Origin of the sequence: Streptomyces sp. NPDC028635 (genome assembly GCF_040637635.1) — a bacterium.
Lineage (GTDB): Bacteria > Actinomycetota > Actinomycetes > Streptomycetales > Streptomycetaceae > Streptomyces.
This window is the reverse complement of the sequence record NZ_JBEZWX010000041.1, coordinates 1-56,254: the sequence shown is the minus strand read 5'-3', so window position 1 is coordinate 56,254 and position 56,254 is coordinate 1. Positions and strand designations below refer to the sequence as shown.

The 56,254-nt window shown below is 73.9% G+C and carries 52 protein-coding genes (1 of these 52 cut by a window edge); 21 read left to right on the top strand and 31 right to left on the bottom strand.

The genetic code is table 11. The features are described 5' to 3' along the window. The 3 genes in view from AB0E88_RS30325 to AB0E88_RS30315 are tightly spaced (at most 38 nt apart) and all read right to left on the bottom strand, a layout consistent with a single transcriptional unit that may run on beyond the window. A protein-coding gene (locus AB0E88_RS30325; RefSeq protein WP_361637245.1) for an FAD-dependent oxidoreductase crosses the window boundary here: on the bottom strand, positions 1-139 show its 5' end (the start). 1,625 nt of this gene lie to the left of the window's left edge; 139 of the gene's 1,764 nt are visible here — the first part of the coding sequence; it begins with the start codon at positions 137-139; its stop codon lies beyond the left edge, outside the window. Further along, a complete protein-coding gene (locus AB0E88_RS30320; protein ID WP_361637242.1) occupies positions 136-855 on the bottom strand; it encodes a class I SAM-dependent methyltransferase in 720 nt (239 codons plus the stop codon). The genes AB0E88_RS30325 and AB0E88_RS30320 overlap by 4 nt, the downstream gene beginning before the upstream one ends. A gap of 38 nt (positions 856-893) precedes the next feature. Then, positions 894-2,093, bottom strand: coding sequence for a lycopene cyclase family protein (locus AB0E88_RS30315; RefSeq protein WP_361637240.1), 1,200 nt, complete (start codon positions 2,091-2,093; stop codon positions 894-896). A gap of 393 nt (positions 2,094-2,486) precedes the next feature. Here AB0E88_RS30315 and AB0E88_RS30310 point away from each other — a divergent pair, with 393 nt between their 5' ends. The 4 genes from AB0E88_RS30310 to AB0E88_RS30295 are packed head-to-tail and all read left to right on the top strand — an operon-like array spanning position 2,487 to position 7,319. Next, entirely contained in the window at positions 2,487-3,779 is a 1,293-nt protein-coding gene (locus AB0E88_RS30310) for a polyprenyl synthetase family protein (RefSeq protein WP_361637238.1), read from the top strand. Next, a complete protein-coding gene (gene crtI, locus AB0E88_RS30305) occupies positions 3,776-5,311 on the top strand; it encodes a phytoene desaturase family protein (protein ID WP_361637235.1) in 1,536 nt (511 codons plus the stop codon). Before AB0E88_RS30310 ends, crtI begins: the two co-directional genes overlap by 4 nt. Further along, on the top strand, positions 5,308-6,336 hold the full coding sequence (locus AB0E88_RS30300; protein ID WP_361637233.1) for a phytoene/squalene synthase family protein: 1,029 nt from the start codon (positions 5,308-5,310) through the stop codon (positions 6,334-6,336). Before crtI ends, AB0E88_RS30300 begins: the two co-directional genes overlap by 4 nt. Continuing rightward, complete coding sequence (locus tag AB0E88_RS30295) at positions 6,333-7,319, top strand: DUF5914 domain-containing protein (protein WP_361637230.1); 987 nt, start codon at positions 6,333-6,335, stop codon at positions 7,317-7,319. Before AB0E88_RS30300 ends, AB0E88_RS30295 begins: the two co-directional genes overlap by 4 nt. 17 nt (positions 7,320-7,336) lie before the next feature. On the opposite strand, the gene AB0E88_RS30290 is transcribed toward AB0E88_RS30295, so the two are convergent. The 4 genes from AB0E88_RS30290 to AB0E88_RS30275 all read right to left on the bottom strand — a co-directional run bounded on the left by AB0E88_RS30290 (position 7,337) and on the right by AB0E88_RS30275 (position 9,658). Next, positions 7,337-8,158, bottom strand: coding sequence for a hypothetical protein (locus AB0E88_RS30290; RefSeq protein WP_361637227.1), 822 nt, complete (start codon positions 8,156-8,158; stop codon positions 7,337-7,339). 48 nt (positions 8,159-8,206) lie between these two features. Further along, entirely contained in the window at positions 8,207-8,854 is a 648-nt protein-coding gene (locus AB0E88_RS30285; protein ID WP_361637224.1) for a beta-glucanase, read from the bottom strand. Positions 8,855-9,036: 182 nt separating this feature from the next. Further along, complete coding sequence (locus AB0E88_RS30280) at positions 9,037-9,354, bottom strand: hypothetical protein (RefSeq protein ID WP_361637222.1); 318 nt, start codon at positions 9,352-9,354, stop codon at positions 9,037-9,039. A 16-nt stretch (positions 9,355-9,370) separates the two neighbouring features. After that, positions 9,371-9,658: a hypothetical protein gene (locus AB0E88_RS30275; RefSeq protein WP_361637219.1), complete on the bottom strand. Its 288-nt coding sequence runs from the start codon at positions 9,656-9,658 to the stop codon at positions 9,371-9,373. 155 nt (positions 9,659-9,813) lie between these two features. On the opposite strand from AB0E88_RS30275, the gene AB0E88_RS30270 reads away from it, so the two are divergent. Beyond that, a complete protein-coding gene (locus tag AB0E88_RS30270; RefSeq protein ID WP_361637217.1) occupies positions 9,814-10,506 on the top strand; it encodes a TMEM175 family protein in 693 nt (230 codons plus the stop codon). A gap of 9 nt (positions 10,507-10,515) precedes the next feature. Here AB0E88_RS30270 and AB0E88_RS30265 read toward each other — a convergent pair whose 3' ends face one another. The 4 genes from AB0E88_RS30265 to AB0E88_RS30250 form a co-directional block, all read right to left on the bottom strand. Beyond that, positions 10,516-11,445, bottom strand: a complete 930-nt coding sequence (locus AB0E88_RS30265) for an SDR family oxidoreductase (RefSeq protein ID WP_361637214.1) — start codon at positions 11,443-11,445, stop codon at positions 10,516-10,518. A gap of 57 nt (positions 11,446-11,502) precedes the next feature. Next, complete coding sequence (locus AB0E88_RS30260) at positions 11,503-13,644, bottom strand: MMPL family transporter (protein ID WP_361637212.1); 2,142 nt, start codon at positions 13,642-13,644, stop codon at positions 11,503-11,505. Positions 13,645-13,741: 97 nt separating this feature from the next. Further along, on the bottom strand, positions 13,742-14,182 hold the full coding sequence (locus tag AB0E88_RS30255) for a MarR family transcriptional regulator (RefSeq protein ID WP_361637267.1): 441 nt from the start codon (positions 14,180-14,182) through the stop codon (positions 13,742-13,744). 91 nt (positions 14,183-14,273) lie between these two features. Then, complete coding sequence (locus tag AB0E88_RS30250; RefSeq protein WP_361637209.1) at positions 14,274-16,037, bottom strand: SpoIIE family protein phosphatase; 1,764 nt, start codon at positions 16,035-16,037, stop codon at positions 14,274-14,276. A 240-nt stretch (positions 16,038-16,277) separates the two neighbouring features. Here AB0E88_RS30250 and AB0E88_RS30245 point away from each other — a divergent pair, with 240 nt between their 5' ends. Next, the gene (locus AB0E88_RS30245; protein ID WP_361637206.1) at positions 16,278-16,619 is read left to right on the top strand and encodes a DUF3140 domain-containing protein; all 342 of its coding nucleotides are present in this window, start codon (positions 16,278-16,280) and stop codon (positions 16,617-16,619) included. Between the two features lie 8 nt (positions 16,620-16,627). Here the strand turns inward: AB0E88_RS30245 and AB0E88_RS30240 are convergent, their stop codons facing one another. After that, the gene (locus AB0E88_RS30240) at positions 16,628-16,891 is read right to left on the bottom strand and encodes a WhiB family transcriptional regulator (protein WP_361637204.1); all 264 of its coding nucleotides are present in this window, start codon (positions 16,889-16,891) and stop codon (positions 16,628-16,630) included. Positions 16,892-17,130: 239 nt separating this feature from the next. Here AB0E88_RS30240 and AB0E88_RS30235 point away from each other — a divergent pair, with 239 nt between their 5' ends. Continuing rightward, positions 17,131-17,625, top strand: a complete 495-nt coding sequence (locus tag AB0E88_RS30235; RefSeq protein ID WP_361637201.1) for an SsgA family sporulation/cell division regulator — start codon at positions 17,131-17,133, stop codon at positions 17,623-17,625. Between the two features lie 49 nt (positions 17,626-17,674). Here the strand turns inward: AB0E88_RS30235 and AB0E88_RS30230 are convergent, their stop codons facing one another. Continuing rightward, on the bottom strand, positions 17,675-18,247 hold the full coding sequence (locus tag AB0E88_RS30230) for a sigma-70 family RNA polymerase sigma factor (protein ID WP_361637198.1): 573 nt from the start codon (positions 18,245-18,247) through the stop codon (positions 17,675-17,677). A gap of 200 nt (positions 18,248-18,447) precedes the next feature. On the opposite strand from AB0E88_RS30230, the gene AB0E88_RS30225 reads away from it, so the two are divergent. Beyond that, positions 18,448-19,563 (top strand): MerR family transcriptional regulator, encoded by a 1,116-nt coding sequence (locus tag AB0E88_RS30225; protein ID WP_361637195.1) that lies wholly within the window; start codon positions 18,448-18,450, stop codon positions 19,561-19,563. 19 nt (positions 19,564-19,582) lie between these two features. Here the strand turns inward: AB0E88_RS30225 and AB0E88_RS30220 are convergent, their stop codons facing one another. From AB0E88_RS30220 to AB0E88_RS30180, 9 genes are all read right to left on the bottom strand, one after another. Continuing rightward, on the bottom strand, positions 19,583-21,088 hold the full coding sequence (locus tag AB0E88_RS30220) for a cryptochrome/photolyase family protein (protein ID WP_361637192.1): 1,506 nt from the start codon (positions 21,086-21,088) through the stop codon (positions 19,583-19,585). A gap of 9 nt (positions 21,089-21,097) precedes the next feature. Beyond that, on the bottom strand, positions 21,098-22,474 hold the full coding sequence (locus AB0E88_RS30215; protein ID WP_361637189.1) for a deoxyribodipyrimidine photo-lyase: 1,377 nt from the start codon (positions 22,472-22,474) through the stop codon (positions 21,098-21,100). Positions 22,475-22,479: 5 nt separating this feature from the next. Beyond that, positions 22,480-24,159, bottom strand: a complete 1,680-nt coding sequence (locus AB0E88_RS30210) for an SDR family oxidoreductase (protein ID WP_361637186.1) — start codon at positions 24,157-24,159, stop codon at positions 22,480-22,482. A gap of 112 nt (positions 24,160-24,271) precedes the next feature. Then, positions 24,272-24,748, bottom strand: coding sequence for an MSMEG_6728 family protein (locus tag AB0E88_RS30205; RefSeq protein WP_361637184.1), 477 nt, complete (start codon positions 24,746-24,748; stop codon positions 24,272-24,274). 24 nt (positions 24,749-24,772) lie between these two features. Continuing rightward, the gene (locus AB0E88_RS30200; protein ID WP_361637182.1) at positions 24,773-25,009 is read right to left on the bottom strand and encodes a DUF2945 domain-containing protein; all 237 of its coding nucleotides are present in this window, start codon (positions 25,007-25,009) and stop codon (positions 24,773-24,775) included. Positions 25,010-25,041: 32 nt separating this feature from the next. Beyond that, positions 25,042-25,923 carry a short-chain dehydrogenase/reductase gene (locus AB0E88_RS30195; protein WP_361637179.1) on the bottom strand — a complete coding sequence of 294 codons (882 nt, stop codon included), beginning with the start codon at positions 25,921-25,923 and terminating at the stop codon, positions 25,042-25,044. 235 nt (positions 25,924-26,158) lie between these two features. Next, positions 26,159-26,611 (bottom strand): hypothetical protein, encoded by a 453-nt coding sequence (locus tag AB0E88_RS30190; RefSeq protein ID WP_361637177.1) that lies wholly within the window; start codon positions 26,609-26,611, stop codon positions 26,159-26,161. Between the two features lie 40 nt (positions 26,612-26,651). Next, on the bottom strand, positions 26,652-28,271 hold the full coding sequence (locus AB0E88_RS30185) for an NAD(P)/FAD-dependent oxidoreductase (protein WP_361637174.1): 1,620 nt from the start codon (positions 28,269-28,271) through the stop codon (positions 26,652-26,654). Further along, the gene (locus tag AB0E88_RS30180; protein WP_361637172.1) at positions 28,264-28,767 is read right to left on the bottom strand and encodes an SRPBCC family protein; all 504 of its coding nucleotides are present in this window, start codon (positions 28,765-28,767) and stop codon (positions 28,264-28,266) included. The genes AB0E88_RS30185 and AB0E88_RS30180 overlap by 8 nt, the downstream gene beginning before the upstream one ends. 502 nt (positions 28,768-29,269) lie before the next feature. Between AB0E88_RS30180 and AB0E88_RS30175 the strand changes: the two genes are divergently transcribed. From AB0E88_RS30175 to AB0E88_RS30150, 6 genes are all read left to right on the top strand, one after another. Continuing rightward, complete coding sequence (locus AB0E88_RS30175) at positions 29,270-29,830, top strand: DNA starvation/stationary phase protection protein (RefSeq protein WP_361637170.1); 561 nt, start codon at positions 29,270-29,272, stop codon at positions 29,828-29,830. Between the two features lie 328 nt (positions 29,831-30,158). Then, positions 30,159-31,748, top strand: a complete 1,590-nt coding sequence (locus tag AB0E88_RS30170) for a PP2C family protein-serine/threonine phosphatase (RefSeq protein ID WP_361637265.1) — start codon at positions 30,159-30,161, stop codon at positions 31,746-31,748. Further along, positions 31,745-32,842 (top strand): cobalamin-dependent protein, encoded by a 1,098-nt coding sequence (locus tag AB0E88_RS30165; protein WP_361637167.1) that lies wholly within the window; start codon positions 31,745-31,747, stop codon positions 32,840-32,842. Before AB0E88_RS30170 ends, AB0E88_RS30165 begins: the two co-directional genes overlap by 4 nt. Beyond that, positions 32,839-33,210 carry an STAS domain-containing protein gene (locus tag AB0E88_RS30160; RefSeq protein ID WP_361637164.1) on the top strand — a complete coding sequence of 124 codons (372 nt, stop codon included), beginning with the start codon at positions 32,839-32,841 and terminating at the stop codon, positions 33,208-33,210. Before AB0E88_RS30165 ends, AB0E88_RS30160 begins: the two co-directional genes overlap by 4 nt. Before the next feature lie 106 nt (positions 33,211-33,316). Further along, positions 33,317-33,676: an STAS domain-containing protein gene (locus tag AB0E88_RS30155; RefSeq protein ID WP_361637161.1), complete on the top strand. Its 360-nt coding sequence runs from the start codon at positions 33,317-33,319 to the stop codon at positions 33,674-33,676. Positions 33,677-33,790: 114 nt separating this feature from the next. Further along, positions 33,791-34,051 carry a GlsB/YeaQ/YmgE family stress response membrane protein gene (locus AB0E88_RS30150; RefSeq protein ID WP_361637158.1) on the top strand — a complete coding sequence of 87 codons (261 nt, stop codon included), beginning with the start codon at positions 33,791-33,793 and terminating at the stop codon, positions 34,049-34,051. A 119-nt stretch (positions 34,052-34,170) separates the two neighbouring features. On the opposite strand, the gene AB0E88_RS30145 is transcribed toward AB0E88_RS30150, so the two are convergent. The 4 genes from AB0E88_RS30145 to AB0E88_RS30130 all read right to left on the bottom strand — a co-directional run bounded on the left by AB0E88_RS30145 (position 34,171) and on the right by AB0E88_RS30130 (position 39,691). Continuing rightward, the gene (locus AB0E88_RS30145; protein WP_361637262.1) at positions 34,171-34,593 is read right to left on the bottom strand and encodes an ATP-binding protein; all 423 of its coding nucleotides are present in this window, start codon (positions 34,591-34,593) and stop codon (positions 34,171-34,173) included. 332 nt (positions 34,594-34,925) lie between these two features. Beyond that, complete coding sequence (locus tag AB0E88_RS30140) at positions 34,926-36,995, bottom strand: putative Ig domain-containing protein (RefSeq protein WP_361637155.1); 2,070 nt, start codon at positions 36,993-36,995, stop codon at positions 34,926-34,928. 415 nt (positions 36,996-37,410) lie between these two features. Continuing rightward, on the bottom strand, positions 37,411-39,237 hold the full coding sequence (locus tag AB0E88_RS30135) for a glycoside hydrolase family 15 protein (RefSeq protein WP_361637152.1): 1,827 nt from the start codon (positions 39,235-39,237) through the stop codon (positions 37,411-37,413). A gap of 13 nt (positions 39,238-39,250) precedes the next feature. Then, positions 39,251-39,691 carry a hypothetical protein gene (locus AB0E88_RS30130; protein WP_361637149.1) on the bottom strand — a complete coding sequence of 147 codons (441 nt, stop codon included), beginning with the start codon at positions 39,689-39,691 and terminating at the stop codon, positions 39,251-39,253. Between the two features lie 289 nt (positions 39,692-39,980). On the opposite strand from AB0E88_RS30130, the gene AB0E88_RS30125 reads away from it, so the two are divergent. Beyond that, positions 39,981-40,976, top strand: coding sequence for a hypothetical protein (locus tag AB0E88_RS30125; RefSeq protein ID WP_361637146.1), 996 nt, complete (start codon positions 39,981-39,983; stop codon positions 40,974-40,976). Positions 40,977-41,009: 33 nt separating this feature from the next. Here the strand turns inward: AB0E88_RS30125 and AB0E88_RS30120 are convergent, their stop codons facing one another. After that, positions 41,010-43,727: a SpoIIE family protein phosphatase gene (locus AB0E88_RS30120; RefSeq protein ID WP_361637143.1), complete on the bottom strand. Its 2,718-nt coding sequence runs from the start codon at positions 43,725-43,727 to the stop codon at positions 41,010-41,012. A gap of 277 nt (positions 43,728-44,004) precedes the next feature. Here AB0E88_RS30120 and AB0E88_RS30115 point away from each other — a divergent pair, with 277 nt between their 5' ends. Beyond that, entirely contained in the window at positions 44,005-46,071 is a 2,067-nt protein-coding gene (locus tag AB0E88_RS30115; protein ID WP_361637141.1) for a SpoIIE family protein phosphatase, read from the top strand. A gap of 47 nt (positions 46,072-46,118) precedes the next feature. Here AB0E88_RS30115 and AB0E88_RS30110 read toward each other — a convergent pair whose 3' ends face one another. Then, positions 46,119-46,640, bottom strand: a complete 522-nt coding sequence (locus AB0E88_RS30110; protein WP_361637259.1) for a hypothetical protein — start codon at positions 46,638-46,640, stop codon at positions 46,119-46,121. Positions 46,641-46,851: 211 nt separating this feature from the next. On the opposite strand from AB0E88_RS30110, the gene ctaD reads away from it, so the two are divergent. From ctaD to AB0E88_RS30090, 4 genes are all read left to right on the top strand, one after another. Further along, positions 46,852-48,588, top strand: coding sequence for a cytochrome c oxidase subunit I (ctaD, locus tag AB0E88_RS30105; protein WP_361637138.1), 1,737 nt, complete (start codon positions 46,852-46,854; stop codon positions 48,586-48,588). Then, on the top strand, positions 48,588-48,959 hold the full coding sequence (locus AB0E88_RS30100) for a hypothetical protein (RefSeq protein ID WP_361637135.1): 372 nt from the start codon (positions 48,588-48,590) through the stop codon (positions 48,957-48,959). Before ctaD ends, AB0E88_RS30100 begins: the two co-directional genes overlap by 1 nt. A gap of 273 nt (positions 48,960-49,232) precedes the next feature. Further along, the gene (locus AB0E88_RS30095; RefSeq protein ID WP_361637132.1) at positions 49,233-50,240 is read left to right on the top strand and encodes a bile acid:sodium symporter family protein; all 1,008 of its coding nucleotides are present in this window, start codon (positions 49,233-49,235) and stop codon (positions 50,238-50,240) included. 211 nt (positions 50,241-50,451) lie between these two features. Next, complete coding sequence (locus tag AB0E88_RS30090; protein WP_361637129.1) at positions 50,452-51,930, top strand: glutamate--cysteine ligase; 1,479 nt, start codon at positions 50,452-50,454, stop codon at positions 51,928-51,930. A gap of 42 nt (positions 51,931-51,972) precedes the next feature. Here the strand turns inward: AB0E88_RS30090 and AB0E88_RS30085 are convergent, their stop codons facing one another. Further along, positions 51,973-54,624 carry a LuxR C-terminal-related transcriptional regulator gene (locus AB0E88_RS30085; RefSeq protein WP_361637126.1) on the bottom strand — a complete coding sequence of 884 codons (2,652 nt, stop codon included), beginning with the start codon at positions 54,622-54,624 and terminating at the stop codon, positions 51,973-51,975. 245 nt (positions 54,625-54,869) lie between these two features. Here AB0E88_RS30085 and AB0E88_RS30080 point away from each other — a divergent pair, with 245 nt between their 5' ends. Then, the gene (locus tag AB0E88_RS30080) at positions 54,870-55,202 is read left to right on the top strand and encodes a hypothetical protein (RefSeq protein WP_361637124.1); all 333 of its coding nucleotides are present in this window, start codon (positions 54,870-54,872) and stop codon (positions 55,200-55,202) included. Positions 55,203-55,238: 36 nt separating this feature from the next. Here the strand turns inward: AB0E88_RS30080 and AB0E88_RS30075 are convergent, their stop codons facing one another. Together AB0E88_RS30075 and AB0E88_RS30070 are read right to left on the bottom strand one after the other, a co-directional pair. Then, positions 55,239-55,652, bottom strand: coding sequence for a hypothetical protein (locus AB0E88_RS30075; protein WP_361637121.1), 414 nt, complete (start codon positions 55,650-55,652; stop codon positions 55,239-55,241). A gap of 172 nt (positions 55,653-55,824) precedes the next feature. Then, positions 55,825-56,037: a hypothetical protein gene (locus AB0E88_RS30070; RefSeq protein ID WP_361637272.1), complete on the bottom strand. Its 213-nt coding sequence runs from the start codon at positions 56,035-56,037 to the stop codon at positions 55,825-55,827. Positions 56,038-56,254: the final 217 nt, after the last annotated feature.

Here is a 56,254-nt window from a genome sequence, read left to right as displayed (position 1 = left end):
CTCCCCCGGTTGTCCGCCGGTCGCCGCCCGCTGCCGCGTCCCCGGTCGTCCGCCGGTCGCTGTCCGCCGACGGTCCCCCGGTTGTCCGCCGGTCGCCGCCCGCTGCCGTGTCCCCGGTGGTGCGGTGGTCGCCGGTCATCGTGTGTCCTTGGGGCGTCGTGCGACGAAGGTGTGGGTGATGCCGGTCTGCCAGCCGGGCAGCGGCAGGGTCCGCACGTGGTCGAAGCCGGCCGTGCGCAAACGGTCCGCGAAGCGGCCGGCGGTGTCGAAGTCGACGACACTGCGCCACAGGTGACGGTAGAGGGCGCCGTCGCCGAGGACGGCCCCCGCGGGCTGGACGACGCCGCGGCACACCAGGGTCCACACCGCGCGGTCCACGGCCCGTCCGCTGAGGGTGTACTCGTGCACACCGAGCCGTCCGCCGGGCGCCAGCAGCTCGCGCACTCCCGCCAGCACGGCGTCGGGGTCGTCGACGTTGCGCAGCAGGTAGGCCGCGAAGACCGCGTCGAACGGTCCCGTGACGCCCGCCTCGGCCAGACGTTCAGCCGGCGCGTGGACGAAGGTCACGCCGTCCGCCCAGGGCTTGGCGGCGGCCCGTTCCAGCATGCCGGCGGAGGCGTCGACGGCGGTGATGTCCGCGGCGGGCAGGGCGGAGCGCAGCGCGGCGGTCGAGGCGCCGGTGCCGCAGCCGAGGTCGAGCAGGCGCAGTCCTTGACCGTGCCCGGGCAGGCCGAGCCGGCGCACCGAGCGCCGCAGGTGGGCGTGGTAGCCGGGGTTGGCGGCCACCAACGCGTCGTAGCTGCGGGAGGCGTGGTCGAAGGCGGCGGCGAGGTCCTCGTCGCGCAGCAGGGTCATGCGGTCTCCAGGGGCCGAAGGGGGCTGCTGTCGGGGCGTCAGTCGAAGGGACGGCGGGGCAGGGAAGGAAGCTCGAGGGCGCTGTGGAGCATGGGGCGGACCGGGGTGCGCAGGCCGATGGCGAGGTCCTCGTGCAGGCGGGTGTCCCCGTCGAGGAAGCGCAGCAGCCGGGCCATGGGGACCCGGGCGAAGAGCCGGCTGAACAGCGCCGGCCCGTCGACGCGGCCGCTGGCTAGGGCACGCAGCAGTACGGCGTCCATGGCACGGGAGCGCGCGGAGTGGGCGGGCGGCGGCAGCGGGCGGCGCCCTGCGCGCAGCGCGGCGGCGACGGCCCGTGTCTGGCGTTGCAGGCCGGCGAAGGTGTACCCGGTCGCGGGGCGGGTGGCGCCCCCGGCGGCGCCGATACGGAAGACGGACGCGCCGGTCTGCCGGGCGATCGGGGCGTCCGTCATCGGGATGACGCCGGTCTCGGTGGCGAGGACCTCCCGCTCGCCGAGGCGCAGGATGTCGTCGGCGTAGTGCCGTACCGCCGCCTCGTAGCCGTCCGCGGTCAGGGTCCGCGGTGAGAACTCGGTGTACTCGACGAGCGCCTCGCACGGTCCGGTGGGCAGGACGTAGCCGAAGGACAGGCCGTCGGCGGGCTGCGGGGTGCGGAAGTCCATCAGGTCGGCGACGGCGGGGTCGAAGGCCGGCCGGGACGTGCGGACGAACCAGCCGTGGAAGTGCTGGAGCAGGGTGGTGCGCGCGGCCGGCAGGCTGCCCAGGGGGCGGGAGTCGAGGACCCAGCGGGTGTGCAGGACGCGGTGGGCGCCGTCGGCGTCCCGCAGGTGCACGCGGGCGCCGCCGGTGACGTCCTCCACCGTCTCCACGGTGGCCTGGAGCCGGCGCACGTTGGGGCTGTGCGCCAGGTCCCGGCCGACCAGGTCCTCGAAGTCGTCGGAGCGGATCATCTTGTAGCGCAGGGGCGCGAGGCCGTCCTCGATCGGGGCGGCCGCGGGCGGACGCACCCGCAGCCGGTCCCAGCTCGCCGTGACGGCGTCGTCGAACCGGCCCCGGCCGCGCTCCCAGAAGCACCAGGTGCGGCTCGGCGGGCGCAGCGGGCCGGGCGGGGCGTCCAGCAGCAGCACGGACGGCGCCCGCCGGCCGGGCGTGTGCCCGCTCAGGCGGTGGGCCAGGGACAGCCCCGCGGCCCCGGCACCGACCACCGCCACGTCCGCCTCCGCTTCCGCCCGAAGCACCGCGCCTCCTCCTGACCGCGTCCCGCTCGCCCGCCTGCCGGGGTGCCCGGCCGTGTCACCCATCCGTCCGCCCGCCTGCCGGAGTTCCGGCCGTGTCCCCGATCCGCTCCTCCGCCTGCGGGGATCCCGGGTGTGCCCGATCCGCTCCCCCGCCTGCCGGGGGCGCGGGTGGGCCCGATCCGCTCCCCCGCCTGCCGGTGTTCCCGCCCGTGTGCCCGAACGGATGCGGGTCACTCGTGTGCGGTGGTCCGCCGTTGCCCCGGCGGCGGACGGGGAAAGGACATCGCGCGGCCGGCGGCGCACACGTCTGCGGCCGGCTGCGCATCCGGGTGCGGCGGACCCGCCGAAGCATGTGGCGACGAGTGCATCGCGATCACGACGAGAGGAAGCGGGATGAGCCCCACACAGGCGAAGGAACACCACGGCGCCGCGCCGCCGCCCGTCCCGCGCCTGCTTCCGGTGCCGGGATCGCCCGGACGGACGCGCCCGGACGGGTCGAGCGGCCCCGCGGACGCGGACCGCGCGGGGGCCGCCTGCCCGGCGGAGGCCTGTGACGCGCGTCAGGTCGACGCCGATGTGCCCGCCGCCGTCGGACGCGTCCTGGACGCCGTCCTCGCCGACCGTGTCGCCCGCGCGCACGCCGTGGACGAGCAGTTCGCCGTCGATCTCGCGGCGCGCGTCGCCGACTTCACCCGGTCCGGCGGCAAGCGCACCAGGTCCCAGCTGCTGTGGTGGTCGTCGCGCGCGTGCGGCGGCGACGACCGGGCGAGCGTCGCGGCGGCGCTGCGCGTCGGTGCGGCGCTGGAACTGCTGCAGACCTGCGCCCTGGTGCACGACGACGTGATGGACGGTGCCGTGCTGCGGCGGGGCCGGCCCGCGCTGCACCAGGACCTGCGGGCCCGGTACGCCGGGTCGGCCCCCTTGGGCCGCGCCGGACGGTTCGGGGAGGCGGCCGGCATCCTGGCCGGTGATCTGGCGCTCGCGTGGGCGGACGACCTGGTCGCCGAGACGGCCCTCCCCGCGCCGGCGGTACGGCCGGTGCGGCGGCTGTGGAGCGACATGCGCACGGAGATGGTCGCGGGCCAGTACCTGGACGTGCACGGCCAGGTGACCTCGGCGCAGGGGCCGGCGCGCGCGCTGCACACCGCGTGCCTCAAGAGCGCCCTGTACTCGGTGGCCCGCCCGCTGGCCCTGGGTGCCTCGCTCGCCGGTGCCGAGGACGGCACGGTGCGGGCACTGGACGCCGCGGGACGGTGTATCGGCATGGCGTTCCAGTTGCGCGACGACCTGGACGACGTCTTCGGTGATCCCGGCCGTACCGGGAAGAGCGTCGGCGCGGACATCCGAGAGGGCAAGCCGACGTATCTGACGGCGCTGGCCCGGGCGCGGGCGGCGGCGGCCGGCGACGACCGCGCTCTGGTGGTGCTGGAGAGGTCGCTCGGTGACACGGGCCTGACGGACGCGGGCCTCGCCCAGGTGCGGGAGGTCCTGGAGGCGACGGGTGCCCGGGCCGTGGTCGAGGCGAAGGTCGGCCGCCTGGTGGCGCGGGGGCTGCGGCACTTCGACGGCGCGCCGCTCGACCCCGAGGCGGGGAGCCGGTTGCGGGGACTGCTCCGGCGTGCGGCCGGGGGCGGCGCGGGTACGGCTCGGGCGGCGGACCTGACCGGGCGGGAGTGCGGACGATGACACGCCGGCTGCCCGGTCGTACGGATCACGTCGTGGTCGTGGGGGCCGGCCTCGCCGGGCTCTCGGCGGCCCTGCACCTGCTGGGCGCCGGGCGCCGGGTCACGGTCGTGGAACGGGACGCGCTGCCCGGCGGCCGGGCCGGCCGCCTCGAAGTCGGCGGGTACAAGATCGACACCGGGCCCACCGTGCTGACCATGCCGGACCTGGCCGACGAGGCGTTCGCCGCCGTCGGCGACAGCCTGTACCGGCGCGTGGAGCTGATCGGCCTCCATCCCGCGTACCGGGCGTGCTTCGCGGACGGCAGCACGCTGGACGTGCACACCGGCGCGGACGCCATGGCGGCGGAGGTGGAACGCTTCGCCGGAGCCCGTGAGGCGGCCGGGTACCGGCGGCTGCGGACCTGGCTGGAGCGGCTGTACCGGGCGCAGATGGGCCGCTTCATCGACGCCAACTTCGACTCGCCCCTCGGCCTGCTCAACGCCGACCTGGCCCGGCTGGCGGCGCTCGGCGGCTTCGGCCGCCTCGACGCCCGCATCGGCCGCTTCCTGGACGACGAACGGCTGCGGCGGGTCTTCTCCTTCCAGGCGCTGTACGCGGGCGTGCCGCCGGCGCGGGCGCTGGCCGCGTATGCCGTCATCGCCTACATGGACACCGTCGCCGGGGTGTACTTCCCGCGGGGCGGGATGCACGCGCTGCCCCGGGCGATGGCGGACGCGGCGGCCGCGGCGGGCGCGGAGCTGCGGTTCGGTCAGGAGGTGACCCGGCTGGAGAGGTCCGGCGCGCGGGTCACCGCGGTCGTCACCGAACAAGGGCGCATCCCCTGCGACGCGGTCGTCCTCACCCCGGATCTGCCCGTCGCCTACCGCCTGCTCGGCCGCCGCCCCCGGCGTCCGGTGCGGCTGCGGCACTCCCCGTCCGCGGTGGTGCTGCACGCCGGCACGGACCGCACCTGGCCTCAACTGTCGCACCACACCCTGTCGTTCGGGGCGGCGTGGAGCGGCACCTTCGACGAGCTGACGCGCACCGGGCGGCTGATGAGCGATCCGTCCCTGCTCGTCACCCGCCCCACCGCGACCGATCCGGGGCTCGCTCCGCCCGGCCGCCACCTGCACTACATCCTCGCGCCCTGCCCCAACACCGACATCGGCCCGGGCGCCGCCGCGTGGGGCGACCTCGCCCCGCGCTACCGGGCGACGCTGCTGCGGGAGCTGGAGCGGCGCGGCCTGGACGGCATCGGGGACGCGATCGAGGAGGAGTGCCTGGTCACTCCGGCCGCCTGGCAGGCGCAGGGCCACGCCGCCGGTACGCCCTTCTCCGCGGCCCACACCTTCGCCCAGACCGGCCCGTTCCGGCCCCGCAACCTGGTGCGCGGCACCGAGAACGCCGTCCTCGCCGGCTGCGGCACCACCCCGGGCGTCGGCGTGCCGACCGTGCTCGTGTCGGGCAAGCTCGCCGCCGCCCGCGTCACCGGCCGACCGGCCCGTACCCCGGCCGGCACGCGCCCGGCCCCGTCGAAGGAGACCACCGTATGACCGAACGGGAACTGGACGCGGCGGGCATCGGCGACCCGCTGCTGCGCGCGGCGTACCGCCGGTGCCGCGCCCTCAACGCGCGGCACGGCAAGACGTACTTCCTCGCCACCCGGCTGCTGCCCGTCGAGCGCAGGCCCGCCGTCCACGCGCTGTACGGTTTCGCGCGCTGGGCGGACGACATCGTCGACTCGCTCGATCCCGGCGCGGACACCGCCGTCCGCGTCGAGGCACTGGAACAGCTCGACCAGGCCCTGGCCACGGGGTTGCGGGGCGGACGCAGCGACGAACCGGTGGTCCTCGCCCTCGCCGACACCGCCCGCCGTTACGGCATCGACCACGCGCACTTCCGCGACTTCATGACCGCGATGCGCTGCGACCTGACGGTCACGGACTACCCCACCTACGCCGATCTGCGCCGCTACATGCACGGATCCGCCGCCGTGATCGGTCTGCAGATGCTGCCGGTCCTCGGCACGGTGGTACCGCGCGAGGTGGCCGCGCCGCACGCCGCCGCGCTCGGGGTCGCCTTCCAGTTGAGCAACTTCCTGCGGGACGTGGGCGAGGACCTGGACCGCGGCCGGGTCTATCTGCCGGCCGACCTGCTCGCCGGCCACGGCGTCGACCGCGAACTGCTGCGCTGGAGCCGGGACTCGGGGAGCCGCGACCGCCGGATCACCGCCGCCCTGAAGGAGTTCGCGGCACTCACGCGGGGCGTGTACCGGCAGGCCGCGCCGGGGATCGCCATGCTCGACCCGGTCTCCCGCCCCTGCATCCGCACCGCGTTCGTCCTGTACGGCGGCATCCTCGACGCCGTCGCCAGGGACGGTTACGCCGTGCTGCACCGCCGTGCGGTGGTCCCGCGCCGGCACCGTGCCGTGGTGGCCGCCGACGGGCTGGCCCGGGTGACCCTCGCACGGCTGCGCGCCCGCGGCAGGTCCCGCCCCCCGGTGCCGTCGGCGCCGGCGTCCCTGCCGGCCGTCACGCCCGTGCGGACGGGCCGGCCCGTCCCGGAGGAGGTCGCGTGAGCCCCCGCCGTATCCCTCTGTCGCTGCGTCGCAGCCCCGTGCCGTGGGACCGGCAGCGGCCCACCTGGCGCGAGGCCAAACCCGCGGTGATCTCACAGGCGTTGAAGCGCGCCCAGGCACGTCCGTCGGGGAACTGGTACGTCGTCGGCGCCTCCGAAGCGGTGCGCGGTGACCGCCCGCTGGCGCGCACGGTCGCGGGTGAGGAGGTGGTCGTCTGGCGCGGCGCCGACGGCCGGCTCGTCGGCGGCCCCGGCATGTGCCCGCATCTGGGGGCACCGCTGCGCGACAGCCCGGTGCGCTGCGGCGCGCTGGTGTGTCACTGGCACGGACTGGCTCTCGACGGCCGGCCCTACGCGGGGTGGACGCCGCTGCCGGTGCACGACGACGGCGTCCTGGTGTGGGTGCGGCTCGACGCCGCCGGCGGGGAGGCGCCGACGGACGCGCCGGTCCTGCCCCCGCGCCCCGAGCGCGAGCACGCGCTGACGGCCGTCTACACCGGCACGGGCCTCTGCGAACCCGAGGACGTGCTCGCCAACCGTCTGGACCCGTGGCACGGTGCCTGGTTCCATCCCTACTCGTTCGTCGATCTCACCGTGGTCGGCGCCCCCGAGGACGGCGAGGACGCCTTCACCGTCGACGTCTCGTTCAAGGTCGCGGGGCGGCTGGTCGTGCCGGTGCGGGCCGTGTTCACCGCTCCCGAACCACGCACGGTCGTCATGCACATCACGCGCGGCGAGGGGGAAGGGTCCGTCGTGGAGACGCACGCCACGCCCCTCGGCGTGGACGAGCAGGGCCGGCCGCGCACGGCGGTCGTCGAGGCCGTGCTGGCCGCCTCCGACCGCCGTGGCTTCGGCGTCGCCCGGCGGGCGGCCCCGTTGCTGCGCCCGCTGATGCGCGCGGCGTCGGGACGCCTGTGGCGCGACGACCTGGCGTACGCCGAGCGCCGCTGGGAACTGCGGTCCCGCGGCCGCTTCCCCGGCTGAAGCGCCCGGCGTGCCGCTCAGTCGAGCAGATGCCGCAGGGAGGCCGTCATGCTGCTGACGAAGGCGTCGCGGACCGGCTCGTCCACCCGGTCCAAAGACAGGTAGGGGTTGAGGTCCTCCAGCTCCACCAGCAGCAGTTCGCCCTCCTGGGTGCGGCAGGCGTCCACCCGCTGGATGCCGTGGGAGAGGGTGTTCCAGTCGATGAAGCGTCGGGCGAAGGCGAGGTCCGCGGCGGTGGGCTCGTAGGGCTCGAGGACCCAGCGCCGGGCCGGGTCGGGGGCGTACAGGGCGTACTGGAAGGCGTCGTCGACGTAGACGAAGGACACCTCGTGGCGGAAGTCGACGCGGGGCTGGATCAGGACGTCGCCGTGGGCCAGGTCGTCCAGGCCGTCCCGGGGCACCACGGTGAGGCCTATGGAGTCCGCGCCCGCCTTCGGCTTGACCACGTACGCGTCGGTGTCCGGCAGCGCGGGGACGTCCTCGGGCCGGTCGACGGTGGGGATGACCGGGAAGCCGGCCGCCGTGAGGTCGAGCAGGTACTGCTTGCCGGCCATGTCGCCGCGGCCGGTCAGCGGGTTGTAGACCCGGGTGCCGTGGGCGAGCGCCTGCTCGCGGAAGGCGTCGTACTCCTTCTGGTAGTGCAGCACGGGGCCGCTGTTGCGGACGACGACCGCGTCGAAGGCGTCCAGGAGGGCGGCGGCGTCCAGCGGGTGGCACAGTGCGATGTCGAAGTCGTCCCGCAGCCGTGAGGAGAGGAAGATGTCCTCGTCGCAGTAGCGGCGACCGCGGGCCGGGTAGGCGAGGTCGGTCACGAACAGCACACGGGGGCGGGCGGGCACGGGCAGCTCCTGGGTCGGCGGCCCACCACCCTATCGCCGCGCCCCTCGTCACCGGCGTACGACCAGGCTCTCCACCTCGTACGACAGTTCCCGCGCCGTGGGCTCGGGCGGGGGGTGGTAGCGGCCCGCGCAGACCGAGAGGTTGACGATCAGGTGGGCGTGCCAGCGGGAGCCCACCCCGCGGCCGTCGGCGAGCACCTCGCGGCCGTTCAGCCACCACACCACGTCACGTCTGCCGAACGTCACGGCGAGGTCGATCGTCTCGCCGGGGCGGACGGCGTCGTCGTGGACGTAACCGCCGCCGGGGCGCACATGGTTGGTGAGCTCCAGCAGGTCGGGATTGTCCGGGTGGTACTCGAACGCGTCCACCTCGTTGCCGCCGTCGCGCCACGTCCAGATCGCCGGCCAGGCGCCGAGTCCGACGGGCAGCCGGACCCGGGCCTCCAGGCGGTCGCCGGTGCGGACCATGAAGTCCTCGGCGCTGTCCTCCGTGGTGAGCAGGCCCGTGTCCCACAGTCCGTCGGACCGGCGCGTGGCGCGGAACGTGCCGGTGCGGGAGTAGGCGGGATCGGCGGTGAGATGGTCGAGCTTGTCGTCGCCCGGGTTGGTGGGGCCGCCGTCCGGGTAGGCCCAGGACCGCCCCGCGACCCATTGGCGCTCGGAGGTGAAATCCGCGACGAAGACGATCTCGCTCACGCGGCAGGCTCCCTTCGTCCCGCCGCTCGGGCGGCGCTGACGAGGTCATCCCCCGAGCGGCCGCGGTCGATGCGGCGAGCGGAGACGGGGAGCCCACCTTCACCCGAACGTGTGAAGAGCGCTGGCCTGGCGCGGAGTCCGGGCCCGGGTTCGCGGGGCGGGCCGCGTGAGCGGTCGCCGCCTCACTCCTTCGTGTCGATGCCCGTGACCACCGCCGGGCCCAGGGGTGCGGTGCCGTCGTCCAGGCCCACGGCGGTCAGCGCGGACTCGGTGAGCCGGCGGGCCTTGCCTTCGGCCTCGGGGCCGCTGTCCGCCTCCACGGTGAGGCGGACGGTGAAGGTGTCGTCGTCATGGACGGTGAGGATGTCGATGTCCTCTTGCTCCCCCAGGTGCGTGCGGTGCGGGTCGGCCGGGCGCAGCGCGCGCACCAGCTCGTCCCGCACGTCGTGTCCGGACGCTCCGGTGAACGTCCCCGGCACGGAGATGACGTACGTCGTCATGGTGATCCTCCCTCGGTCACCTCTCGCCTGCCCCGCCCTGCGACGCCTTACCGCTCACGGTCTCGGCGCGCCGCTTCGCCCCGCGCATCGCGCCGGTCTCCCACAGGCACCAGGTCGACCACAGCAGCAGGGTCAGAAAGGCGGCGAGGAGCCCCAGCAGCAGCACCGTCTGCCGGGTCGTACCGCGCTCCCCGGCAAAGGTGAGCAGCAGACACCCGGTCCAGGCGGCCGCGCCCCAGGCGTACACGGTCCTGAGCTGCCGCAACTGCTTCACCGCTTCCATCGGCCCCTCCCGGGCAGACATGTACACGTCCTCTGCCGGTACCCCCGCAGCGCGACTTCACCGCTTCCGTGCCGGCCGGCAGTGGTGAACGGGGCACCGGCGCGGGGGTTCCGCGGGCTTTCGGCCGGGAAGGGTGGAGCGAGGTCCACCCCGTCCCCCTCCCCTCCGGAGCCTTCATGACCACCGAGCCGGGCGTCTCCGGGCGCCGCAGCGCGGCCGACTTCAGTACCGCGCGTCTGGAGGCGTTCAGCGACGGCGTGTTCGCCATCGCCATCACGCTGCTCGTGCTGGACCTGCGGGTGCCGGAGCCGGACGCCCTGCACGGCGAGTCGCTCGCCCACGCGCTCGCCGGGCAGTGGCCCGCCTACTTCGCCTACCTGGTCAGCTTCCTGGTCATCGGCATCATCTGGATCAACCACCACGCCCTGTGCGGCCTGGCCCGCCGGGTGGACCGCCGGACGCTGTTCGCCAACCTCTTCCTGCTGCTCGCCGTGTCCGTCATCCCGTTCCCCACCCGCCTGCTCGCCACGTATCTGACCGGGCGGGACTCCGACGCGCACACCGCCGCCGCGGTCTACGCCGCGACGATGGTCGTCATGGGGATCGCCTTCTCCCTGCTCCTGCTGTCCTTCACGCGGGACGCGCGGGCGCTGCGTACACCGGTCGCACCGGCGGATCTGCGCGCCGCGCTGGGCCGCTTCGGCGTCGGAGGGGTGTGCTACCTGGCGACCCTCGCCCTCGCCTACGTCAGCCCGGTCGCCATGCTCGCCACGCACGCCGTGCTCGCCGTCTACTACTGCTTCGACCAGCTGGCTCCTCTGCGCCGCTCCCCCTCGAAAGGAGGCTCACGGCCCACGCCCCCGGCCTGACACGGCGGTTCAGGGCGACCCCGGGCCGGGACGGGGGTGAGCGCGCGTGGCGGTCACGTACGCCTCCCAGTCGGCTCGGCCGCCCGCGCCGAGGACCCCCGCGTCGGCCGCCCGCTCGTCCGCGGACCGCTCGCCCAGTTCCCGCCGTGCGACGCGGCTCACCAGGGCGGGGAAGAGCGGTCGCAGGGGCAGGCACCAGCGCAGCCACGGCGGCGCGTAGACGTACGGGGCGCGGTGCGTGATGCCTGCGGCGAGCCGGTCGGCGACCTCGGCGGGGCTGTGGACCCGGCGAGCGAACCACGGCTGGTGCCGGCGCAACGCCACGAGGACCGGGTGCTGGTCGATGCCGGTGACCATGTCGGTGCCGGTCCAGTGCAGATAGGCGATCCCGACGGCCACACCGACGGGTTCGACCTCGCCCCGCAGCGCCTGCGCGAAGGACTCCGCGCCCGCTTTGGAGGCGCAGTACGCGCTCATCAGGGGCGCGGACCCGAAGGCGGCCGTGGAGGCGATCTGCAGGAAGTAGCCGCGGCTGCGGGTGAGCTGCGGCAGGAAGGCCCTGGCGGTGTTCGCCGATCCGACGAGGTTGACGTCGATGACGCGCCGCCACAGATCGGCCTCGGTGTGACGGAACGGGCCGGCGGCGGCGATGCCCGCGTTGGCCACGACGACGGAGGCGGGGCCGAGCCGCTCCTCCACCTGCCGTGCGGCACGGTCGAGGGCGGCCTGGTCGGTCACGTCCGCCTCGACGCAGAGGGCCGGGCCGGCGAGGGAGGCAGCGGCCCGGCGCAGGGTCGCCGCCTCGCGCCCCAGCAGGGCGAGGCGCATGCCGTCCTCGGACAGACGACGCGCGAGGGCCTCGCCGACGCCGCGGGCGGCGCCGGTGACGACGGCGACGCGCCCCGCGAGCGGTCCTTCACGGGCGAGGGCCTCACGCATGTCGTTCTCCTTCGGTTCGGGTCGGGGAGCCACCACGGCCGCCGGCCGTGGCCCCCCTCACCGCCTCTTCCCCGCAGGCACGTCCACCGGTTGCACGACCGGCGCGCCGTCACCCGGTTGCCCGGGCCGCTCGTCGCGGAGCCGGCTGGGCCACCAGACGGCGGGGCCGATGTCCCGGACCAGGGCGGGGACGAGGAGGGAGCGCACGACGAGCGTGTCGAGGAGGACGCCGAAGGCCACGATGAAGGCGATCTGCGCGAGGAAGGCGAGCGGGATGACGACGAGGGCGGCGAAGGTGGCCGCCAGCACGACCCCCGCCGAGGTGATGACGCCTCCGGTGGCGATCAGCCCGCGCAGGACGCCCTGCCGGGTGCCGAGAGCGAGCGTCTCCTCGCGCACCCGGGACATGAGGAAGATGTTGTAGTCGACGCCCAGCGCGACCAGGAACACGAACCCGTACAGCGGTACGGAGGCGTCCGTGCCGGAGAAGCCGAAGCCGTGCTGGAACACCAGGCCGGCCACGCCGAGCGTGGCCAGGTAGGTGAGCGCGACGGTGGCGACCAGCAGGACGGGGAGCAGGACCGCCCGCAGCAGGGCGATGAGGATCACCAGGATGATGCCCAGGACGACGGGGACGATGAGGGCCCGGTCGTGTGCGGCCGTGCGCTGGGTGTCGTACTGCTGGGCGGTGTGACCGCCGACGAGCGACCCCGGATCGACCGCGTGCACACGTTCCCGCAGGCGCTGCACGGTCCGCTCGGCCGCGTCGCTGTCCGGTGCGTCGCTCAGGACGGCGTCGATCCGCACGCGGCCGTCCACGACGAGCGGTGCGCCTGACGGCTGTCCCGAGGCGCCGACGCCGCGCGCGGCGGAGACACCGGCCGTGCCGGCCGCGGCGCGCGTCACCCCCTCCAGCCGTGCGGCGTCCGCGATGATCACGGCCGGTTGCCCGGAGCCGCCCGGGAAGTGGCGCCCGAGGGTTTCCTGCGCGGTGACGGACGGGGCGTCGTCGACGAACAGTTCGTTCAGCGGAACGCCCTTGGACTGCAGGGCGGGGAAGAAGGCCGCGCCCGCCGCGAGCAGGGCGAGCGTGCCGAGCCACAGGCGCCGCGGCCGGGTGTCGACCCGGTGGGCGACGCGCCGCCAGATCCCGTGGCCGCCCGTGCCGGCGTCGGCCGAGCGGGGCCTCGCCGGCCAGAACGCGGCCCGGCCGAGGAGCGCCAGCACCGCGGGCAGGAAGGTCAGCGTCGTCAGGACGGCACACGCGATGCCGATCGCGCCGACCGGGCCGAGGGCACGGTTGTTGGTCAGGTCGCTGATCAGCAGGGCGAGCAGTCCGAGCGCGACGGTGGCGGCGCTGGCGGTGATCGCCCCGAGGGTGCCGCGCACCGCGGCCCACGCCGCTCGGGCACGGTCGTCCCCGGCCGCGAGTTCCTCGCGGTAGCGCGCGGTCAGGAGCAGCGCGTAGTCGGTGGCCGCGCCGATCACCAGGATGGACAGGATCCCCTGGACCTGACCGTCGACGCGCACCACGCCGTGGCCGGCGAGGACGTAGACGACGGCACAGGCCACGGCGAGCGCGAAGACGGCGCTGATGATGATCGTCAGCGGCAGGAGCAGGCTGCGGTAGACCAGCAGCAGGATGACCAGCACGGCGGCGAGCGCCACACCCAGCAGGATGCCGTCGATGCCGGCGAACGCGTCACCGAGGTCGGCCTGGGTGGCGGCCGGCCCGGCGATCTGCACCCGGGTGCCGGGCACGCCGTCGGCGGCCTGGCGCACCGTGTCGAGGACCTCGGGGAGTTGCTTTCCGAGATCCACGCGCAAGGGGACGACGCCCTGCAGGGCCGCCCTGTCCGGGGAGCGCAGGGCCGGCGAGGGCGTCCCGGCCACGCCCGCCTCATGCGTGAGTGACCGCAGGGCCCGGGTGGCGGCGTCCCGCTGCGCCGGTGTGATGTCGCCCGGCGGGGAGGCGGTCCAGACGACGACCGCCGGCAGGGTCTCCTTCTGCCGGAACGCCTTCTGCTGTTCGATGACCTTCGTCGACTCGGCGCTGCGCGGCAGAAACGCGGCCTGGTCGTTGGTCGAGACCTCGCCCAGTTTGCCGGCGTAGGAGCCGAAGGCCCCTCCGAGGCCCAGCCAGACCAGGACCAGGACGAGAGGGACCAGCCATCGGACCGGTCGTCGCACGGTGCTCATTCACTCCCCATCCAGCGACGCGATTACTTACTGCTGAAGTATCTCGACCGTAAAGATATATGCCGACGTGGAACCGGCCGGGTCAGGGAGGTGGGTTCTACCGGCCCTGTCGCCGGACGGCGGTGAGCCGGCCGTTCATCGCCGCGAGGAAACGCACGACCGTCTGCAGCTCTTCTTCCGTGAACTCGCCGCGAACGGATTCAGTGACCCGGGCCAGGGGAGCGAAGAAGGCCCTGGCCAGTTCACGGGCCTTGGGTTCGTAGTAGAGATGCACCACGCGCCGGTCGGAGGCTTCGCGCACGCGGCGGATGTGACCGGCCTTCTCCAGCCGGTTGAGACAGGCGGTGACGGCACCCGACGTCAGCCCCAGGTGCTCCCCCAGCATCCGCGGTGTGACCGGCGGACGCCGCTCACCCTCCGCGGCGACCGGGTCCGCGGCGGGCCCGTCGAGGATGACGATCAGCGCCTGTACATCGGTGGGGTGCAGATCGTGGGCGTGTGCGAAGGAGTGCGTGATCTCGCTCAACTCGCTGTTCATCCGCCTGAGGAGTACGGCGAACGTCTGCAGATCGGTACCCACCACGTGCGCAAGCGTAGCGTCAGCGCGCGCCCCGCCCGCACCCGGTGGATCACTCACCCGAGAAGCGGTGCTCCGTCCACGTCGGATCGTCCTCGCCGTGCAGGGGGGTGCGCAGTGCCAGCAGGGCGACGTCGTCGTCGTTGTCGGCCGGGCGGACACGACGCAGCAGCTGGTCGGTGAAGGAGTCGAGCGGGCGGTGGGCGAGGGCGGCGGCGTGCCGGCGCAGGCGCTGGAGACCTTCGTCGAGGGAGTGACCCCGTTCCTCGATCAGGCCGTCGGTGTACATGACCAGGGTGCTGCCGGGCGGCAGGGTCACCGTGGCGTCGGTGCGCTGGGGGCCGCCGGTGGTGCCGAGCAGGATGCCGTGCGCGCCGGTGAGGTATTCGGCCACGCCGTCGCGACTCAGCAGCAAAGGCGGCGGGTGACCGGCGTTGGTCCAGGTCAGCTCCCAGTGGCCCGCGTCCGCCCGTTCCAGTCGGGCGAAGAGGAGGGTGGCCATGGTGACCTCGGTGATGTACTGCACCGCCCGGTCCAGACGTCGCACGACCTGACTGGGGGGTTCGTGCTGGGACCAGGCGTAGGCCCGGAGCATGTTGCGCACCTGCGCCATGCCCGCCGCGGCCTCCAGGTCGTGGCCGACGACGTCCCCGATCGCCAGGGCGGTGGCGCCGTCCGACAGCGGGAAGGCGTCGTACCAGTCGCCGCCGACCTGCGAGGCGTGCGGGGCGGGCAGATACCGGACGGTCATCCGCAGGTGCGGCACGTGCGGCATCTGGGGCAGCAGATGCTTCTGCATCGTCTCGGCGACCTTGCGCTGGCGCTGGTACAGGCGGGCGTTGTCCAGGGCGAGCCCGGCGCGGCGCGCGATGTCCTCGAGCAGCGGCAGGTCGGCCGTGGTGAAAGGCAGGGGATTGTCCGCCCGTCCGAGGGTCAGGGCACCCAGGACCTCGCGGGTGCTGCGGATGGGCGCGATGGCGGCGGAGTGCATGCCGGTGGCCTCGAACAGGCGGCGCTGCTCGACCGCGATGCCGGAGTCCGGCTCACCCTGGTAGGTGTGCGGACCGGCGACGGTGGAGGAGACGCCGCGCAGGGCCCGGGACAGCGGCATGGGCGACTCCTCGGGGACCGGCGGCATGGGGCCCTGGAGCTCCTCGAGATGGGTCAGGCGGTCGCCGTCACCGTGCACCACCGCGCTGCGCCAGACCTCGTCGCGTTCGGTGATCAGGTCGATGACGGCCCAGTCCGCCAGCTGGGGCACGACCAGCTGCACCAGCCGGTCCAGCGCCTCGTCGACGTCGAGGGTGGAGGTCAGCCGCGTGGTGGTCTCGGCCAGCAGCGCCAGCCGCTCCAGCTCCGAGAGCGACCCGCCGGGCGCCTCCACCGCCGGTCGGCTCGCCACGGTGCGGCCCGAGGCGTGGAAGATGACCAGCGTCCCGGTCAGCTCCTCGTCGAGGTAGTACGGCGTGATGTGCCAGCCGATCGGCAGCAGCACGCCGTCCCCGCGGGCGAAGTAGTCGCGCTCCGCCTGCGCCGGGCACCCCTCGAGGAAGGCGTGCCGCATGGCGCACTGCGTCCTGGCGATCGGCTGCCCGTGCAGGTCGCGGTGGAGCAGGTCGTGCGCGTCCTGGCCCAGCAGATCCTCCACGGACAGGGCGAGCAATCCCGCGGCACGCGCGTTGGCGGCGACGATGCGGCCCTCCGCGTCCACGACGTAGGCGCCGGTGCCTATGGCGTCGAGCTGGGTGACCAGCTCGGCCGGGACCGCGCGTTTCGGCGACGCGCCCGCCCGCTCCGTGTGTCTGGGCCCTGCCATGTGACGGCTCCCTCGGCTGATCCGTGCGACCCGCGGCTCCATGGCGCCTCATCGGCTCGCTGACCGCCCACCGTACGTCGTTCGGGGGTGGCCGTGCGACGTCTTGTGGGGAGAACGGGGCACGCTCCGCCGGCGGCCCCCTGCCCTCCGGGTGCCGATCACGCGCGTCCGGCGCAGGGTGGGAGGACCGCGCATCCCGCGCGTCCCGCCCCTGGGCGCGAGAACAAGGACGGAGACGACATGGCACAGGACGAGGAGCGGCGCGAGGTGCACGACACGTTCCGGAAAGTGGTCAACATGTCCCCGTCCGCGCTGGAGACATGGCTGGCGTCGGACGAGTCCCGGGCGGCGGGGCAGCACCAGGGGGGCGGCGAGTCCACCGGCCACGCGTCGGGCCGCCGGATCGTCGAGATCCTGCGCAAGAAGAGGGATGACCTCTCGGAGGCGGACTACGCGCACATGCGCAAGGTGAACGGTTACGTGCACCGTCATCTCGCGCAGCGCCCGTCGGGCGACGTGACCGACACGCGCTGGCGTCACTCGTTGATGAACTGGGGCCACGACCCGCTGACCGCCGACTGACACACCTCTCAGCCGGTGTCGGCGGGGCCCCGCGGGCGCCTGTCCGCCGTCCGCGCGGAGAGGGCCTTGCGCTGACGGGCCGTCATCCCTCCCCACACGCCGTCGCTCTCGCCGTGCCGGACGGCGGAGGTGCGGCACTCCCGGATGACGGGGCAGCCGTGACATATCCGCAGGGCCCGCTCGATCTGGGGCAGGGACGCCCCGTCCTCGGTGAGCGGGAAGAAGAGTTCGGGGTCCTCGAAGCGGCAGGCGGCAAGGTCGAGCCAGTTCACTGGGTCCTCCCCATGGCGGGTCGCCCGGCGGCGACGGCAGCCGCGGCTGAACGGGCCGTCCGGGGTGTCGTACGTCGTGCACCCGGCAGAGGTGGCACTCAAGCTATGTAGCCGACGACGACTTTGTCCAGATATGGAACGGTTCGGTTTGGTGTCGATCCGGGCCGGGTCAGGTGCATCCGGTCCATGGCGTCGACGCGAAGCAAGGGGTGCGGTGGCGGCACTCCCTTGGAGGCACGATGCACGACCCGCAGACGCCCTCCGGCGGCACCCGATCCGGCCCGGGCCAGAGACCCCCGGGCGGGGCGCGGCCCGGCCCGCGCCCGGCGTTCCACCACCTCACGGTGACCGCCCTCGTCGTCACCGGGTCCGACGCGATCCCGCTCGACGTCCGTTTCGACTACGACGCAGGTGAGCCGCGGGCCGTGCGCATGACGTTCCCCGTCGATGCCGGCTCCGTGCCTCCCTGGTTCGTCTCCCGCGGCCTCCTGCACACCGGCCTGCGTTCTCCCGCCGGTGAAGGGGCGGTGCGGGTCCGGCCACCCTGCCGGTGCCACAGCACCACGATGCTCCGCGTCATACTGCGCGGCGCGGGCGGCGCCGCGGTCCTCTACGTGCCGGCCGCCCCGCTGCGCACCTGGCTCGAGGCGACCTTCGCGGTCGTACCGGCCGGAGAGGAGGCTTCCCGGCTGCGCCTCGACGTGGTGCCGGGCCAGTCGGCGCGGGCACCGTGAGCTCCGCGCGCCAGTCGCAGCGATAGTGCGTCGATTCGTGTCGCCCGCCTCAGCGGGACGACACCCCCTCGGCCATCAGGGTGCTGCGCAAGCGGTCAAGGCCGCGTCGGGTGTGGCTCTTGACCGTGCCCAGCGGCCAGCCGGTGACGCCGGCGATCTGCGTCTGTGTGAGGTCCTGGTAGAACGCCAGCCGCAGCACCCGTCGCTGCGGCTCGCTGAGCCGTTCCAGCGCCTGCCCGACGACCAGCCGGTCCAAAGCGGCCTCAGGGTCGTCGCCCGGCCGGTCCTCCGGCAGCGGCACGAGTCCGGCGGCCGCCGCGACCAGCTCCGCCCGCCGGGTACGGGCGGCCAGGGCGTCCGCCACTTTGCGGCGGGTGATGCCGACCAGCCACGCGGGGAAGGATCCGCGCTCGGGGGCGTACCCGTTGCGGCCGCGCCAGGCGGCGGTGAACACCTGCTGTGTCACGTCCTCCGCTTCCCGGGGATCCCCGAGCGCCTGCCGGGCCAGGCCGTGCACGAGCCCCGACCACTGCCGGTGCAGCAGGGTCCAGGCGTCTCCGGCGTCCCGGTCGCCGGGATCGAGCACCGCGGTCGTGCCGGGCGCTGAGGGGAGCCGGTCCATGTCGAGCCTCCTGTGCGAAGCCGCCGGGCGGATGCCCTGTGTCTTGCTTCAGCCTGCGCGGGCGGGCACCATGGAGACAACTTGCATCGAAAGCGCATCGATCGAGGGACGGGCCACCGCCCGGGGGTCCGTTCCGAGGACGTTCCGAAGACGTTCCCAGGACGTTCCGAGGACGCCCCGAGGAAGAGGGAGGGGATGACGTGCCCGGCGAAGTCGACTCACCGGTCAGCCCCGGCACCGGCGCGCCCGGTGCCGACGGGGCCGGCCCGGCGCACCCGTCGTCCGCCGCGGCGGTCACGACCGGTGCCCTCGCCCGTCGGCTGGGCGTGTCCCCGACGACCCTGCGCTCCTGGGACCGGCGCTACGGACTCGGCCCGGCCCTGCATGCTCAGGGCCGGCACCGCCGCTGGGCGCCGCGGGACATCGCGATGGTGGAGGAGATGTGCCGGCTGACGGCGGCGGGCGCCCCGCCCGCCGAGGCGGCACGGGTGGCCCGGCAGCGCTTCGCGGGGGAGGACTCCCCCGCGCCGGCGGACGCCGCACGTTCCTCGAAGGCGCCTCCGGCACCGGAGGGTGCTCCGCCTCCCGCTCCCCCTCCGGCTCGTCCGGCTGCCCGCGCGGGCGGCGCCGGCAGCGGGCTGCCGCTCGGGGACGTGCGCCAGGAGTGCCGGGGCCTCGCCCGGGCCGCGGTGCGGCTGGACGCGCCGGAGCTGGAGCGCCGGCTGGCGGAGAGCGTCGGACAGCACGGCCTCGCCGTGGCCTGGGAGGAGGTGATGATGCCCACGCTGCGTGCCGTGGGCCGGAAGTGGGAGTCGTCCGGGGACCGCTATGTGGAGGTCGAGCACCTGCTGTCGTGGCACATCTCCAGCACCCTGCGCAGCGCCCCCCTGCTGCTGCCGCGTGCCGCACCGCGTACCGGGGCCCCGCCCGTGGTCCTCGCCTGTACGCCCGGTGAGCAGCACTCGCTGGCGCTGGAGGCGCTGACCGCGGCGCTCGGCGAGCGCGGGGTGCCGACCAGGATGCTGGGCGCCGCAGTGCCCGCCGAGGCCCTGCTGGCCTGTGTGCGGCGCACCGGTGCCGCCGCGATCGTCCTGTGGTCGCAGACCCGCTCCACGGCGTCGATGCCGCTGGCCCGTCATGTGGCCGGGCTCGAATGGGGCGCCGCGGGAGCGCGCCGGCGTCCCGTGGTGCTGCCGGTCGGGCCCGGCTGGGACCGGCGGGCGTGCGCCGGCTTCACGCGCTGCTCCGGCCTGCGGGACGCCGTCGAGGCGCTGAGCCGTCTGTACCCGGCCGGCGGCGACCAGCGGTCCGGATGAGCGGTGAGGAGGGCGGCCGTCAGGGCGGGCGGCCGTCCCACCGCCGGTCGGCGCGCAGCACCGCGTCGAGGTCACCCAGACGGTCCAGCCCCCGCGCGGCCCACTGGGTACGCCGGTTCCCCGCGAGGACGGCACGGTGGCGGTGGGCGAACGACCAGTACCCGGTGGTGTACGGGCAGGCCCGCTCACCGGTGCGGTCGCCGGGACGATAGGCGCAGCCCTCGCACAGGTCGCTCATGCGGTGGATGTAGGCGCCTGCCGAGGTGTACGGCTTGGTGGTCATCAGCCCGCCGTCGGCGTACTGCGACATGCCGGTGACATTGGGCAGCATCACCCAGTCGTAGCCGTCGACGAAGCAGCGGTGGAACCAGTCCGTCACCGCGCGCGGGTCCCAGCCGCGCTGCAACGCGTAGCTGCCGAGCACCATCAGGCGCGGGATGTGATGGGTCCAGCCGGTGTCGCGTACCTGTGCGAGGACGGTCGCCAGACAGCGGGCCGTGACCGCGTCGGCGTCGAGTTCGAGGAACCACTCGGGCAGTGGGGTGTGGTGGCGCAGGGCGTTGCGCTCGCGGTAGTCCTCGCCGAAGTGCCAGTACAGCTGCCACACGTATTCGCGCCAGCCCGCGACCTGCCGGACGAACCCCTCGACGCTGTGCACCGGGGCCCGGCCCGCCCGCCAGGCGTCCTCGGCCGCGGTGACCACCTCCAGCGGGTCGAGCAGGCCGAGGTTGAGGGAGGAGGACAGCAGGCTGTGGCTCATCACCGGGTCGGCCGCGAGCATCGCGTCCTCGTGCGGGCCGAACCCCGCGAGCCGGTGGTCCAGGAAGCGGCGCAGCGCCGCCAGGGCCTCACGGCGGGACGCGGGGAAGAGACGGGGCCCGTCACGGCCGACGAAGCGGATGCCCTCCTCGCGTTCCCAGCGGTCGAGGTCGGCGCGGACCTGCTCGTCGATGTCGTCCTCGCGGGGCCGGTAGGGGCGGGGCGCGCCGAGCACCGGGGCACCCCTGGGCGGGGGCTCGCGGTTGGCGTCGTCGTGGTTCCAGCGGCCGCCCGCCGGTGCGCCGCCGTCCAGCAGCAGGTCCTTCCCCTCGCGCACCCAGTGGTAGAAGTCCTCCTGCCGCAGTCGGCGTCCGCCGCGCCCCGCGGCCCAGTCGCGAAAGGCGTCGTGTGTCACGAGGAAGCCCCGCGCCGGCAGCACCCGCACGCCGTCCAGGGAACGCACAAGACGCAGTGCGGCGCGCGAGGTGGGGTGGTGGACGGTGACCGGGGCGTCGGGCAGCGCCTCCCGCAGACCCTGGCGGTACGTCTCGGCCCGGACGTAGCGCACCCGGTCGCCCAGCTCGGCGGCCCGGTGACGCATGGCGGAGAGCACCAGGTGCGCCTTGGCCCGGTGGAACCGGCGGCGGCGCAGCACCGAGAGGGCCTCGATCATCACCACCGGGGCGTCACGGGCGGGCCCCTCGGCGCCGGGGGTGAGGAAGTGCGGGCCGAGCTGATCGCCGAAGAGCCAGTGAGGGCCGCTCATCCCGCCGCCTCATTCCTGCTTGCCACGGGCCTGGCGGAACCGCTCCAGGCCCTCCGGCAGCCGCACCACCGGGTCGGGGTAGTCGAGGGCCGCCCGCTCGGAGGCGGGCAGGTTCCACGGCTCGTGCAGCGCCGGGGCGTCTAGGCCGCGCAGTTCGGGCACCCAGCGACAGACGTAGGTGCCGTCCGGGTCGTACCGCTTGGCCTGGGTGACGGGGTTGAGGACCCGGTTCGGCCGGGTGTCGGTGCCGGTGCCGGCCATCCACTGCCAGTTGAGCTGGTTGTTGGCCACGTCGCCGTCGACCAGCCAGTGCAGGAAGTGGGCGGCGCCGATGCGCCAGTCGACGTACAGCGTCTTGGCGAGGAAGCTCGCGGTCAGCAGCCGGGCCCGGTTGTGCATCCAGCCCTCGTGGCGCAGCTGCCGCATCGCCGCGTCGATCACCGGGTAGCCGGTGCGGCCCTCCTGCCATGCCTCGATGTCGGCCCGCGCGGTACGCCGGGAACGCCAGCGGTCGTGCTTGGTGCGGTAGTCGGCGCGGGCTGCGGCGGGGCGGGCGGCGAGCACCTGGCGGTGGAAGTCGCGCCAGGCGAGCTGCCGTACCAGCGCCTCGGCGCCGGGTCCGCCGCGCCGCCGGGCCCGGTGGACCAGTTCCACCGCGGACAGGGTGCCGAAGTGCAGATGGGCGGAGAGCCGGGAGGTGGTGTCGGCGGCCAGGTCGTCCCGTGTGTCGTCGTAGGCGTCCAGGCCGCGCCGCCAGTACGCGGCCACCCGCTTGCGGCCCTCGCTCTCGCCGCCGCGCGCCAGCGCGGGCGAGACGCCGCTCACCTCGCCGCGGGCGGGCAGCGGCTCGCCGTGCACCTGGTCGGGGACCGGCACCCGGCGCGGGGCGGTGGCGACGGCCCGCAGACGCACCTGCGCCCACTGCCGGTGGTACGGCGTGAAGACGGCGAAGTGGTCCGACGAGGACGGCGTCACCTCCCCCGGCGGCACGGCCACGGTGACCGCGTCGTGCACGAACAGGCGGCGGCCGCACGCCTCCAGGGCGCGGCGCAGCCGGTCCTCGCGGCGGGTGGCGAAGGCGCTGTGCGCAGCCGCCATGTGCACCTCGTCGGCGTCCGCCTCGGTCACCGCGCGGCACACCTCCTCCACCAGGTCGCCGGAGCGCACGACGAGCCGTCCGCCGCGCTCGCGCAGGGAGGCGTCCAGGTCGGCCAGGCAGTCGGCGAGGAAGGCGCTGCGGTTGGGCGCGGAGAATCCGGCGGCCGCCACCGCCCGGTCGCGCACGAAGAGCGGGACGACCGCGTCGGCGGCCTCCAGCGCCGCCCGCAGCGGCGGATGGTCGTGCAGGCGCAGATCGGAGGTGAACAGGACGACCGAGACGTGCATGGGTGTCAGCTCCCCCGCGGTGGGTGACGGCGGTCGTAGCTGTCTTCCGCTCGGGCGGCGGGTGCGGATGCGCCGCCGTCACCCCGAGCGGCGGCGGATCCGGATGCGCTGTCGGCGCCCGGCGCGGGGGCGGCGGAGGTGTGGGAGGACCGCGCCTGCTCGTCCCGGGCGCGGCCCGCGGCGCGCACGATGTTGCGGGCCATGCCGCCGAAGACGACGGCGTGGAAGGGCGACACGCTCCACCAGTACAGATGGCCGAGCAGGCCGCGGGGGTGGAACAGCGCCCGCTGCCGGTACCGGACGGGCCCGCCGCCGTCGCCGTCCACGCGCATCTCCAGCCAGGCCAGTCCGGGCAGCCGCATCTCGGCGCGCAGCCGCAGCAGCCGGCCGCGTTCGATCTCCTCGACCCGCCAGAAGTCCAGCGAGTCGCCCACCCGCAGCCGCCGTGCGTCCCGCCGCCCCCGGCGCAGACCGACACCGCCGACGAGCCGGTCGAGCCAGCCGCGCACCGCCCACGCGAGCGGGAAGGAGTACCAGCCGTTCTCCCCGCCGATCCCCTCGACGACCCGCCACAGCGCGTCCGGTGCCACGTCCGCGACGCGTTCCCGTACGTCGGTGTAGAGGCTGCCGCCGGCCCAGTCCGGGTCGGTCGGCAGCGGGTCGCTGGGCGCGCCCGGCACGGAGGCCGAGGACCAACGGGTGCTGACCTGCGCCTCACGCACCCTTTCCAGGGCCAGGGCGACGGCCCGGTCGAAACGCAGGGGGTGTCCGGGCGGGCAGGGCACGTACCGTTCGATGTCGTTCTCGCGGCAGACCACCTCGTGGCGCAGGGACTCCGTCAGCGGACGCGCGATGGAGGCCGGCACCGGGGTGACCAGGCCGACCCAGTGGCTGGACAGGCCGGGCGTGAGCACGGGCACCGGGACGACGAGCCTGCGGGGCAGTCCGGCGACGGCCGCGTACCCCTGCATCATCTCCAGATAGGTGAGGACGTCGGGCCCGCCGATGTCGAAGGTGCGGCTGACGTCCTGCGGCAGTCCCGCGCAGCCCACCAGGATCCGCAGTACGTCCCGGACGGCGATCGGCTGGATGCGGGTGTGCACCCAGCGCGGTGTCACCATCACCGGCAGCCGCTCCGTCAGGTACCGCAGCATCTCGAAGCTGGCCGAGCCGGAGCCGATGACGACGGCGGCGCGCAGCACGGCGGTCGGCACGCCCGAGCCGAGGAGGATGCGGCCGACTTCGGCCCGGGAGCGCAGATGCGGGGACAGACGTGCCTCGGGGACGCCGTGCGGGGTCAGGCCGCCGAGGTACACGAGGCGGCGCACGCCGGCCCGGCGGGCCTGCTCGCCGAAGACGCCGGCCGCCGCCCGGTCGGCCCGTTCGAAGTCACGGCCGCTGCCGAGCGCGTGCACGAGGTAGTAGGCGACGTCCACGCCCGCCATGGCCCCTGCCACGGAGTCGGCGTCGGTGACGTCGCCGGGGACGATCTCCACCCGGTCCGCCCAGGGATGGTCGCGCAGCTTGCGGGGCGTGCGGACCAGGCAGCGCACCCGGTGGCCCGCGTCCAGCAGTTCCGGCACGAGACGGCCGCCGATGTAGCCGCTGGCGCCGGTCACCAGGCAGAGGAGCGGTTCACGGCTCGCCGCACCGCTCCGTGGGGTGGTGGGGTGGTCGTCGTGCATGAGCCCGCCTTCGCCGGTCGCCGTCGCAGGTACCTGTGCGGTCTCTACGCTGACCGGCTACCGGTCGGATGCGCCCGCCGCCCGCGGCGGTCGGGTGACACCGCGCGCCTTCTCAGCCGGCCGGTGCCTCGCGGTCGGAGGCCGGCCAGACGTACGGCAGGTCGTCGGGTACGCCGGGAAAGCGGGCGGCGTAGACCTCGGGGGCCTTGCGCACCAGGGCGGACTGGTGGCTGCGGTGGAAGGCGGCGTCCCCCAGCCACGGCGGCAGCTCTCCCGCCCTGGCCAGGTCCTCCTGACCACGCACGGGGGCACCGGGGCGCCGCGCGGCGAGACCGGCGACCAGGGAGGCGGCGCAGCTGTCCTGGTGGCCCAGCTCCCGCCACACCCGGCAGATCTCCAGGCCGTAGCGCACCAGCGCTTCCTCGTAGCCCGTCCACATCCGTACGGCGGGGTGGCGGCGCCAGCCGTAGCCGGGCACCGTCAGACCGCGCAGGACCTGGAGGGCCTCGACGCGCTGTTTGCCGAGCCGGCGCCGGTCGAGGTCGTGCGCCGACTCCCGGAAGTCGGGGCTGGTCAGGAACGTCTGCACGGCCTGCCTCCGCGGGTCCTTCTCTCAGCGCTTCTTCTTGTGCAGCGCGGACGGCTTGTGCACCGCCGTCCTGCCGGACTTCTCGCTGCGCACCTCGTACTGCGGGTCGTCCGGGGAGGCGTCCACCGTGCGGCCGGCGGCCTTCGTCCGGCGGGTGATCTCGCGTTCCACCGTGCCTTCCGTACTGCTGCCGTGGCTCTTCCAGGTGACCTCGTCGCCCTTGTCGAGCCGGTCGTCGGACTTCTTCTTCTCGTGTGCCATGGCATGTCCCTTCTTCCGAGGTGTCGCAGAGGTCAGCCGCCCGGCCCGCGCGCCGCCCGGTCGGCCAGGCCGCCCGCGCCGAGCGGGCCGGTGTCCTGGAAGGGCGCCTCGGCCTCCAGCCGGGGCAGTTCGCGGCGGGCGACACGCGCCACGACCGGCGGCAGGGCGGCGCGCACCGGCTGCACCAGGCGCAGCCAGGCCGGCAGGTAGACGGCGGTACGGCGGCGCTCCACGGCCCGGATCAGCCGCGCGGCGGCCACCTGCGCGCTGGAGACCCGGCGGGCCGGCGGCGGCATGTGCGCGCGCAGCTCGCGCAGCACGGCGTACCGGTCGGCGTCGCGCACCATGTCGGTGTCGAGCCAGTTGAGATAGGCGATGCCCACGCTCACGCCGTGGTGGGCGACCTCGGCGCGCAGGCTGTGGGCGAAGGCCTCCGCGCCGGCTTTGGCCGCGCAGTAGGCGCTCATCAGGGGGGCGGCGCCGAGCGAGGCGAGGGAGGCCACCTGGAGGTAGTGGCCCGCCGTGGCCAGCAGGTCGGGCAGGAAGGCGCGGGCCGTGTACGCGCTGCCGACGAGGTCCACCTCGACCACACGGCGCCAGGACACGGGGTCCGACGCGAGGAACGGGCCGCCCTCGGCGATACCGGCGTTCGCGACGACGACCGAGGCAGGTCCGAGGCGGGCGCGTACGGTACGGGCGGCCGCCGTGAGCGCCTGCGGGTCGGTGACGTCGGCCTCCAGGGCGAGCGCCGGGCCGGGCAGGGACGCCGCGAGCGCCTCCAGGGCGTCCCGCTCATGGCCGAGCGCGGCGACCCGGGCGCCCCGCCGGGCGGCCTCCCGTGCGAGGGCGGCGCCGAGCCCGCGGGCGGCGCCGGTCACCACCACCGTCCGGCCGGCGAGCGGGCTGCTGTCCATCGGTGGCCTTCCTTCCCGGATGTTCACGGCTCCCGCCCCTGCTTCCCGGTCACGGGCTCCACCGGATGCGGCCCGGCCGGCGCGAGGGCGGTGACCGGGGCCAGGGCGGTGGCCGGGGCTAGGGCGGTGGCCAGGGCTGGGGCGGTGGCCAGGGCGAGGGTGGTGGAAGGGCCCGTCCACCGCCGCACAGGGCGGCCCCGCCGGAGACGCCCGGGTCGCATGCCTTCGCCGCCGGTCATGCCTCCGGCTCGGGCGGTCGAGCCGTGTGGTGCGGGTGGCCGGGTGTGCGGCGGTCCTCCTTCAGCTCCGCCTCCAGCAGGTGGTCGCGGCCCTGCGCGAGTTCCTGCACGGCGCTCGCCTCCAACTGCTGGAAGGGCCGGTAGTAGGTGGCGTTGTAGGCCTCGACGATCTGGAACGTCCAGTGTCCGGGGATGACGTTGCGGCCCAGGATCTCCGTGCGGATCTTCTCCGCCCACTCCGGGTGGCCCGCCTCGTGCAGGAGTTCCACCGCGCGGTCCAGCTGGAAGTCGGCGGTGCCGGTCAGCTGGTGGAAGTCGTACAGGCGGCCTCTGGCGCGTTCGGTGGTCTCCAGGGCCTTGGAGAGCGCGCCGAGGGCCTCGACGGTCTTGTCGGTGACGCCGTCGGGGCGGCGGTGGTGGCCGTCGGGGCCGTGCGGGTGCTCGGTCATGGGGTCCTCCAGGGCGGTCCGTGGCATCGGCGGCGGACGGTCAGCGTGGGGCGCCGGTGCGGTCGCGGCGTGCGAGGAGCCGCTGCAGCGCGGCGCGTCCCGGTGGGCGGTGGCGGCGCAGCGCGGCCCGTGCGGCGTTGGCGCCGGGGGCGCCGTGCACTCCCCCTCCGGGGTGGGCTCCGGAGGAGGCCAGATACAGGCCGGGGACCGGTGTCTCGGGGCGTCCGGTGCCGGGCAGAGGCCGGAAGAAGAGCTGCTGGTGCAGTGCGGTGGTGCCGCCGTTGATGGCACCACCGACGAGGTTGGCGTCGAGCGACTGCAGGGTCGGGGGCGCGAGGACGCGCCGGGCGCGGATCAGCGAGCGAAAGCCCGGTGCGAAGCGCTCCACCTGGCGTTCCATGCGGTCGGCCATGAGCTCCTGCTCCTTGGCGTTCCACTGCCCGGTGATGCCCTCGTCACCGGCGTCGGCGCGGACGTCGTGGGGGATGTGGGTGTACGCCCAAGCGGACTCGGTGCCGCGCGGGGACCGGGTGGCGTCCGAGGTGGTCATCTGGCCGAACAGCAGGAAGGGCCGGTCCGGCACCTCCCGCATGGCGATCTGGGCGGCGAACCGGGTGAGTTCGTCCACTCCGTCCGCCAGGTGCACCGTCCCGGCCCGCGAGGCATGCTCGGCCTGCCAGGGGACGGGGCCGTCGAGGGCCCAGTCCACCTTGAAGGTGGCGAAGTCCCACTGGAAGCGCTTGAGGTCGTTCATGAGCTGCGTGGGCAGATGTTCGGCGGGGACCAGTCCGCCGTACAGCGCGGGAACCGACACGTCCGCCAGCACCGCCCGGCGCGCGCCGACGGCCTCGCCGTCAGCGGTGCGTACGCCGACGGCCCGCCCGCCGCGCACGACGACCTCCGTGACGCGTTGCCCGCAGCGCACCTGCCCGCCGCGCACCCGCAGTCGGGCGGCGAGGGCCCGGGTCAGGGCGCCGGAGCCGCCGACGGGGACGGGAAAGCCGTGACTCTGGCCCAGCATGGCCATCAGCCAGCCGAATCCCCCGCTGCCGGCCGACTCGGGGGCGAGGTCGGCGTGCAGCGCGTTGCCGGCCAGCAGCAGCCGGCCGCCCTCGCCGCGGAACTCCTCCTCCCCCATCCTGCGCACCGGCAGCAGCAGGGAGCGCGCCGTCCGCAGGCCGCCGGCCGCACGGAGCCGGAGGGCGAGCCGGGCTGTGGCGCGCACCGGCGGGAAGGGGGTGAACAGGGCGTCCAGCAGATCGGGCTGCAGGCTCTCCCACAGGTCGTGCAGGTGCCGCCAGGCGGCGCCGTCGCCCGGCGCGAAGCCGTCGAGGGAGGCGGCGGTGGTGTCCAGGTTCCGGTCGAGGACGGCGCAGCGGCCGTCGGTGAGCGGATGGGCGACGACGCTGGGCGCGTGGCTCCAGCGCAGTCCGTGTTCGTGCAGCCGCAGCCCGGCCAGGACGGGCGACGCGGCGGCGAGCGGGTAGAAGGAGCTGAAGAGGTCGTTCACGAAGTCCGGGTGCACACCCCGGTCGTGGCGCACGGCGCCGCCGGGTTCCGGCTGCTCCTCCAGGACGTGCACGTTCCACCCGGCGTCGGCCAGGACGTTGGCGGCCACCAGCCCGTTGGGCCCGGCGCCGATCACCACCGCGTCAGGCATGACCCGACCCGTGCGAAGGGGAGGCTGCGGCCAGGTCGCCCGCACCGCCGCGTTCCTCGCCCCGGGCCCGGGCCTCGCAGAGCTTGGCGAGGCGGGCGAGCATGGCGCGGTGGCGCACCTGGATCAGGACCTCGAAGCCCGCGTTGTGCAGCAGGCCGCCCGCCCCTTGCAGGGGATGCTCGTCGACGATGACCAGGCACCCGTCGCCCCACGGACGCAGTTCGATCGCGATGCGCGCCGTGCCCAGCGGGCCCGCGTTGGCCTCCAGTTCCAGCGCGGCGCCCTCCTCGCAGCGGCGCACGATCGTCTCGTTGGACAGGCGCAGCGGGCCGAGGGGGATTTCGTAGCGGATCGCCGCGTCCTTGTGCGGCCACTGGCCGCGTACCGGCTCCGCGGCGCACGGCCCCACCACCCAGCGCGGATAGGTTTCGCCGTCGGCCAGCACCTCCCACACGTCGCCGGGACGGGCGTTGATCAGACGGTGACGTACGGCCACGTGCGCCTCCAAGGGGTATGGAAGGCCGGTCGTGCGACCGGCCGCTGCCGAGTGCCCCCGCCTCACGGGTCCAACCCGGGCTCCCTGGTCACGGCGGAGCGGGGTGAGCCGGGGCCGCGGGAGCGTGCCCGGGGGCCCGGCGGGGCTGGTGATCCGGCGCCGACCCGGTCGTGGGCAGGATCGGTCGGCGCCGGACCGCGGCGCGGACGGGACACCGGCTGCTCGGAGGAGGAGGGCAGGCGGCCACACGCGCGCACTGTCCGTGTGCCTCGATTCACTCACCGCATCCGTCGCCCGTGCGAGTGGTCTTCCCTTCGGCCGTTCGCCGTACGCCCCGCGCTCCCCCGTCCCGCCGGCACCCTCCGGCATCCCGGCGGCGCCGCGCATCCGGGGGAGTCATGGATCGCGAAGAACGGGGCAGAGGAATGCAACACGATCTTGGGCCGGTCCGGCGCGGCCGCACCGGCCCTGTGCACGACACCGCACGACGAAGGAGTTCCACGTGCCCAAGGATCTGACCCCCCGCTACACGGTTCCCGGCATCGAGCGCGAGGCCGCCGGCCGCCTCATCGGCCTCCTCCGCCTGCGCCTGCACGCGCTCAACGACCTGCACCTCACGCTCAAGCACATCCACTGGAACGTGGTCGGCCCGCACTTCATCGCCGTGCACGAGATGGTCGACCCGCAGGTCGACCGGGTGCGCGACATGGCCGACGACGTGGCCGAGCGCATCGCGGCGCTCGGCGGCGTCGCCCAGGGCACGCCCGGCGCGCTGGTCGCCGAGCGCACGTGGGACGACTACTCGATCGGCCGCGCCGACGCGCTCGCCCACCTCGGCGCGCTCGACGTCGTCTACACGGGCGTGATCGAGGGCGTCCGCGCCGCGGTCAAGGAGGCCGGCGAGATCGACCCGGCCACGGAGGACCTCCTCATCGAGCAGCTCCGGGACCTGGAGCAGTTCCAGTGGTTCGTGCGCGCCCACCTGGAGAGCGCGGGCGGTTCGCTCGCGACCGACGGGGCGAGGACGGAGGAGCAGGGCGCGGCGCGCGGCGGCGATCTCTGACCGGCCGTCAGACCGGCGGCAGGACGGCCCCGGACGCCCGCTGGAGGTACTGCCGTCGGCCCGAGGCGGCTCGCAGCCGCGCGAACCGGGCGGCCGCGCAGGGGCCGTCGGCACGGGGCTGCCGGCGCGCGGACCGTTCGCCGAGCCGCTTGCGTCGCAGGGCCTCATGCGGGACTGTTGCCGGAGGACATCTGTTTTCTGTCGTAGAGAGGTGGTGGGGCGCGCCGATGGCGCGCCCCCGCGTGTGTTCGATGCCAGCGGCACCCCCGCCCATCCTTCCGGCGCCGTGGTCCATGGCGGCGCGGCCTGGGACCTGTCCCCCTTCCCGGTGATCGTCACGGACCGGGACGGCGGTGTGGTGGAACTCAACGACGCCGCGCGGATGTTGTGGCCGCGGGCCGCCGTCGGCGACCGATGGCGCGACACGGCACCGTCCTGGCTGGCCGATGCGCACACCCGGCTCGCCACCGGGACCCGGCTCGGCACGCCGACGGCCCACGGGGCCGTCGCGGACCGCCACTTCGAGGCCCATCCGACGGTGTCGGACGACGGTTGTGTGGCGTGGTGGCTCGTCGACGACACCGACCGGCGGATCGCCGAGAGCGCCCTGGCCGACGCCCGGCGGCGGTCCGCGTTGCTGTCCGACGTGGCCGGCCAGCTGCTGTCGACGCTGAACCTGACGCGCTGCATGGAGATGACGGCGCGGATGGCCACCGACCATCTCGCCGAGGCCGCGCTGCTCGTCGCCCCGCCGCAGGGCCACCGTCTGCCGTTGACGTACGCGCGTCGCGGCGGGCCGGTGACGCAGGTGACCGCGCAGGTCGACGCGCACGGCGTGCCCGGTCTCGCCGAGGCCCTCCAGGGGTTCCCTCCCGTTCCGGCGCGCTGGATCGACCCGGCCGTCCTGCCCGAGTGGGTGCACCCGCCGGACTTCGGCGAACCGATCGGTTCCGTCATCGTCACCCCGCTGCCGGGGCACGGCGTGCCCGCCGGTGCGCTGATCCTCCTCCGGTCCGGCCGTGAACGGGCCTTCAGCGAGGACGAGGAGCTGTTCGCGCGCCTCTTCGCCGCCCGCGCCGGGGCGGCCCTGTCCGCCGCGCGTCTGTACACCGAACAGACCGCCATCACCACCACCCTGATGCGGGAGCTGCTGCCGCCGACCCTGCGCAGCGTGCACGGCGTGGACTACGCCGGCGCCTACCGCCCGGCGCGCGACAACGAACGGATCGGCGGTGACTTCTACGACGTGCACCCCGGCGCGGATCCCGCCGAGGAGACGCTGGTGGTGCTCGGGGACGTGGCCGGCAAGGGCCTGGAGGCCGCCGTGCTCACCGGCAAGATCCGTAACACGCTGCACGCGCTGCTGCCGCTGGCCGACGACCACGCACGCATGCTGACCCTGCTCAACGGGGCGCTGCTGTCCTCCCATCACACCCGGTTCGCCACCCTGGTGCTGGCGTCGGTCCGCCGTCGCGGCGGCAAGGCGGATCTGCGGCTGACCAGTGCGGGCCATCTCGCGCCGCTGATCGTCCGTCAGGACGGCACCGTCGAGGAGGCCGACACGCACGGCTCGCTCATCGGGGCCCTGCCCCGGGTCACCTCCGTCAGCACCGACGTGACCCTGCGCCCCGGGGAGACCTGTGTGCTGTACACCGACGGGGTCAGTGAGGCGCGCGGCGGACCGCTCGGGGACGAACTCTTCGGCGACCACCGGCTCAAGCGGGCCCTCGCCGAATGCGCGGGCATGCCGGCGGAGGCCGTCGTCGAGCGGATCCAGATGCTGACCGCCCAGTGGGTGGGATCGGGCAGCCACGACGACATCGCCACGGTCGCCATCAGCGCGCCGCGGTCGGCGGAGCTGACGGTGGTGGGCGGTCAGGGCCGCGCGGGCTCGACGCCGGTGAGGAGGAAGGGGTGAGCGCTCCCCCGGTGAGCGCCACGGACATCCTGGTGGACGCGTTGTGGCAGGCCGTGGCGCACGGCGACGAGTACGCGGCCGTCGATCTGGTCCACCGGGCACGGGCCGACGGGATCGACGAAGAGACACTGCTGCTCGACGTGATCGCCGCCGTCCAGCACCGGGTGGGCGCCGAGTGGGCCGCGGACCGACTGAGCGTGGCGCAGGAACACGCGGCGACCGCCATCAGCGAACGGGTCATCACCGCCCTGGTGCACGCCCGGCCCCGGTCCGGCGGGCGCCCGGGCCCTGCCCGGGGCCGGGTGACGGTGAGCTGCGTGGACGGCGAGTGGCACGCTCTGCCGGCCCGGCTGGTCGCCGAAGTGCTGCGGTTGCGGGGCTGGGACGTGGACTACCTCGGGGCGCAGACACCCACCACGCATCTGGTCTCGCATCTGCACCACACGGGTTCGCAGGCGGTGCTGCTGTCGGGTTCGCTGCCCACGCACCTGCCCGCCGCGCACGCCGCCGTCACCGCCTGCCAGGCCGTCGGTGTCCCGGTCATGGCGGGGGGACGCGCCTTCGGGCCGGACGGCCGCTACGCCCGCGCGCTGGGCGCCGACCGCTGGGCCGCGGACGCCCGGGCCGCTGCGGCCGTGCTGGACGAGGGGCTTCTGCCGCCGGACCCGGCGACGGCCCGCCAGGCGGTGGACGACCTGCCGCACCTGGCCGACCAGGAGTACACGTTCGTCGTCCAGTCCCGCAGCCGTCTCGTCCGGCAGACGCTGACGGACCTGGAGAGCCGCTTCCCGGCCCTGCGCGGCTACAGCGACGAGCAGCGCGAGCGCACCGCGGAGGACCTCGCGCACATCGTGGGCTTCCTGGCCACCGCGCTCTACGTCGACGACGCGGACCTCTTCACCACGTTCCTCACCTGGACCGCCGACGTCCTCGACGCACGGGGGGTGCCCCCGCACTCCCTGGTCGTCGCTCTCGACGTACTCGGCGGCCCGCTGCGGGACTTCCCTCGCGCCCTGCGCCTGCTCCACGACGGGACGGCCGCCCTGGCCACCCGCGCCCTGCCCCCTGTCCCCGGCCCCCTCAGCGACATATGACCCAGCTTCCGCCCACCGCCCTGCGCCTCACCGTCACCCACCGGTCCCACGAGCTGACCGTGGACGTCGAGGGCGACCTCTTTCTCGACACCGGCGACCAGTTGGTCGACACGGTCACCGACCACCTCGTCCGGTGTGCGGACGTGCGCGTGGTGCGCCTGAGCTGCGCCCGGCTGTCCTGGATCGACTCCGTCGGCCTGTCGGCGCTGCTCATGGTGCACCGGCGGGTCTGCGCCGCCGGTTCCGTCCTGCGTATCGACGACCGCTCCTCCGTCCTGGACCGCCTGCTGCGCCAGACCGGCACGCTCGGTCACCTCACCGCCCTGGCGGGCCAGGACGACGACGCCGGCGGGGCCCACGCCACCTGACCTCTTTCGCGAGGCAACTCATCGCCCGGACGGGGTAGGAGAGGATCACAGGAGCAGACGGCACCCGCGCCGTCGCGCGAGCGGACCAGGGGCACGAGGACGACGGATGCAGTGGGAGAACAGGGCGACCGTGAAGGTGACCTGCCATGACCGAGTCTTCGAGATCAGCGTGCGTGGCGAGGTCGACTACGACGAGGACGACCTGCTGCAGGCCGCCTGGGCGGAGGCCGAGGAGTCGGCACGCCCGGTGACCGTGGTGGATCTGTCGCAGGTCACGTTCGCCGACAGCGGACTGCTCAACGCCCTGCTCGAGGCGTGGCACCAGCACCGGGCCGACGGCCGTGAACTGATCCTGCTCGGCCCCTTCCGCCCGCCCGTCGAGCGGCTGTTCACCCTCACCGGCACCCGGGACCACTTCACGGTCACCGACTCGCGCGCCCAGGCCATGCGCGCGGACGGCGTCTGAGGCGGAACGAACCGCGCAGGCGTACGGACCGCCAGTGCGGGCATTCGGGAGATGCACCAACGATCCACGAACTCACTGGTGAAGCTCACCGGTGAACAGGGAGGGAGAAAGAACGTGTCGTTCCTCTGGGCCATCGTCGCCGGCCTCATCATCGGTCTGCTGGCCAAGCTTGTCATTCCGGGCCGTCAGCCGATCCCGCTGTGGCTGACGAGCATCCTCGGCATCCTCGGCGGAGTCGCCGGCAACGCGCTGGCCACCGCCTTCGGTGTACGGGACACCGGCGGCATCGACTGGATCCGCCACATCCTCCAGATCGGCGTCGCGGCGGTCCTGATCGCCTTCGTCACCCCGCTGTGGGCCCGACGCCATGCATGAACCCGGGCGACCGGCCCCGTCGGCTCATGGCCGCCGGGGCCGGCGCGGGCACGGGACCACGGCAGCCCGCTGAACAGCGGTGCGGGTCCACGCGTCCAGACTGTCGGGCGGCGGTCACGCTAGCGACGTCCGCCGAGCCGCTCCTCCGGCGGATCGGCCAGCGTGATCCGGGCGGTGACACGCTTGCCGAGCGGCTCCCGCTGCACCTCGAACCCCTGCACGACCGCCATCACGATCTCCAGTCCGTGCTGGCCCACCCGGCCCGGATCGGCGGCCCGGGCCACCGGAAGCGACGGGTCGCTGTCCCAGACGACCACCTCCACGAGGCCGCCGACGACCCGCAGCTCCATCAGCACCGGTCCCGGCGCGTACTTGCGGGCGTTGGTGACCAACTCGCTGACCACGAGCCGCGTCACGTCCATCGCGCGCGCCGACACCGGCAGCCCGTACTCCCGTTGCACCCGGGCCAGGAAGCCGGCCGCATGACGGCGAGCCTCGGCGATGCTCGCGCCGGCTCCGTCGAGCGCGACGATCTCCTGCATCGGCTCACGGCCGGCCACACCTTCACCGCCAGGCGCCGAATCCACCGGGTCCATTCGCGTTCCCCCGTTCATGAGCCCACGTCTTCCCGCCGAAGGGCCGGACATGCCCGGCGGCCGCCCCGAGGCTCGCCCGCCCTGCCGACGGCGCCGGAAACCGGATGCAACGGTACGCCTGCGCAGGCCCGCTGCTGACCGGCGGGAGCCCTGGGACGCCGGTCCGATTCCGCCACGGGCCGTCCGGGCCGCCCCGAGCCGGCCGGACCGGTCCGGCAACACCGCGTCCCGCACGCGGACGGCTTCCGCGTGCGGGACGGATGTGGTGGGGCGAGGTGTCAGCCGGTCGTCAGGGCGGTGTCGTCCACGACGAAGCTGGTCTGGAGGGAGGAGTCCTCCACGCCGTTGAACTTCAGGGTGACCGTCTGGCCCGCCAGCGAGGACAGGTCGAAGGTCTTGAGCACGTAGCCCGAGGCGGCGTTGGCGTTCGAGTACGTCGCCAGGGTCGTCGAACCGGCGGTGACCGTCAGCTTGTCGTAGGCGGTGCTGCCGGTCTCGGCGGTGTCGATGTGCAGGTAGAAGGTGAGCGTGGCCTTGCAGCCGGCCGGGATCGTCACCGACTGGGACAGGGTGTCGGTGTGCGAGGAGCCGTAGCCGTCCAGCCAGGCCTTGTAGGAACCGCCGTGGGCGGCCTCACCGGTGTCGTTGGTGATGACACCGCTGGTCGAGGTCCAGCCGGTGCTGCCGGACTCGAAGCCCGCATTGGCCAGCAGCTGGGCCGAGGAGCAGGTCGAGCCGGAGGAGCCGACGGTCCAGGTGAAGGACGTCGAGCCGGAGGCGCCGGTGGAGTCCTTCGCGGTGACGGTGACCTGGTAGGTGCCGGCGGTGGTCGCCGTACCGGAGATCAGGCCGGTGGAGCTGTTGACGGACAGGCCGGTCGGCAGGCCGGAGGCGCTGTAGGTGAGCGCGGCGCCCGCGCTGTCGGTGGCGTGGATCTGCAGGCTCGCCGAGGAGCCGGTGGCGGTGGACTGGCTGCCGGGGTTGGTGACCGTCACCGTGTTGCCGGTGCTGGTGCCGGCGGTGAAGGCGGCGGTGCCGTTCGGGGTGCCCCAGCCGGTCGGGCCGTCGTAGCCGGCGCCGGCGGTGCAGAAGTACGAGGTGGAGCAGGAGCCGTTGGAGCCGCTGGTCACGTCGTACAGGTTGCCGGTGTGCTGGTAGGGGTACTTCGCCGGGTAGTCGGTCGTGCCCGGGGTGCCCGCGAGGGCGTAGACGCCGGCGACGATCGGGGCGGAGGCGCTGGTGCCGCCGTAGACCGCCCAGCCGGAGCCGCCGTAGGTGTCGTAGACCGCGACACCGGTGGCCGGGTCGGCGACGGCGGAGACGTCGGCCTCCATGCGCTTGGCGCAGCCGGTGTCGGTCTGCCAGCTCGGCTTCGGGTCGTAGGCCGAGCAGCCGGAGCCGGTGCCCTCGGTGGAGTTGGTGTGCCACACCGACTCGCTCCAGCCACGGGAGTTGGAGGCGGTGGTGAGCGCGGTGCCGCCGACGGCGGTCACGTACTGGGAGGTCGCCGGGTACTCGGCACCGTAGGCGGAGTCACCGGAGGAGACGGTGATGGCGACGCCGGGGTGCTTGAAGTACTGGGTGTCCTCGGTGGTCTGCGAGGAGGCCTCGGAGCCGCCCCAGCTGTTGGAGACGACCTTGGCGCCGAGCGCGACGGCCTCGTTCTCGGCTATGCCGAGGTCGGTGTCGTTCGCGGAGTTGGCCTCGACGAGGATGATGCTGCAGTTCGGGCAGACGGCGCTGACCATGTCGAGGTCGAGGGCCTCTTCACCGGCCCAGCCGGTGTCGTTGGTCGGCAGCGAGGTGGTGGAGCCGGTCTGGCTGACCTGCTTGAAGCAGCCGTTGGCCTTGGTGCAGGAGGACAGGCCGTAGGTGGAGCGGTAGGTCGCGAGGTCCGCCTCGGCGTTGGGGTCGTTGTAGGCGTCAACGATGGCGACCGTGATGCCGGTACCGCCCGTGGTGGGCAGGTTGTAGGCGCTGTGCAGGTTCGCCGGGGACAGGCCCGACGGGGTCGCGGCGGCGAGGGCCGCGGTGAGCTGCTGCTTGATGTCGGTGCGGCGCTGGGCGAAGCACGACGCGTGACCGGGCGCGGCGGTGGCGCACAGGTGCGTGGTGGGCACCTTCTGGCCGGCCTTGCCGGTGGAGTGGTAGGTCTGCCGCTCGGGTGCGGTCAGCGCCTTGTGGTTCTGCGCGACCTTGGTGGTGTGCGGCGCGGGAGCGGCGGTCTGGGCCGCCCCTGCCGTCGGTGCCGCGACGAGTCCGGTGACGGTGAGGGCGAGCGCGGGGAAAGCGACGGCGACGAGTCTTCGCAGACTCTGCCGGCGCCCGCTCGGGCGTGACTCACGCATGGGGTACTGCCTCCGTTGTGAGGTGGGGATCGCACTGGGTGGGCAGGCCCGTGACGCGCGCAGCGGCGGCAGAACGACGCAGTCATGAGCATGACACTCAGCCCCGCATGCTGGTTGAACATGGCATGACAGGGTGCGGGAGGAACATAAGTCCGGAGCGCGCCGGCCCGGCAGTACCGGACGGAATTCTTTGCTCCTCCATAGGATGCGATTGACACCGCCATTGGAGGTCACTGGGCGGGCCTTGAACGCACGCCACGGGTGCGGTGGCGGCTGTGGCCGGCGGCGGACACACCGCCGCGGACGACGAGCATGTCACCGGGCACGGGCCGCCTGCGGGCCGTTCGGGTGTTCCGACGCCCCCGCCCAGCCGCCGGGCCCCTCCCTCAGCCCACCGGTCCCGCCGGCAGGAGGCTCAGCTCTCCGCCCGGTCCAGCGCCTCGTCCAGGGCCGTCGCCGCCGTGATCAGGGCGAGGTGGGTGAACGCCTGCGGGAAGTTGCCCAGTTGCTCGCCCAGGGGGCCGATCTCCTCGGCGAAGAGACCGACATGGTTGGCGTAGGTCAGCATCTTGTCGAAGGCGTAGCGGGCCTGGTCCAGGCGGCCGGCTCGGGCCAGGGCGTTCACGTACAGGAAGCTGCACAGGGAGAAGGTGCCCTCGCTGCCCCGCAGGCCGTCGGGCGAGGCGGCGGGGTTGTAGCGGTGGACCAGGCCGTCGGAAACCAGTTCGGTGTCCATCGCGTCGAGGGTGGACAGCCAGCGCGGATCACGGGGGGCGACGAAACGCACCGCGGGCATCAGCAGCAGCGAGGCGTCGAGGACCTCGCTGCCGTAGTGCTGGACGAAGGCCCCGCGCTTCGCGTTCCAGCCGCGGTCCATGATCTGCCGGAAGATCGCGTCACGCGCCGCCGTCCACGCCGTCAGGTCGGCGGGGCGGGCGAACGCGGTGGCCAGAGTGATGCCGCGGTCGAAGGCGGCCCAGCACATCACCCGGCTGTAGGTGAAGTCCTGCCGCCCGCCGCGTGTCTCCCAGATGCCCTCGTCGGGGCGGTCCCAGTGGGTGGTGAGCCAGTCGAGGGTGCCTGACAGGCCGAGCCAGCCGTCGTAGCCGTAGCCGGACCACTGGGCGTCGTGGACGCGGGTGAGGGCCCAGGCCGCCTCACCGTAGATGTCCAGCTGGAGCTGACCGGCGGCGCCGTTGCCGATGCGGACGGGCGCCGAGCCCCGGTAGCCCTCCCAGTGCGGAAGGATCTCCTCCGCGAGGTGGGGGTCACCGTCCACCCGGTACATGATCTGCAGGGGTTCGCCGGTGACCGTCCGCTGCTCGTGCAGGCGCGTGCCCAGCCACTGGCGGAAGGCGTGCGCCTCCTCCTCGTGGCCCAGGTCGAGCAGGGCGTGGACGGACAGGGACGCGTCACGGACCCAGGTGTAGCGGTAGTCCCAGTTGCGTTCACCGCCGAGCTGTTCGGGCAGGCCCGTGGTGGCCGCCGCCACGGGGGCGCCGGTGGGGGCGTAGGTGAGCAGCTTGAGGGTGATCGCCGAGCGGTTCACCGCGTCCTGCCAGCGGCCCCGGTAGCGGCTGCGGCGCACCCAGCCGTGCCAGAAGTCGCGGGTGGCGTCGAACGTGTCCGCCACCTGCTGAAGGGTGAAGTCCGGCCCGGGCGGCGCCCCCGTGGCGTCCAGGGTGAGGACGACCGCTGCTGTCCGCCCCTGCGTCAGCTCGGCGTCGGCGACCACGTCGTCACCGTCCCGTTCCAGGCGTACGGCGCCCAGCGGCTGGAGGAGGGCGTCCGTGCCGGGCCCCGCGAAACGGGCGACGCCCTCATGGAGTTCGAGACGATGCCGCGCCCGCCCGTAGTCGAAGCGCGGGCGGCAGGTCAGGCGGAACCGGACCCGGCCGCGCGGCACCCGCATCACCCTGATGAGCCGGTGCCGGGCGCTCGCGGTCAGCGGGTGGTCCAAGGGCATGAGGTCGACGACCTCGCCGACGCCCTGCGGAGTGAGGAACCGGGTCACGAGGATCGCGGTGTCCGGGAAGTACAGCTGGCGCGTCGTGACGTCGGGGCCCTCCACGGTGATCGCGAAGTGGCCGCCGCGGTCGTGGTCGAGGAGAGAGCCGAAGACACTGGGCGAGTCGAAACGGGGAGCACACAGCCAGTCGACCACGCCCTCGGAGGAGACCAGCGCGACGGTCTGGAGGTCTCCGACGAGGCCGTGGTCGGCGATGGGCGGGTAACGTCGCACGCGTCGGCGGCGGTCAGCTGGTCGCTTCCCGGTGGCCGGCCAGCGCCCAGACGACGAAGACGTCGACCGCCATCATGAACAGGGACCAGACGGGCTGGTAGGGCAGGAACAGGAACTGCGTGACCAGGCTCAGCGAGGCCAGGGCGATTCCGGCGAAGCGCGCCCAGGCCATGCCCTTCAGCAGGCCCGCTCCGGTGACGGCGACGAGGGCGCCGACGACGATGTGGATGATGCCCCATCCGGTCAGGTTGATCTCGTAGACGTAGGTGCCGACGCGGGCGTACACATCGTCCTCGGCAACCGCCGCGATGCCCTGGAGCACGGCGAGGACGCCGCTGCACAGCAGCATGACGGCGGCGAAGATGACCCCGCCCGCGGCCCGGCCGCCGCTGTCGCCGGCCGCCTGTGGCGGCCAGGGGCGGTCGGATCGGTTCGACTGTGCGGCCTGGCTCATGGGGGTCCCTTCTCCTGCCGACGGCTCCCGTGGCGTCGCCGCCCGGGGATGCGCCGTGACGTCGCAGACCAGGAGATCTGCCGGCGCTACGAGCGTCCGGCCGCCGGGGCCGTGCGGCCATGTGGGGTGGGCCGAGCGGGTGACACGGGCCGGCGCCCGGCCGTGAGCGGCCGCGGGCCGGGTGCCGGACCGCTTGAATGCCACGCATGGCGCATCCGGGAACGCTGATCCTCCCTACGGCGGTCGCCGTGCCGGCTGTGCTGCCGGCCCTCGGCACACAGCCCCGCAGATGACGGTGCCGCAGCCGGCGCCCCCGTCCCCCGTACGGTCGCTGCCGCGTTCACTGCTGCGTCAGGTGCGCGCCGACCCCGGGCACCTCCCCGAACATCTCGCGCTGTTCGCGGTACGGCACCTGGCCCACGCCGCCGGGCGACGTACGGCACGCCTGCGCGACCAGCGGCCCGACGCACCTCTCGACGAGCTGCGCCACCGCGTGATCGTGCGCGGTGAGCGCACCGTCGTGGCCGAGGGGGCCTTCGTCGGAGGGCCCGTCCTGCTGCTGGTGCCGTTCGCTTTCTGCGCCGCGCTGCTCGGCCAGGCCCGCACGGTGCTGGAGCTGGCCGCGCTGAGCGGCCGGGACCCGGCCTCCCGGGACCGGGCGGCCGACCTCCTCGTCCTCCAGGGCGTCCACGCCGACACCCGCCGGGCCGCCCAGGCGCTCGCGGCGACGGAGCGCGCGCTCCTCGGCGAGAAGCGCCCGGCCGCACAGCGCACCCGCCGCGCCGGTCTGTGGCACCTCACCCTGCGCATGGCCCGCCTGCTGGGCCTGCTCACGCCCGCGACGGACACGCGCCGGCCCGCCTGGTACGTCCAGGCGGGCCGGATCGCCCTGGTGGTGCTGGTGATCGCGGTGGGCATGGTGGCGCCCCTGGTGTGGGTGCCCTACATGGTGGTGTCGTACCGGTCCGCGACCCGTCGGCTGCTGGAACGCACGGACACCTACTACTTCGGGCCCGCCGGTGGTGCCGCGCGCCCCCGCTCCCGGCTCGACCCCGCCCTGCTGCTCGCCGCGGGACGGGCCGTGCTGTCGCTGCTGCTCCCCGTCGTGGTCACGGTCACCTTCCTCTTCGCCGACCTGCGGTTCGCGGGCAGCAGATGGGCCGCCGCCGGGCTCGCGGTGGCCGCCATGTCCGTCACGACGGGCGTCGTGTGGCTCGTCCACCGTCACCGCCGCCGCCGGGAAGACGGCGACGAGAGCGACGGCGTCACTCGAGGCGGCCGGTGAGCACGGCGGGCGGAGACACCGGCCGCGTCCGGCTCAGGGAATCTCCTGCTCGGCCCAGATGATCTTCCCCTCGAGTGTGTAGCGCACCCCCCAGCGGTGGGCGAGCTGGGCGACGAGGAACAGGCCGCGGCCGCCCTCGTCCGTGCTGCGAGGGTGCCGCAACCGGGGAGCGGTACTGCTGCCGTCGGCGACCTCGCAGGTCAGGCGGGTGTCGCGAACGAGGCGCAGCCGGATCGGCGGTGCGGCGTAGCGGATCGCGTTGGTGACGAGTTCACTGACGATCAGTTCGGTCGCCATGGCCAGCTCCCCGAAACCCCATGCCTCCACCTGCCGGGTGGCGCGGCCTCGCACGTCTCCGACGGCGGCCGGATCGACCGGCACGTCCCAGGAGACGACCTGGTCGGGACCCAGCGCGTGAGTACGGGAGAGCAGCAGGGCGACGTCGTCGGACTGAGGGGTGCGCACGAGGCGCTGCACGGCGCCGCGGCACAGGGTGGCGAGGTCGGCGCGGGGCCGGGCGAGGGCCTCACCGAGGCGGGACATGCCGCGTTCCATGTCCCGGTCGGCGCCCACGATCAGGCCGTCGGTGTACAGACCGAGGAGGCTGCCGGGGGCCAGTTCGATCTCGCCGGTCTCGAAGCCGATCCCGCCGAGGCCGAGCGGCGGACCGGCGGGCGGCGCCGGGAAGTGCACCTCGCCGTCCGGTGCGACGACGACGGGCGGCGGATGACCGGCGCGGGCCATCGTGCAGCGCCTGGTGACGGGGTCGTACACCGCGTACAGACAGGACGCGCCGAGGAAGGCGGTGGCGCCGTGGTCGGTGGGCTCGGCGCGGTCGGCGAACCGGTCACGGCCGGTGGGCTCGGGGCGATCCGCTGGGCGGTCACGGCCGGTGGGGTCGGCGCGGTCCGCGGGCCGGTCACGGCCGGCGGTCTCCGGCCGATCGGTGGTGGCGTCGCCTTCGGCGGCCCCGTCGCGGTCGCCGGCCGTCCGCGCCCGCGCCGCGCCGGGGCCGGGGTTCGCCCCGCCAGCCCGAGCGGGGGACGTCGCGTCGCTCAGACCGTCGGCGGTCCCGTCGGCCAGGCCCGCGGTCTCCTCCTCGCTCAGCCGGAGCACCAGGTCGTCGAGGTGGGCGAGCAGTTCGTCCGGCGGCATCTCCATGTCGGCGAGGGTCTGGACGGCGGTGCGCAGCCGCCCCATCGCCGCGGCCGCGGTGATGCCGTGGCCGACCACGTCACCCACCACCAGGCCGACGCGGGCGCCGGACAGCGGGATCACGTCGAACCAGTCGCCGCCGACCCCGCCCGTCGGGTCGGCGGGCAGATAGTACGAGGCCACGTCCAGCGCGGTGCCCCCGCTCAGCACGTGCGGCAGCAGACTGCGCTGGAGGGTGACGGCCGCCGTGTGCTCCCGGGTGTAGCGGCGGGCGTTGTCGACGCACAGCGCCGCCCGCGCCACCAGCTCCTGCGCCACCAGGACGTCGTCGGGCTGGAACGAGACGGGGTTGAGCGAGCGGACGAAGGTGGTGAGCCCCAGGGCGGTGTGGCGGGCCCGCATCGGCACGGAGATGAGGGAGTGCAGACCGAACTCCCGGATGCGCGCGGCCCTGGCGGGATGGCGGACCGCCCACTGCTCGTCGGACGGGTCGAGCACGGGGACGAAGTCCGGCTCACCGGTGAAGAGCATGTCCATGTCCCGGGTCGGCGCGGGGAAGTCCACCCGGTCGCCGATGCCCGCCACGGCCTCCGGACAGCCCTCCCGCACCGAGCGCATCCCGGCGCGCCGCATCAGCGTCCGGGCCGGCGCGGGCCCCGCGTCGGTCAGCCATGTGCCGTGGCCCACCGTGCTGAGGACGGGTTCGAGAAGGTCGACGACGACGAAGTCGGCGAAGCGCGGCACGGCGAAGTCGGCGAGTTCCTGGGCCGTACGCATCACGTCGAGGGTCCTGCCGATGCTCGCGCCGGCCTCGTTGACCAGCGACAGGAGCTCGCGGGCGGTCCACCGCTCGGTGACGTCCAGCACCATGTAGCACACACCGGTGACCGTGTCGTCGGCGTCCACGAGGGGGAAGAACGACGTGGAGTAGGCGTGCCGGCGGTGCGGGTCGGACCAGCTCCAGCCCACGTACTCGTAGTCGGTGACCGGGACCCCGGTCTCCATGACCTTGCGCATCAGCCCTTCGAGGGTGTCGGTCTGCAACCCGGGCAGCAGCTCGCCGAGCCGGCGTCCGAGCCGCTGTTCGCGGGGGACGCCGCCGATGCGTTCCAGGGTGTCGTTCAGCCATACGTAGCGCAGGCCGCGGTCCATCACCGCCATGCCGACGGGCGAACGGGTCAGGAGCCCGTCGAGGACCGACTCCCCCACTCCCCACCGCTGCCTGCGCTCGCGCGCCGAGAGCAGGAAACACTCGTCGCCGGCGAGACGGAAGGCCGCGGACACCCTGAGGTCGGCCTCGACGCGGTGGCCGTCGCGGTGCCTGAGCGGGATGACGCCGTTCCAGCCCATGCCGGCCCGGCAGCGTTCGGCGACCGCGGCGACGCGTACGGGGTCGCCGGGCCGGGCGGCCAGCCGTGTGGCGGGCCGGCCGACGACCTCGGACGCGGGGTAGCCGAGCAGATGCTCGGCGGCGCGGGTCCAGCCGAGCACCACACCGTGCCGGGACAGCACGGCGGCCGCGTCGGTGGACGCGTCGAAGTGGGCGCGTGCCCCCGCGGCCGGGGGTGGCTCGGAGCCGTTGCGCGCAGAGTCCATGTCGTGCGTCCTTCGGCAGGATCACGCGCCCTCTCGTCCGCGGGAAGGTCCGTGATCCCGTTGGTCCGCTTACAGGACCATGGTGCTGCTTGTCCGCCGGATGCGCATGGCCCGGCGGCGCTCCCGCCCGTCCCCCGTGGGGGCGGCCGGAGGCCTTGCCGGGCTGTGTCGCCCTCGCCGGGCAGGCGAGGGAGCATGGAGGGGCCGGGTCGACCGCCGTACGGCGAGGACGGCGAAGGCCGGCGGGTGCTGCCGACCGGTATCAGGAGGCGCAGGGATGACAGCCGAGACCTTCCCGCCCGACGGTGATCAGTACGGCACCGACCAGCACCGGCAGACCAGCCTGCTGGACGTGCTGAGCGTGGCGGCTCTGGTGCTCGACGTCGAGGGACGCATCGTGTTCTGGACGCCGCAGGCGGAGGAGTTGTTCGGCTACTCCGCGGCCGAGGCGCTGGGCAGGCCCGCGGCCCGGCTGATCATCCACCCCGAGCATCTGCACGGGGTGCTCAAGCTGTTCGCGGAGGTCCTGGAGACGGGCCGCAGCTGGGCGGGCGCGTTCCCGGTCCGGCACAAGGACGGCAGCACGCGGCTGATGGAGTTCCGCAACATGCGGCTGCTCGACGACCTGGGGGACGTCTACGCCCTGGGTCTCGCCGCGGATCACAGCCTGCTGCAACGGGTCGAGACCGATCTGGCGCTGTGCGAGCGGCTGATCAACCAGTCCCCGATCGGTCTCGCGCTGCTGGACCCCGATCTGCGGTACCTCCTGGTCAATCCGGCGTTGCAGCGGATCGACGGCATCCCCTCCGAGGACCACATCGGCCGTCACCTGCGCGAGACGCTGCCCTTCGCCGACGTCGACACCGTCGAGTCGGCGCTGCGGCAGGTGCTCACCACGGGCACACCGCTGCTCGACCAGTACCACGTGGGCCGGCCCCGGTCCGACCCCGAGCACGAGCGCGCCTGGTCCCTGTCCTTCTACCGTCTGGAGGACCCGGGCGGGCGGGTGCTCGGCGCGGCCCTCTCGGTCGTCGACGTCACCGAGCGGCATCGCGCGGCGGCCGAGGCCGACCGGGCCCGGCGCCGGCTGGCCCTGATCGCGGACGCCTCCACCCGTGTCGGCACCACCCTGGAGGTGGAGCAGACCGCCGCCGAGCTGGCCGAGATCGCCACCGGCGCGCTGGCCGACGTGGTCGCGGTAGACGTGCTGGACTCCGCTCTGGCCTGCCGCCGGATGCGCGAGCCGGACAACGGTCCGGAGCTGTTCCGGGCCCTCGCCCTCAAGGCGGCCCAGCCCTCCGTGGCGCTGCGTGCCGCGGACGCCCCCGGTGAGGTCGCCGCCTACGAGGGCGACCGCCTGGTCACCCTGTGCGTCCACACGGGCCGGCCGGTGCTCGTGCGCCACGTCGGTGAGGAGGACCTGCCGCGGATCGCCCGTGACGCCGACGCCGCCGCGCTGCTCGCGCGCGCGGGGGTCCACTCCTATCTCGCCGTACCGCTGATCGCGCACGGCGAGGTGCTCGGTGCCCTCGATCTCAAGCGCACCCGCAACCCGGTCCCCTTCGACGAGGACGACGTCGTCCTGGCCGGCGAGCTGGCCGGGCGGGCCGCGATCGCCATCGACAACGCGCGCTGGTTCCAGAGCGTGCGCAACACCTCCCTGACCCTGCAGCGCAGCCTGCTGCCCGACCATCCGCCGCACCACACGGGTCTGGAACTCGCCTCCCGCTACCAGCCGGCGCAGGCGACGACCGAGGTGGGCGGCGACTGGTACGACGTCATCAAGCTGTCCGGCGACAAGACCGCCCTGGTCGTCGGTGACGTCATGGGCAACGGCATCGACGCCGCCGCCACGATGGGACGGCTGCGGACGGCGACCGTCGCCTACGCGGATCTGGACCTGCACCCGGGCGAAGTGCTCCGCCATCTGGACAAGATCACCTGCGATCTCGAGCACTACATCGTGACCTGCGTCTTCATCGTGTACGACCCGCACACCAGACAGTGCTGCATCGCCAACGCCGGACACATGCCGCCCGCGCTGGCCCGCGTCGGCGAACCCCCGACGCTGCTCGACGTGCCCTCGGGCGCCCCGCTCGGCATCGGCGGCATCCGGTTCGAGACCACCACGGCCGAACTGCGCCCCGGCGACCTGCTGGTGCTCTACACCGACGGCCTCGTCGAGACCCGCCAGCACCCGATCGACGAGCGTCTCCACACCCTCCTCGGCTTCCTCGACGAACCCGAACGCCCCCTGGAGGAGACCTGCGACCTCCTCCTGTACGGCCTGCGCCACCCCGACGACCACGACGACGTGGCCCTCCTGGTGGCACGGGCGCTGTAGCGGAACCGACGCGGGCGCTGTGGCCGGACCGGGCGCCGCGGGCCCGGTCAGCCGGCCGTGACGAGCCGCGGATGCGCACTCATCGCCGCCAACTGCTTGATCTTGCGGCGCACGATGTACAGCGGTATCACTCCGAACACGCCGAACGACATGTCGATGACCGACCACCACACGGGGATGTGGCGCAGCGGGCCGCAGATCAGGGCCAGCGGGATGATGCCGGCGCAGGCGATCATCCCGAACTCGACGACCCAGATGTTGCGGACGGGGTCGCGGTAGGGGCCGTAGAAGGCCACCGCGATGACCAGGTGGGCGAAGGCCAGCCAGTCGGTGCCGTAGAGGAGGAAGGGGTAGCGGGCGTCGGTGGCGTCCAGGCCGTCGCGCACCCGCTCGATCCACCGCATCAGCCCCGGCAGATATTCGGGGACGGACAGCGCCCGCAGCGCCGATTCGGTCCAGCGCAGTTCGTGGACCAGCGGGAAGGCCGTGGCGCCGCTGAGCACCAGGCAGACGACGAAGAGGACCAGCCAGGCGCGCACGCCCCTCAACAGGGCGGCTCTGCCGCTCACATCGCTCATGGCGGCAGCATACGCCGGGAATTGAACATGTTCAAAAGTGCGGGCGGCGGGGCGGGGCCACCACGCGGGCACTACTCCGTTCGTGTGCGATCGTCACGTGAACAGCCGCGTGTCGCTCCTTCCGGGCGACGCCCCGCTCTGCGTCCGGCCAGGATGGCCTGACTGACGTGGCGAAGCCGGTCTTTCGAGAGAGACACAGCTTGTGAGCATCCTCAACGAACCCCAAGGTTCCCCAGCCGAAGAGGGCTATTACCAGGACGAGCTGCCGCTGCGGCGCAAGCGTCCCGGCAATGTGGTGGTGAAGTGGCTGACGACCACGGACCACAAGACGATCGGCACTCTCTATCTGTCGACGTCGTTCGCCTTCTTCCTGATCGGCGGCGTGATGGCGCTGCTCATGCGCGCCGAGCTGGCCCGGCCGGGTCTGCAGATCGTGTCGAACGAGCAGTTCAACCAGGCGTTCACGATGCACGGCACCGTGATGCTGCTGATGTTCGCGACGCCGCTGTTCGCCGGGTTCACCAACTGGATCATGCCGCTGCAGATCGGTGCGCCGGATGTCGCCTTCCCCCGGCTCAACATGTTCGCGTACTGGCTGTACCTGTTCGGCTCGCTGATCGCGGTGGGCGGCTTCCTCACCCCGCAGGGTGCGGCGGACTTCGGCTGGTTCGCCTACACGCCGCTGTCGGACGTGATCCGCTCGCCGGGCATCGGCTCCGACATGTGGATCATGGGGCTGGCGTTCTCCGGCTTCGGCACGATCCTCGGCTCGGTCAACTTCATCACCACGATCATCTGCATGCGCGCTCCGGGCATGACGATGTTCCGCATGCCGATCTTCACCTGGAACGTGCTGCTGACCGGTGTCCTGGTCCTGCTGGCCTTCCCGGTCCTCGCGGCCGCACTGTTCGCCCTGGAGGCGGACCGCAAGTTCGGCGCCCATGTCTACGACCCGGCCAACGGCGGCGCACTGCTGTGGCAACACCTCTTCTGGTTCTTCGGACACCCGGAGGTGTACATCATCGCCCTGCCGTTCTTCGGCATCGTCACCGAGGTCATCCCGGTGTTCTCCCGCAAGCCGATCTTCGGCTACATGGGCCTGGTGGCCGCCACGATCGCGATCGCGGGCCTGTCCGCGACCGTGTGGGCGCACCACATGTACGTCACGCAGGGCGTGCTGCTGCCGTTCTTCTCCTTCATGACCTTCCTGATCGCGGTGCCGACCGGTGTGAAGTTCTTCAACTGGATCGGCACGATGTGGAAGGGCGCGCTCTCCTTCGAGACACCCATGCTGTGGGCGACCGGCTTCCTCGTCACGTTCCTCTTCGGCGGCCTGACCGGCGTCATCCTCGCCTCGCCGCCGCTGGACTTCGAGGTCTCGGACTCGTACTTCGTGGTGGCGCACTTCCACTACGTGGTGTTCGGCACCGTCGTGTTCGCCATGTTCGCGGGATTCCACTTCTGGTGGCCCAAGTTCACCGGCAAGATGCTCGACGAGCGCCTGGGCAAGATGACCTTCTGGCTGCTGTTCGTCGGCTTCCACGGCACCTTCCTGGTGCAGCACTGGCTGGGCGCGGAGGGCATGCCGCGTCGTTACGCCGACTACCTGGCGGTGGACGGCTTCACGGCCCTGAACACCATCTCGTCGATCGCGTCCTTCGTGCTCGGCCTGTCCATGCTGCCGTTCCTGTACAACGTGTGGAAGACGTCGAAGCACGGCAAGCACGTCGGGGTCGACGACCCGTGGGGCTACGGCCGTTCCCTGGAGTGGGCGACCGCCTGCCCGCCGCCGCGGCACAACTTCCTCACCCTCCCGCGGATCCGCAGCGAGTCCCCGGCGTTCGACCTGCACCACCCGGAGATCTCCGAACTGGACCAGAAGGAGCTGACGGGCCGGCGTGACGCCATCGACGCCGCCGGACACGAAGGCGAGCGGTGATGACGGATCCGGCGCGCTCCCTCGCCCGGCAGGAGGGGGCGTCGCTCGCCGACGAGGTCGAGGGTTATCTCCTCGCCGAGGCCGACCGGGAGCAGGCGCGGCGAGCGGCCGAGGCATTCTGCGCCGGCCTGCCGTGGCTGACCGGCGCGCAGGCCGAGGAGGTCGCCCGGCTCTACGCCGAACAGCACATCGAACTCACCCGGGAGAGGCTGCGCCTGACGCTGCGGCGGGCCGCTGAGCTGCGACGCGAGTACGAGGCCCGCTACGACCAGCTGCGGCAGCGCCTGCTGACCTGGCACGCCCTCCTCGGATCGGCCGTCGTGGCCTTCGCCACGGGGCTGGGGGCCGTGGTGTCCGCGGCGGTGCGCTGAGGGACCACTGATGACGGGGCGCGGCCGGCCGGGCCGCGCCCCTTCGTCGTGGGCGGGAGGGCGGGGTGCTCGCGGGGCGGGTCGGGACATGCCCGTGTCACCCGGGAACCGCCTGTGTTCCTTGCTGGTTGCCTTCCTGTCGCATCCGCGCCGGCCGTTCGGGGACGAGCCGCGGTCGACCGGTGCGCCGCGCGAGCGCGCCGGGCCACCGTGGGGGCCCGGATCCCGAGACGGCGTTGCCGCAGCCGGATGGATGGCCTTTACATGTTTCCCATGCAGAGCCCTGACACCCCGACCACGACCACCGCTCCCGACACGCGGACGACCGGCCCCGGCCCCGCGGACCGCGCCGCCCGGCGGGCCGTCACCGTATTCCCCGTCCTCGTCCTCGCGGCGGGCGCCGTCGGCCTCGCCTCCCCCGGCACGTTCACCGGCTACGGCCCCTGGGTGCCGTATCTGCTCGGCGTGGTCATGTTCTGCATGGGGCTCACCATGTCCCTGGAGGACTTCACGGGCGTGGCCCGCCGGCCGTGGGTCGTGCTCCTCGGCCTCGTGGCCCACTACGTGATCATGCCCGGGCTGGGCTGGCTCATCGCCCATCTGCTGCACCTGTCGCCCGCGCTCGCGGCCGGGGTGATCCTCGTCGGCTGCGCGCCCAGCGGCACCGCCTCCAACGTCGTCACCTACCTCGCCCGGGGCGACGTCGCGCTGTCGGTGTCCGTCGCCACCGTCTCGACCGTGCTCGCGCCGCTCCTCACGCCGCCGCTGACACTGCTGCTCGCGGGTCAGTACCTGCCCGTGGACGCGGGGTCGATGGTGACCGACATCCTCAAGACCGTGCTGCTGCCGGTCGTCGCCGGGCTCGTGGTGCGCCTGGTCGCCGGGCGGTGGATCGAGCGCGTCCTGGGCGCCATGCCGTGGCTGTCCTCCCTGGCGATCGCGGCGATCGTCGCCGTGGTGGTCGCGGGCAGCGCCGACGCGCTGAAGTCCGCGGCGCTCACGGTGCTGGTGGCGGTCGTGCTGCACAACGGCTGCGGGCTGGCCCTCGGCTACGGCTGCGCCCGGCTCGCCCGGCTGGGCCGGCCGGCCTCGCGCGCGATGGCCTTCGAGGTCGGCATGCAGAACTCCGGCCTCGCCGCTTCACTGGCCACGGCGCACTTCACACCGCTCGCCGCGCTGCCGGCCGCCGTGTTCTCCGTCTGGCACAACGTCTCCGGCGCGCTCGTGGCCGCCTGGATGGCACGGCGCACGCCGGCGCGAGAGGGCGCGGCCGACGCGTGACACGCCCCCGGCGAGGGGACGCGTGCGACGCGTGACACGCCCCCGGCCGCGCGTCGGCCGTACTCCCCCGGCGGGCCGTGCAGGGCGGTGGTGGCAGGGCCCGTGGGGTACCCGGCTCCGGTGCGCACGCCGCCGTCCCGTTGGTCGCCATCGGCCCGCGGTGCGATTCTGGGGTGAGAGGCGGCGCAGTAGGGCGCGACCGGGAGGGCCCATGGGACGGGACGTCCCGGCGCTGGTCTTCACCCGTGAGGACCGACGCCGGTACCGGAGCAAGATGCAGCAGTGCCTCGACGTCCTCGCGCAGATGCTGCGTGAGGCGCGGTTCGACGTCGAACGGCCCCAGGTCGGTCTGGAGATCGAACTGAACCTGGTGGACGAGCGGGGCGAGCCCGCGATGCGCAACAGCGACGTGCTGGAGGCGATCGCGGATCCGGCCTGGTCGACGGAGCTGGGCCGGTTCAATCTGGAGATCAACATCCCGCCCCGGCGGCTCACGGAGGGCGGCCCCGACGCCTGGGAGGGCGAGATCCGTGCCGCGCTCAACCACGCCGAGCAGCGTGCCCGGTCGGTCGGCGCCCACCTGATCATGATCGGCATCCTGCCCACGCTGCGGCAGCAGGACGTCGGCGAGGCCGCGCTGTCGGAGAATCCGCGCTACCGCCTGCTCAACGACCAGATCTTCGCCGCCCGCGGCGAGGACCTGCACATCGAGATCGGCGGGGTCGACCGGCTGCGCACCTACGCGGACACGATCACGCCCGAGGCCGCCTGCACCAGCACCCAGTTCCACCTCCAGGTCTCGCCGCAGGAGTTCCCCGACTACTGGAACGCCGCGCAGGCCATCGCCGGCGTCCAGGTCGCGCTGGCCGCGAACGCGCCGTTCCTGTTCGCCCGCGAACTGTGGCACGAGACGCGCATCCCGCTCTTCGAGCAGGCGACCGACACCCGCCCGCAGGAGATCAAGGTGCAGGGAGTGCGGCCCCGCGTGTGGTTCGGGGAACGCTGGATCACCAGTGTCTTCGACCTGTTCGAGGAGAACCTGCGCTACTTTCCCGCGCTGCTGCCCCTGTGCGACGAGCAGGATCCGGCCGAGACGCTCGAACGCGGGGACATCCCGCACCTGGCCGAGCTCACCCTGCACAACGGCACGATCTACCGCTGGAACCGGCCCGTCTACGCCATCGCCCACGACAAGCCGCACCTGCGCGTGGAGAACCGCGTCCTGCCGGCCGGCCCGACCGTCGCCGACACCCTGGCCAACGGCGCCTTCTACTACGGCCTGACCCGCGCCCTCGTCGAGGAGGAACGCCCGGTCTGGTCGCGCATGTCGTTCTCCGCGGCCGAGGACAACCTGCACACCGCCGCCCGGGAGGGCATCGAGGCCCGCCTGTACTGGCCGGGCATGGGCGAGGTGCCCGTGGCGGAGCTGGTGCTGCGGCGGCTGCTGCCGATGGCGCACCGGGGTCTGGAGCGCTCCGGCATGGACGACGCGTGGCGGGAGCCGCTGCTCGGCATCATCGAGCAGCGGTGCGTGTCCGGGCGCAACGGGGCGGTGTGGCAGACGGAGATGTTCCACCACCTCGACTCCCTGGCCCACACGGGCCGCCACGAGACCCTGCGGCGCATGACACAGCAGTACATCGACTACATGCATCTCAACGCGCCCGTGCACACCTGGCCGGTCGACTGACCCCCTCGCGTGCCGGGTGGTGCCGGTCCGTGCCGCACGCCTTCAGATGCCGCCGCCCGGCTCGGCCAGTTGCTGCCGCGAGGCCAGGTTCAGTTTGCGCATGGCGCGGGCCACGTGCTGCTCCACCGTGCGCGGCGACAGGTGCAGGGTGGCGGCGATCTCCCGGTTGGTCAGTCCGGAGCCGGCGAGCTGGGCCACTTCGCGCTCCCTCGGGGAGAGCTGGTCGCCGTAGGCGGGACGGCCGTTCGGGCGCCGTTCGGGCGCGGGTCCGTGCACGCGCAGCAGCGCGCGGGTGCGGGCGGCGTCCCAGGTCGCCCCGAGACGGGTGAACTCCTCCACACAGGAGGCGAGTTCGGCCGCGGTGGAGTCGGGGCCGCCGTCACGGGCGGTCAGCGCGCAGCGTCCGGCGCATTCGGCGGTCAGCGCCCGCGCGTACGGCCGGCCGAGCGCCGCGTAGGCCGCACCGGCCTCGCGGTACAGCGCGGCCGCCTCGCAGGCCTGTCCGGTGGTCTCGGCGAGCGCGGCGCGGGACCATGTCAGCGCGGCGCGGGCGCCGGGCGCGTCGACGCCGTCGAGTCCCGCGGCGAAGTCCTCGACCATGGACCGGGCCTGCGGCACGCGCCCCGCGCGGGCCGTCGCCTCGACCGCCCAGGGGGCCAGTTCGGCGGCCCAGGCCCAGATGCCCTTGCGGGCGACCTTCTCCCAGGCCGTGTGGGCCTCGGCGGCCGCGTTCGCCACCTCGTCACGGGCCAGTTCCCGGCGGATCAGCGCCCCGGACATGGTGGCGGCCTGGCTCGGCGAGACGTACTCCGGTGCCGTGCCGCGCTCACCCGAAAGCCAGGACACCGCCCGCCCCCACTCGCCCTGGGCGAGTGCCAGCAGGCCGAGGACCAGCCGCCCGTCACTGGAGATGAGCGGCATGTCGAAGGTGGCGGCCACGAACGTCTCGCACCGCTCCGCGAGCCCCTGCCAGCGGCCCCGCATCCAGTCGAGCGTCAGGCGGGCTCCGAGGGCCGTGTGCTCGGTGAACGGCGAACCGCTGGTCACGGAGAGTTCGACGCCTTCGGCGAGGAGTTTCTCGGCCCGTTCGTACTGCCCGAGCCAGACGGCCGCGTCGGCGGCGTTGCACAGCCCGCGTGCGGCGTGCCGGCGCGCCTGGGCGTCCGTGCTCGTGGTGGGCAGGTCGTCGAGCAGGGCCCAGCCCCGTGGGTCGCCGCGCATGGTGGCGAGGGTGACCCGGGCCGTGGCCACGGCCGCCCGGGCGGCCTCGTCGCCGCTGTCGGCTGCGGCCCGCCCGGCGGCTCGCAGCCACTTCTCGTGCACGTCGGCGCCGGTGCCGGGCCAGCGCGGTGAGGCGAGGGCGCACATGGCCCGCGCGGCGAGGGCGGGCCGCTCCTCGCGCAGTTCCGCCGCGGCCCGTTCCAGCACGGCGCGGCCGTCCTCGCCGCCGACCTGGTTGACCATGAGCAGCCCGAGGTCGAGGCGGATCTCGCCGCGCACCGCGGCCGGCAGGGTGTCGTCCCGCACCACTCGCTGCAGCGCCTCGACGGTCTGGTCGGAGCGCAGCCCGTCGACGGCGCTGCGGGCCAGCACGGGCGCCAGACGGGCCCGCGCCTGCGGGGAGACGAGCGGGGAGGCCATCGCCTGCTCCAGCAGCCCGATGGCCTCCTGGTAGCGGGCGCTCTCCCCGAGGGCGTGGGCCTGGTCCGCGGCCCGTTCCACCGCCCGCAGCCAGCTGCGCACGCGGCCGGCGGCGCGGCGGTGGCGGGCCAGTTCCGGCCAGGACGCCGGCTGCCGGGCACCCAGCGCGTCCGCGGCCCGTCCGTGCAGACGCGCGCGGAGCGGGCCGGGCAGCACCTGGTGCAGGGCCTGCGTGGCGAGCGGGCAGATCAGCCGGTAGCGGCCGTCGGCGGTCTCCACGAGCAGCCCGGACGCCAGCGCGGCGCCCAGCGCCGTACGGCCCTCCCCTGCTCCGAGGGACGCCACGGCGATCAGTTCGGTGTCCGTGGCGGGCCGCTCGAGGACGGCCGCCGCCCACACGACGGGCCGGTGGTGCTCCGTGAGCGCGGCGGTCCGGCCCAGCACGAGGTCGGCCAGCCGGACCGGGACCCCGGCCGCGTCCACGTCGGCCGGGGTGTACCACTGGGCGTCGGGTTTGTCCCGCAGGGCCTCCACCAGGTCGGTCACCACCTGGGGCACGCCCGCCGAACGCTCGTGCAGCCGTGCGACCGCCTCCGGTGTGCAGCGCCTGCCGAGGGCCTCGGCGGCGAACCCGCGCACGTCGTCGGCGGTCCACGGCCGCAGGCGGTGCCTGCGTACGGACAGGTGGGGCGGGTAGTGCGGCGGTGGCGTGCCCAGCGGCAGTCCCGGCTCCGGCAGTTCCTCCGGCCGGTAGGTGACCACGGCCGCCAGTCCCGGGCGCGCTCCCTCCAGCACCTCGCGCAGCCATGCCCTGTCCCGCTCCCGCGCCCGGTGCAGGTCCTCGGCGACGAGCAGCAGCGGCCCGTCCCCGGCGGGCAGCGCGGGCGGCTCGCCCGCTCCGCACGCCCACACCTCCCGGGGCGTGCGCGCGGCCCAGGGAGCCGTGGTCAGACAGCGGACGAGACGGCTCTTGCCGAAGCCGGCGGGGCCCTCCACGAGCACGAGCACCGGCCGGCCGGTTTCGCCGTCCAGCGTCCGCCGCAGCCTGTTCATCCACGGAGCGTCACCAAGCGCCACCACATAGCTCCAGCCGTCGGCCCCCGGATTCGCCAGCGTTCGAACGACGATTGTGCGTCCGAGGTGGGGCGGAACAAAAGACTCCGGTAGGGATCGACCGGAGCCGGGCCGCACACAGCGGGTTAATTGCGTATACGTAGGGCCCCCTCCCCGGATGGCAGGCACGGCGGATCGCCCATACGTTCGTCACACCGACCGACCGACACAGGAAGGTGGACGTGGTGGCCAAGCCGTTCTTCCAGGTCGACGTCCCGATCACCCACCCGGCGCAGCCCGACCGGCGGGGCAGCTATGTCTTCACCGGCCAGGCCGACAGCGGCCGGGAGGCCGTGCGGATCGCCCGCGAGGTGTGCGACGCGGCGCTCGCCGCCCACGCGGCGGGGCTCGATGTGCCGCGCCGCCGGCCCGACGGGTGGGGCGCGCGCGGGGTGCGGCCCGGCTGGGAGCCGGACTGGGAGGCCGCCCGGGCCCACGCGTGGGACGCGGTGCACGGCTGGTTCACCCGCTCCCGCACCCGCGCCGGCGCTCCCTCACGGCACATGCCGGGCCCCTGACCCCGGCCGCGCGGTGCCCGGTCTTCGGGACACCCCTCAGGCCATGCGCAGCACGACGAGGACCACGAGCAGCACGGTGGCGCCGGCGCTCGTGCCGTGGGCGACGACGGCGGTCAGGGGGAAGTGCCGCTCGGCGGTGGCACCGCCGGCGTTCGAGTGCCGGCCGGAGCTGGGCAGCCAGCGCAGCAGCATCATGAACCCGAAGGCCGCGACGACGAGGACGACCGCGCAGGCCGCCCACGCCGAACCGCGCACCCCGCCCAGCAGATAGGCGGTCCAGGCGGCGAGTCCCGCCACCGCGAGCGCGACGTGCCCGAGCACCAGCCACAGCGGCAGCCGGGTCACGCCGGGTGTGCGCTGGCGCAGTCCGCCGTGGCGGATCCACACCGTGGCGAGATAGCCGCCCAGCACGGCCGTCAGCACCCAGGCGCACCACACGATGAGACGCATACGCCCCACTCCCCCTGCCTCGTCGGCCGGCCCCGTCAGGTGCGGACCCGGCGCGGCTCAGCACACCCGACGAAGCGGGAGACGTCCGGAAATTCATCCTGTAATTCACTCGTTGGAGTGACAGGTGGGGAGTTGTGGCGTACTAGCTGCTACACGGGCCGCACGAGGTACGTCAGCGCCTGCGGCCGCGGACCGACCAGCCGCCGCCCACCCCCGCGAGGTGCAGGGCCAGCGCCGTGAGGCCGAGCAGCATGATGTTGGTCGAGGTGAACGTGTCGTTGGTGGAGATGTCGGCCGCATTGATCAAAAAGGCGATGAAGAACAGAACCGCCGAGACGACAGCCAGCACGATGCCCTTCCCTTCCGCTCCCTTGTCCGCGTCCACGTCCGCGGCCGCGAGGAAACAAACATTCTTTCGCCTGCGGATGCCCCGAGTTCGGGCGCGCACGCGGGGACGCTCGTGCCAAGTGCCAAGTGCCAAGTGCCAAGTGCCGGGGGACGGGGGACGGGGGTGGGCCGGTGGTGGCCGGCCGGGGGGTCGCCCCCGCCCGGCCGGGTGGCGCGAACGGGGAGACGTAGTGAAACCCAGGGGCCCCGTGCCG

Bases quoted from the DNA above. Each gene is read 5' to 3' on its own strand.
- AB0E88_RS30320 (WP_361637242.1), bottom strand. From the start codon at position 855: ATGACCCTGCTGCGCGACGAGGACCTCGCCGCCGCCTTCGACCACGCC.
- AB0E88_RS30310 (WP_361637238.1), top strand. From the start codon at position 2,487: ATGAGCCCCACACAGGCGAAGGAACACCACGGCGCCGCGCCGCCGCCC.
- crtI (WP_361637235.1), top strand. From the start codon at position 3,776: ATGACACGCCGGCTGCCCGGTCGTACGGATCACGTCGTGGTCGTGGGG.
- AB0E88_RS30300 (WP_361637233.1), top strand. From the start codon at position 5,308: ATGACCGAACGGGAACTGGACGCGGCGGGCATCGGCGACCCGCTGCTG.
- AB0E88_RS30280 (WP_361637222.1), bottom strand. From the start codon at position 9,354: ATGACGACGTACGTCATCTCCGTGCCGGGGACGTTCACCGGAGCGTCC.
- AB0E88_RS30275 (WP_361637219.1), bottom strand. From the start codon at position 9,658: ATGTCTGCCCGGGAGGGGCCGATGGAAGCGGTGAAGCAGTTGCGGCAG.
- AB0E88_RS30270 (WP_361637217.1), top strand. From the start codon at position 9,814: ATGACCACCGAGCCGGGCGTCTCCGGGCGCCGCAGCGCGGCCGACTTC.
- AB0E88_RS30265 (WP_361637214.1), bottom strand. From the start codon at position 11,445: ATGCGTGAGGCCCTCGCCCGTGAAGGACCGCTCGCGGGGCGCGTCGCC.
- AB0E88_RS30260 (WP_361637212.1), bottom strand. From the start codon at position 13,644: ATGAGCACCGTGCGACGACCGGTCCGATGGCTGGTCCCTCTCGTCCTG.
- AB0E88_RS30255 (WP_361637267.1), bottom strand. From the start codon at position 14,182: ATGAACAGCGAGTTGAGCGAGATCACGCACTCCTTCGCACACGCCCAC.
- AB0E88_RS30250 (WP_361637209.1), bottom strand. From the start codon at position 16,037: ATGGCAGGGCCCAGACACACGGAGCGGGCGGGCGCGTCGCCGAAACGC.
- AB0E88_RS30245 (WP_361637206.1), top strand. From the start codon at position 16,278: ATGGCACAGGACGAGGAGCGGCGCGAGGTGCACGACACGTTCCGGAAA.
- AB0E88_RS30235 (WP_361637201.1), top strand. From the start codon at position 17,131: ATGCACGACCCGCAGACGCCCTCCGGCGGCACCCGATCCGGCCCGGGC.
- AB0E88_RS30230 (WP_361637198.1), bottom strand. From the start codon at position 18,247: ATGGACCGGCTCCCCTCAGCGCCCGGCACGACCGCGGTGCTCGATCCC.
- AB0E88_RS30220 (WP_361637192.1), bottom strand. From the start codon at position 21,088: ATGAGCGGCCCTCACTGGCTCTTCGGCGATCAGCTCGGCCCGCACTTC.
- AB0E88_RS30215 (WP_361637189.1), bottom strand. From the start codon at position 22,474: ATGCACGTCTCGGTCGTCCTGTTCACCTCCGATCTGCGCCTGCACGAC.
- AB0E88_RS30210 (WP_361637186.1), bottom strand. From the start codon at position 24,159: ATGCACGACGACCACCCCACCACCCCACGGAGCGGTGCGGCGAGCCGT.
- AB0E88_RS30200 (WP_361637182.1), bottom strand. From the start codon at position 25,009: ATGGCACACGAGAAGAAGAAGTCCGACGACCGGCTCGACAAGGGCGAC.
- AB0E88_RS30195 (WP_361637179.1), bottom strand. From the start codon at position 25,923: ATGGACAGCAGCCCGCTCGCCGGCCGGACGGTGGTGGTGACCGGCGCC.
- AB0E88_RS30190 (WP_361637177.1), bottom strand. From the start codon at position 26,611: ATGACCGAGCACCCGCACGGCCCCGACGGCCACCACCGCCGCCCCGAC.
- AB0E88_RS30185 (WP_361637174.1), bottom strand. From the start codon at position 28,271: ATGCCTGACGCGGTGGTGATCGGCGCCGGGCCCAACGGGCTGGTGGCC.
- AB0E88_RS30160 (WP_361637164.1), top strand. From the start codon at position 32,839: ATGACCCAGCTTCCGCCCACCGCCCTGCGCCTCACCGTCACCCACCGG.
- AB0E88_RS30155 (WP_361637161.1), top strand. From the start codon at position 33,317: ATGCAGTGGGAGAACAGGGCGACCGTGAAGGTGACCTGCCATGACCGA.
- AB0E88_RS30145 (WP_361637262.1), bottom strand. From the start codon at position 34,593: ATGCAGGAGATCGTCGCGCTCGACGGAGCCGGCGCGAGCATCGCCGAG.
- AB0E88_RS30140 (WP_361637155.1), bottom strand. From the start codon at position 36,995: ATGCGTGAGTCACGCCCGAGCGGGCGCCGGCAGAGTCTGCGAAGACTC.
- AB0E88_RS30130 (WP_361637149.1), bottom strand. From the start codon at position 39,691: ATGAGCCAGGCCGCACAGTCGAACCGATCCGACCGCCCCTGGCCGCCA.
- AB0E88_RS30125 (WP_361637146.1), top strand. From the start codon at position 39,981: ATGACGGTGCCGCAGCCGGCGCCCCCGTCCCCCGTACGGTCGCTGCCG.
- AB0E88_RS30120 (WP_361637143.1), bottom strand. From the start codon at position 43,727: ATGGACTCTGCGCGCAACGGCTCCGAGCCACCCCCGGCCGCGGGGGCA.
- AB0E88_RS30115 (WP_361637141.1), top strand. From the start codon at position 44,005: ATGACAGCCGAGACCTTCCCGCCCGACGGTGATCAGTACGGCACCGAC.
- AB0E88_RS30100 (WP_361637135.1), top strand. From the start codon at position 48,588: ATGACGGATCCGGCGCGCTCCCTCGCCCGGCAGGAGGGGGCGTCGCTC.
- AB0E88_RS30095 (WP_361637132.1), top strand. From the start codon at position 49,233: ATGCAGAGCCCTGACACCCCGACCACGACCACCGCTCCCGACACGCGG.
- AB0E88_RS30090 (WP_361637129.1), top strand. From the start codon at position 50,452: ATGGGACGGGACGTCCCGGCGCTGGTCTTCACCCGTGAGGACCGACGC.
- AB0E88_RS30085 (WP_361637126.1), bottom strand. From the start codon at position 54,624: ATGAACAGGCTGCGGCGGACGCTGGACGGCGAAACCGGCCGGCCGGTG.
- AB0E88_RS30075 (WP_361637121.1), bottom strand. From the start codon at position 55,652: ATGCGTCTCATCGTGTGGTGCGCCTGGGTGCTGACGGCCGTGCTGGGC.